This is a genomic window from Microbacterium sp. UFMG61 (genome assembly GCF_015354505.1).
GTDB lineage: Bacteria > Actinomycetota > Actinomycetes > Actinomycetales > Microbacteriaceae > Microbacterium.
Genome location: NZ_JACAFP010000004.1, coordinates 218,145 through 275,815, shown reverse-complemented (window position 1 = coordinate 275,815; position 57,671 = coordinate 218,145). Strand labels below are relative to the sequence as shown.

At 67.7% G+C, this 57,671-nt stretch carries 54 protein-coding genes and 1 pseudogene (2 of these 55 cut by a window edge); 44 read left to right on the top strand and 11 right to left on the bottom strand.

The window, feature by feature from the left end; all coding sequences use genetic code 11:
- Positions 1-76 carry the start of a DNA polymerase Y family protein gene (locus IXW21_RS06620; RefSeq protein ID WP_194763469.1) on the bottom strand. The gene continues 1,463 nt to the left of window position 1, outside the view, so the window shows 76 of its 1,539 coding nt (coding positions 1-76); its start codon is at positions 74-76; the stop codon falls past the left edge of the window.
- Positions 73-870, bottom strand: a complete 798-nt coding sequence (locus tag IXW21_RS06615) for a hypothetical protein (protein ID WP_228528219.1) — start codon at positions 868-870, stop codon at positions 73-75. The genes IXW21_RS06620 and IXW21_RS06615 overlap by 4 nt, the downstream gene beginning before the upstream one ends.
- Before the next feature lie 164 nt (positions 871-1,034).
- Between IXW21_RS06615 and IXW21_RS06610 the strand changes: the two genes are divergently transcribed.
- From IXW21_RS06610 to IXW21_RS06590, 5 genes are all read left to right on the top strand, one after another.
- The gene (locus tag IXW21_RS06610) at positions 1,035-1,505 is read left to right on the top strand and encodes a prepilin peptidase (RefSeq protein ID WP_194763468.1); all 471 of its coding nucleotides are present in this window, start codon (positions 1,035-1,037) and stop codon (positions 1,503-1,505) included.
- 35 nt (positions 1,506-1,540) lie between these two features.
- Positions 1,541-1,753, top strand: a complete 213-nt coding sequence (locus IXW21_RS06605) for a response regulator (protein ID WP_194763467.1) — start codon at positions 1,541-1,543, stop codon at positions 1,751-1,753.
- The gene (locus IXW21_RS06600; protein ID WP_194763466.1) at positions 1,746-2,378 is read left to right on the top strand and encodes a CYTH domain-containing protein; all 633 of its coding nucleotides are present in this window, start codon (positions 1,746-1,748) and stop codon (positions 2,376-2,378) included. The genes IXW21_RS06605 and IXW21_RS06600 overlap by 8 nt, the downstream gene beginning before the upstream one ends.
- A 91-nt stretch (positions 2,379-2,469) precedes the next feature.
- Positions 2,470-3,624, top strand: coding sequence for a type III polyketide synthase (locus IXW21_RS06595; RefSeq protein ID WP_194763465.1), 1,155 nt, complete (start codon positions 2,470-2,472; stop codon positions 3,622-3,624).
- A complete protein-coding gene (locus tag IXW21_RS06590) occupies positions 3,621-4,340 on the top strand; it encodes a methyltransferase domain-containing protein (protein ID WP_194763464.1) in 720 nt (239 codons plus the stop codon). Before IXW21_RS06595 ends, IXW21_RS06590 begins: the two co-directional genes overlap by 4 nt.
- An 87-nt stretch (positions 4,341-4,427) precedes the next feature.
- On the opposite strand, the gene lpdA is transcribed toward IXW21_RS06590, so the two are convergent.
- Positions 4,428-5,825 (bottom strand): dihydrolipoyl dehydrogenase, encoded by a 1,398-nt coding sequence (gene lpdA, locus IXW21_RS06585; RefSeq protein ID WP_194763463.1) that lies wholly within the window; start codon positions 5,823-5,825, stop codon positions 4,428-4,430.
- 9 nt (positions 5,826-5,834) lie between these two features.
- Positions 5,835-6,527, bottom strand: coding sequence for a copper resistance CopC family protein (locus IXW21_RS06580; RefSeq protein ID WP_194763462.1), 693 nt, complete (start codon positions 6,525-6,527; stop codon positions 5,835-5,837).
- Positions 6,528-6,627: 100 nt separating this feature from the next.
- Here IXW21_RS06580 and IXW21_RS06575 point away from each other — a divergent pair, with 100 nt between their 5' ends.
- The 3 genes from IXW21_RS06575 to IXW21_RS06565 all read left to right on the top strand — a co-directional run bounded on the left by IXW21_RS06575 (position 6,628) and on the right by IXW21_RS06565 (position 8,445).
- Positions 6,628-7,113 carry an FHA domain-containing protein gene (locus IXW21_RS06575; RefSeq protein WP_194763461.1) on the top strand — a complete coding sequence of 162 codons (486 nt, stop codon included), beginning with the start codon at positions 6,628-6,630 and terminating at the stop codon, positions 7,111-7,113.
- Positions 7,113-7,799: a MerR family transcriptional regulator gene (locus IXW21_RS06570; RefSeq protein WP_194763460.1), complete on the top strand. Its 687-nt coding sequence runs from the start codon at positions 7,113-7,115 to the stop codon at positions 7,797-7,799. The genes IXW21_RS06575 and IXW21_RS06570 overlap by 1 nt, the downstream gene beginning before the upstream one ends.
- 100 nt (positions 7,800-7,899) lie before the next feature.
- On the top strand, positions 7,900-8,445 hold the full coding sequence (locus IXW21_RS06565) for a MerR family transcriptional regulator (protein WP_194763459.1): 546 nt from the start codon (positions 7,900-7,902) through the stop codon (positions 8,443-8,445).
- An 87-nt stretch (positions 8,446-8,532) separates the two neighbouring features.
- Here the strand turns inward: IXW21_RS06565 and IXW21_RS06560 are convergent, their stop codons facing one another.
- Entirely contained in the window at positions 8,533-9,345 is an 813-nt protein-coding gene (locus IXW21_RS06560; protein WP_194763458.1) for a ParA family protein, read from the bottom strand.
- A gap of 93 nt (positions 9,346-9,438) precedes the next feature.
- Between IXW21_RS06560 and IXW21_RS06555 the strand changes: the two genes are divergently transcribed.
- The 3 genes from IXW21_RS06555 to def all read left to right on the top strand — a co-directional run bounded on the left by IXW21_RS06555 (position 9,439) and on the right by def (position 15,299).
- Positions 9,439-12,846 carry a pyruvate carboxylase gene (locus IXW21_RS06555; protein ID WP_194763457.1) on the top strand — a complete coding sequence of 1,136 codons (3,408 nt, stop codon included), beginning with the start codon at positions 9,439-9,441 and terminating at the stop codon, positions 12,844-12,846.
- Positions 12,847-12,963: 117 nt separating this feature from the next.
- Positions 12,964-14,808 carry a MinD/ParA family ATP-binding protein gene (locus IXW21_RS06550; RefSeq protein WP_228528273.1) on the top strand — a complete coding sequence of 615 codons (1,845 nt, stop codon included), beginning with the start codon at positions 12,964-12,966 and terminating at the stop codon, positions 14,806-14,808.
- Positions 14,808-15,299, top strand: coding sequence for a peptide deformylase (def, locus tag IXW21_RS06545; RefSeq protein ID WP_194763455.1), 492 nt, complete (start codon positions 14,808-14,810; stop codon positions 15,297-15,299). The genes IXW21_RS06550 and def overlap by 1 nt, the downstream gene beginning before the upstream one ends.
- Positions 15,300-15,369: 70 nt before the next feature.
- On the opposite strand, the gene IXW21_RS06540 is transcribed toward def, so the two are convergent.
- On the bottom strand, positions 15,370-17,202 hold the full coding sequence (locus IXW21_RS06540; RefSeq protein WP_194763454.1) for an AMP-dependent synthetase/ligase: 1,833 nt from the start codon (positions 17,200-17,202) through the stop codon (positions 15,370-15,372).
- 151 nt (positions 17,203-17,353) lie between these two features.
- On the opposite strand from IXW21_RS06540, the gene IXW21_RS06535 reads away from it, so the two are divergent.
- Both IXW21_RS06535 and IXW21_RS06530 read left to right on the top strand, forming a co-directional pair.
- On the top strand, positions 17,354-18,052 hold the full coding sequence (locus IXW21_RS06535) for a lysophospholipid acyltransferase family protein (protein ID WP_194763506.1): 699 nt from the start codon (positions 17,354-17,356) through the stop codon (positions 18,050-18,052).
- Between the two features lie 37 nt (positions 18,053-18,089).
- On the top strand, positions 18,090-19,430 hold the full coding sequence (locus IXW21_RS06530) for a class II 3-deoxy-7-phosphoheptulonate synthase (RefSeq protein ID WP_194763453.1): 1,341 nt from the start codon (positions 18,090-18,092) through the stop codon (positions 19,428-19,430).
- Between the two features lie 119 nt (positions 19,431-19,549).
- Here IXW21_RS06530 and pknB read toward each other — a convergent pair whose 3' ends face one another.
- Both pknB and IXW21_RS06520 read right to left on the bottom strand, forming a co-directional pair.
- Positions 19,550-21,502: a Stk1 family PASTA domain-containing Ser/Thr kinase gene (gene pknB, locus IXW21_RS06525; RefSeq protein ID WP_194763452.1), complete on the bottom strand. Its 1,953-nt coding sequence runs from the start codon at positions 21,500-21,502 to the stop codon at positions 19,550-19,552.
- A gap of 79 nt (positions 21,503-21,581) precedes the next feature.
- A complete protein-coding gene (locus IXW21_RS06520) occupies positions 21,582-22,769 on the bottom strand; it encodes a LysM peptidoglycan-binding domain-containing protein (RefSeq protein WP_194763451.1) in 1,188 nt (395 codons plus the stop codon).
- A gap of 186 nt (positions 22,770-22,955) precedes the next feature.
- On the opposite strand from IXW21_RS06520, the gene IXW21_RS06515 reads away from it, so the two are divergent.
- Positions 22,956-23,300, top strand: coding sequence for an Rv2175c family DNA-binding protein (locus IXW21_RS06515; RefSeq protein ID WP_323742183.1), 345 nt, complete (start codon positions 22,956-22,958; stop codon positions 23,298-23,300).
- A gap of 72 nt (positions 23,301-23,372) precedes the next feature.
- On the opposite strand, the gene IXW21_RS06510 is transcribed toward IXW21_RS06515, so the two are convergent.
- Positions 23,373-24,473, bottom strand: coding sequence for a polyprenyl synthetase family protein (locus IXW21_RS06510; protein WP_194763450.1), 1,101 nt, complete (start codon positions 24,471-24,473; stop codon positions 23,373-23,375).
- Positions 24,474-24,558: 85 nt separating this feature from the next.
- On the opposite strand from IXW21_RS06510, the gene IXW21_RS06505 reads away from it, so the two are divergent.
- The 25 genes and pseudogenes from IXW21_RS06505 (at position 24,559) to IXW21_RS06385 (ending at position 51,498) form a co-directional block, all read left to right on the top strand.
- On the top strand, positions 24,559-24,930 hold the full coding sequence (locus tag IXW21_RS06505; protein WP_194763449.1) for a DUF3040 domain-containing protein: 372 nt from the start codon (positions 24,559-24,561) through the stop codon (positions 24,928-24,930).
- A gap of 296 nt (positions 24,931-25,226) precedes the next feature.
- Positions 25,227-25,658: a division/cell wall cluster transcriptional repressor MraZ gene (mraZ, locus tag IXW21_RS06500; RefSeq protein ID WP_194763448.1), complete on the top strand. Its 432-nt coding sequence runs from the start codon at positions 25,227-25,229 to the stop codon at positions 25,656-25,658.
- 117 nt (positions 25,659-25,775) lie between these two features.
- Entirely contained in the window at positions 25,776-26,714 is a 939-nt protein-coding gene (gene rsmH / locus IXW21_RS06495; RefSeq protein WP_194763447.1) for a 16S rRNA (cytosine(1402)-N(4))-methyltransferase RsmH, read from the top strand.
- On the top strand, positions 26,711-27,298 hold the full coding sequence (locus IXW21_RS06490) for a hypothetical protein (protein WP_194763446.1): 588 nt from the start codon (positions 26,711-26,713) through the stop codon (positions 27,296-27,298). The genes rsmH and IXW21_RS06490 overlap by 4 nt, the downstream gene beginning before the upstream one ends.
- A 37-nt stretch (positions 27,299-27,335) precedes the next feature.
- A complete protein-coding gene (locus IXW21_RS06485) occupies positions 27,336-29,123 on the top strand; it encodes a peptidoglycan D,D-transpeptidase FtsI family protein (RefSeq protein WP_194763445.1) in 1,788 nt (595 codons plus the stop codon).
- A 26-nt stretch (positions 29,124-29,149) separates the two neighbouring features.
- On the top strand, positions 29,150-30,562 hold the full coding sequence (locus IXW21_RS06480; protein ID WP_194763444.1) for a UDP-N-acetylmuramoyl-tripeptide--D-alanyl-D-alanine ligase: 1,413 nt from the start codon (positions 29,150-29,152) through the stop codon (positions 30,560-30,562).
- Positions 30,559-31,671 (top strand): phospho-N-acetylmuramoyl-pentapeptide-transferase, encoded by a 1,113-nt coding sequence (gene mraY, locus IXW21_RS06475; RefSeq protein WP_194763443.1) that lies wholly within the window; start codon positions 30,559-30,561, stop codon positions 31,669-31,671. The genes IXW21_RS06480 and mraY overlap by 4 nt, the downstream gene beginning before the upstream one ends.
- The gene (murD, locus tag IXW21_RS06470; RefSeq protein ID WP_194763442.1) at positions 31,661-33,217 is read left to right on the top strand and encodes a UDP-N-acetylmuramoyl-L-alanine--D-glutamate ligase; all 1,557 of its coding nucleotides are present in this window, start codon (positions 31,661-31,663) and stop codon (positions 33,215-33,217) included. Before mraY ends, murD begins: the two co-directional genes overlap by 11 nt.
- Positions 33,186-34,439: a putative lipid II flippase FtsW gene (gene ftsW, locus IXW21_RS06465; protein ID WP_194763441.1), complete on the top strand. Its 1,254-nt coding sequence runs from the start codon at positions 33,186-33,188 to the stop codon at positions 34,437-34,439. Before murD ends, ftsW begins: the two co-directional genes overlap by 32 nt.
- On the top strand, positions 34,436-35,512 hold the full coding sequence (locus IXW21_RS06460) for a UDP-N-acetylglucosamine--N-acetylmuramyl-(pentapeptide) pyrophosphoryl-undecaprenol N-acetylglucosamine transferase (RefSeq protein WP_194763440.1): 1,077 nt from the start codon (positions 34,436-34,438) through the stop codon (positions 35,510-35,512). The genes ftsW and IXW21_RS06460 overlap by 4 nt, the downstream gene beginning before the upstream one ends.
- Before the next feature lie 75 nt (positions 35,513-35,587).
- Positions 35,588-36,985, top strand: a complete 1,398-nt coding sequence (gene murC / locus IXW21_RS06455) for a UDP-N-acetylmuramate--L-alanine ligase (protein WP_194763439.1) — start codon at positions 35,588-35,590, stop codon at positions 36,983-36,985.
- Positions 36,986-36,988: 3 nt separating this feature from the next.
- Positions 36,989-37,924 (top strand): FtsQ-type POTRA domain-containing protein, encoded by a 936-nt coding sequence (locus IXW21_RS06450; protein WP_194763438.1) that lies wholly within the window; start codon positions 36,989-36,991, stop codon positions 37,922-37,924.
- Positions 37,925-38,104: 180 nt separating this feature from the next.
- The gene (gene ftsZ, locus IXW21_RS06445; protein ID WP_194763437.1) at positions 38,105-39,256 is read left to right on the top strand and encodes a cell division protein FtsZ; all 1,152 of its coding nucleotides are present in this window, start codon (positions 38,105-38,107) and stop codon (positions 39,254-39,256) included.
- Positions 39,253-39,936, top strand: coding sequence for a YggS family pyridoxal phosphate-dependent enzyme (locus IXW21_RS06440; RefSeq protein WP_194763436.1), 684 nt, complete (start codon positions 39,253-39,255; stop codon positions 39,934-39,936). Before ftsZ ends, IXW21_RS06440 begins: the two co-directional genes overlap by 4 nt.
- 43 nt (positions 39,937-39,979) lie before the next feature.
- Positions 39,980-40,456: a cell division protein SepF gene (locus IXW21_RS06435; RefSeq protein ID WP_194763435.1), complete on the top strand. Its 477-nt coding sequence runs from the start codon at positions 39,980-39,982 to the stop codon at positions 40,454-40,456.
- A 3-nt stretch (positions 40,457-40,459) separates the two neighbouring features.
- The gene (locus IXW21_RS06430; RefSeq protein ID WP_194763434.1) at positions 40,460-40,756 is read left to right on the top strand and encodes a YggT family protein; all 297 of its coding nucleotides are present in this window, start codon (positions 40,460-40,462) and stop codon (positions 40,754-40,756) included.
- Positions 40,757-40,910: 154 nt separating this feature from the next.
- Positions 40,911-41,513, top strand: coding sequence for a DivIVA domain-containing protein (locus tag IXW21_RS06425; RefSeq protein WP_194763433.1), 603 nt, complete (start codon positions 40,911-40,913; stop codon positions 41,511-41,513).
- 51 nt (positions 41,514-41,564) lie between these two features.
- Entirely contained in the window at positions 41,565-42,161 is a 597-nt protein-coding gene (gene lspA, locus IXW21_RS06420; protein WP_323742182.1) for a signal peptidase II, read from the top strand.
- Positions 42,162-42,163: 2 nt separating this feature from the next.
- Complete coding sequence (locus IXW21_RS06415; protein ID WP_194763431.1) at positions 42,164-43,084, top strand: RluA family pseudouridine synthase; 921 nt, start codon at positions 42,164-42,166, stop codon at positions 43,082-43,084.
- A 31-nt stretch (positions 43,085-43,115) separates the two neighbouring features.
- A pseudogene (locus tag IXW21_RS06410) lies at positions 43,116-43,472 on the top strand (GNAT family N-acetyltransferase); the annotation flags it as partial.
- A 74-nt stretch (positions 43,473-43,546) separates the two neighbouring features.
- On the top strand, positions 43,547-47,065 hold the full coding sequence (gene dnaE, locus IXW21_RS06405; protein WP_194763430.1) for a DNA polymerase III subunit alpha: 3,519 nt from the start codon (positions 43,547-43,549) through the stop codon (positions 47,063-47,065).
- A 115-nt stretch (positions 47,066-47,180) separates the two neighbouring features.
- A complete protein-coding gene (locus IXW21_RS06400; RefSeq protein ID WP_228528218.1) occupies positions 47,181-48,677 on the top strand; it encodes a hypothetical protein in 1,497 nt (498 codons plus the stop codon).
- A 2-nt stretch (positions 48,678-48,679) separates the two neighbouring features.
- Positions 48,680-49,984 carry a histidinol dehydrogenase gene (gene hisD, locus IXW21_RS06395; RefSeq protein ID WP_323742180.1) on the top strand — a complete coding sequence of 435 codons (1,305 nt, stop codon included), beginning with the start codon at positions 48,680-48,682 and terminating at the stop codon, positions 49,982-49,984.
- 10 nt (positions 49,985-49,994) lie between these two features.
- A complete protein-coding gene (gene nrdR, locus IXW21_RS06390) occupies positions 49,995-50,465 on the top strand; it encodes a transcriptional regulator NrdR (RefSeq protein WP_194763429.1) in 471 nt (156 codons plus the stop codon).
- A gap of 10 nt (positions 50,466-50,475) precedes the next feature.
- On the top strand, positions 50,476-51,498 hold the full coding sequence (locus tag IXW21_RS06385; RefSeq protein WP_194763428.1) for a quinone-dependent dihydroorotate dehydrogenase: 1,023 nt from the start codon (positions 50,476-50,478) through the stop codon (positions 51,496-51,498).
- An 87-nt stretch (positions 51,499-51,585) separates the two neighbouring features.
- Here the strand turns inward: IXW21_RS06385 and IXW21_RS06380 are convergent, their stop codons facing one another.
- The gene (locus tag IXW21_RS06380; RefSeq protein WP_194763427.1) at positions 51,586-52,173 is read right to left on the bottom strand and encodes a DUF3043 domain-containing protein; all 588 of its coding nucleotides are present in this window, start codon (positions 52,171-52,173) and stop codon (positions 51,586-51,588) included.
- Between the two features lie 47 nt (positions 52,174-52,220).
- Here IXW21_RS06380 and IXW21_RS06375 point away from each other — a divergent pair, with 47 nt between their 5' ends.
- The 5 genes from IXW21_RS06375 (at position 52,221) to IXW21_RS06355 (ending at position 57,288) form a co-directional block, all read left to right on the top strand.
- Positions 52,221-53,642 carry a dipeptidase gene (locus IXW21_RS06375; protein WP_194763426.1) on the top strand — a complete coding sequence of 474 codons (1,422 nt, stop codon included), beginning with the start codon at positions 52,221-52,223 and terminating at the stop codon, positions 53,640-53,642.
- Positions 53,643-53,748: 106 nt separating this feature from the next.
- Positions 53,749-54,114 carry an iron-sulfur cluster insertion protein ErpA gene (gene erpA, locus IXW21_RS06370; protein WP_194763425.1) on the top strand — a complete coding sequence of 122 codons (366 nt, stop codon included), beginning with the start codon at positions 53,749-53,751 and terminating at the stop codon, positions 54,112-54,114.
- 96 nt (positions 54,115-54,210) lie between these two features.
- The gene (gene coxB, locus IXW21_RS06365; RefSeq protein WP_194763424.1) at positions 54,211-55,113 is read left to right on the top strand and encodes a cytochrome c oxidase subunit II; all 903 of its coding nucleotides are present in this window, start codon (positions 54,211-54,213) and stop codon (positions 55,111-55,113) included.
- Between the two features lie 3 nt (positions 55,114-55,116).
- Positions 55,117-56,850 (top strand): cytochrome c oxidase subunit I, encoded by a 1,734-nt coding sequence (ctaD, locus tag IXW21_RS06360; RefSeq protein ID WP_194763423.1) that lies wholly within the window; start codon positions 55,117-55,119, stop codon positions 56,848-56,850.
- 3 nt (positions 56,851-56,853) lie between these two features.
- Positions 56,854-57,288, top strand: coding sequence for a cytochrome c oxidase subunit 4 (locus tag IXW21_RS06355; RefSeq protein WP_194763422.1), 435 nt, complete (start codon positions 56,854-56,856; stop codon positions 57,286-57,288).
- A 58-nt stretch (positions 57,289-57,346) separates the two neighbouring features.
- On the opposite strand, the gene IXW21_RS06350 is transcribed toward IXW21_RS06355, so the two are convergent.
- Positions 57,347-57,671, bottom strand: partial view of a rhodanese-like domain-containing protein gene (locus tag IXW21_RS06350; protein ID WP_194763421.1) — the 3' portion only. Its footprint extends 95 nt past the window's final position; the window shows 325 of its 420 coding nt (coding positions 96-420); the start codon falls outside the window, past its right edge; its stop codon occupies positions 57,347-57,349.

The window sequence follows — 57,671 nt, the reverse complement described above, 5'->3', positions numbered from 1 at the left end:
GTGGTGGCCCCCCCAGTGCTGCGCGCAGCGGCCAATCGGGGAACCACAGCACGAGCACGCGCAGAGGGGCGGTCATCCTGCCACCGCCAGAGGTCGATACTCACGACCGGAGTCGTCGTGATCGCGCAGAGTGGGCAATGCGGTCAACTCGGCCCTCGTCTCGGCGGTCGTGCTCTCTGCGGGAAGCTCTTCGATGGCGCCCAGGGGGCCGGGCAGCCGCACGCGCACACTCGCGGGCAGAGGACTGTGTCGCGTGGTCGCGGTCACCGTGGCCGTGGATCCCTCGATCAGCCCCCATCCTTCGCCGATGCCCTCCCAGTGCTGGTCGTGGAGGCGGATCGTGCCCTCGCTCTGCGGCCAGGCCCCCGTCGAGGTCGATTCGGTCACGAGAAGCGTGCCGCCGCGATCCCGCAGCCGGGCGCTCAGACGCGACACATCGGCATCGCGAGCCCGGCTGCCCGGCTGCACGGCGATGAGCGGGACCACCTCGGCCAGTGCGGAGGTCGCGGCGAGCCAGCGGTCGCCCGGCTCGGGGACGAGGATCAGTCGGGGCAGTGCGATGCCGAACGCCGCAGCCGCCTCGACGCCCAGCGTGGGCATGCCGACCACCGCGCACCACAGTCCACGGCGCGAGGCGGCGCTGAGGAGCGCGAGCACCAGGCTCGGTGAGGGGGAGACCGTGTAGGAGGTTCCGGCCTGGAGCCCCTGCTCTGGCAGCAGGGAAGAGAAGGCGGGGTCGAGGGGGAGCAGCGGCAGATCGCTGCGTCGCCGCTGCATGCGGCTGATCTCCCGGCGCAGCCTCAACACCTCTCCGGCGCGGGAGTCGCCGACCGGAGAGAGCGCGGTCACCGCTTCGAGCCCGATCCCCATGCATCCATCCTCGAATATATGTACGAATAAATCAACTGGAGATGATGACTCTAGTTCGAACGTCAGACATCCGCGGAACGGTGCGGATCTTCGCCGTAGGGTGGCGATCGGTCGTTATCCACAGCGCTTTCCGCGGGTGACCACGCATCTCCTACTCTTCCCGCATGGATCCCCGTGCCCTGGCCCTGATCGTCATCCACCTCGCCCTGTTCGCGGTGGGATGCGTGCTCCTGGTCATAGACATCCGCACGCACCGACTGCCCGACCGCATCGTGCTGCCCACGCTCGCGACACTCCTCGGGCTGGTGATCCTCGACGCGCTTCTGGCGGGTGAGACCGCTCGATCGGTGCGAGCCGTCGCAGGGCTGCTGATCCTGGGCGGCTTCTATGCGCTGCTGCGGCTGATCAGCAGCGAGGGCATGGGAGGAGGCGACGTGAAGCTCGCCGCCGTGATCGGACTCGTGCTCGGCTGGCACGGGTGGCAGGCGCTCGCCGTGGGCGCAGCTTCGGCGTTCGTTCTCGGGGCGCTGCATGCCACGGTGCTGATGTCGCTGCGCAGGGCCGATCGCTCGACGCGCATCGCCTTCGGTCCCTGGATGATCGTCGGGGCGTCGCTCGGCATCCTCGTGGCGTGAGCTCCGTTCGGTCGGACGGGGCTAGGGTGAAGGGCATGGCACTCGCACGACTCCACGGAGGCCCGCTCGACGGGCAGATCATTCCCCTCGACGACGCGGACGACAAGCTGATCGTCCCTTACAGCGAGACGCAGGTGGTGTACAACCGCCGCGGTGACGAGCAGAACACCGGCGACAGCGACGGTCCCACCGAGATCGACTACTGGTTCGACGAGTCGCTCGAGGATCTCACCTCGTCGGATGACTGAAGCCCCGACCGGTTCCGAGCCCTCGAGGACCGTCGAGGTCGAGCGCAAGTACGACGTCGATGACGCCACCTCGCTTCCTGACTGGCGGGGCATCGCCGGGGTGGACGCCGTCTCGGACGGCGAGCTGCGCGAACTCGATGCGCGATACCTCGACACCGCCGACGTGACCCTGTCACGTGCCGGCGTCGCCGTGCGTCGCCGCACAGGCGGTCCCGACGCCGGATGGCACATCAAAGGCCCGCGCGAGGGCGACGGCCGCCTGGAGATCGGGTGGCCGCTCGGCGACGGAGACGGCGTACCGGCTGCGATCGTCGAGGCCCTGGCTCGTTGGACGACCGAGGATCTCACGCCCCTCGCGCGCATCGAGAACACCCGTGTCGCCTATCTGCTCACCGGACCCGCCGGCGTGGTCGCCGAGTTCGTCGATGATCGGGTCCGGGCGACCGACCTGCGTCAGGGCGTGGAGCGGGAATGGCGGGAGTGGGAGTTCGAGCTCGGTCCCGCGGCGCCCGCCGACGCCGATGGCCGGGAGTCCCTCTTCGCAGCCGCCGAGGCCGCCATCTTCGCGGCGGGCGGACGCGACGCGGCATCCGGGTCGAAGCTCGCGCGAGCCCTCGGCTTCTGACGCGGTCGTGAGAGTCGGTATCGCTCGTGGAACCCGCCACAGTGCGCAAGCCCCTTCCGCGCCGACGCGCGCTCATGCTTGAGTGACAGGCATGAGCCGCTCCGTCGTCCTCCGCTCGCTGCGGACGATCGTCCCCGACACAGTTCTCGCGCAGCCGGAGATACGCGACATCTTCGCGGCGCAGCCCGATGTCGGCAGGCTGGGGCAGCGGATCATCGGCGCCTCGTTCAACGGCTCGGGCATCGACACCCGCCATACGGTGATCGAGGAACTGTCTCCCACGGCACATGTCGATGAGGCGGTCTTCTACGATCGCGGGACCGGGCTTCTCCGGTCACCCGGCACGAAGGTCAGGAACGATCTCTACACGAGCGAGGCATCGCGGCTCTTCGTCGACGTCGCTCGGCGCGCTCTCGACGCGGACCCCGATCTGAACGCATCCGACGTCACCCACGTCGTCACCGTGTCGTGCACCGGTTTCCATGCGCCGGGTCCTGACTACGAGATCGTGCGGGCGCTGGGTCTCTCCGACGCCGTGCAGCGCTACCATCTCGGCTTCATGGGCTGCTACGCCGCGATGCCGGCCCTCCGCGCCGCGAGTCAGTTCTGCACCGCCGACCCCGGTGCCGTGGTCCTTGTCGTCAGCGTGGAGCTGTGCACGCTGCACCTCAGGTCGTCCGAGGATCCTGACCTCATCGTCGCCAACTCGCTCTTCGCCGATGGTGCCGCAGCGTGCATCGTCACGGCCCGTGACCTGACGACTCCTGTTCCCTCGGTGCGTCTCGACGGCTTCCACACGGCGATCGCCGCCGAGGGCGAGAAGGACATGGCCTGGACGATCGGAGACAACGGATTCGAGATGATCCTCTCCACAGCCGTTCCTCAGATCATCGGCGAGACGATCATCGGCGCGATACGGCCGCTCTATGCCCGCGAGGGCGAGCTCGCAGCGGCATTCGACGAGGGACGCGTGGGGGAGCGGGTGGAGCACTGGGCGATCCATCCCGGCGGTCGCAGCATCCTCGATCGCATCCAGGAGCGGCTGCACCTCACCGATGCCCAGATGCGGCCTGCGCGCGAGACACTGCGCGAGAACGGCAACATGTCGAGCGCGACGATCCTGTTCGTCATCAAGAGGATCCTCGATGACGGGGCCGCCGGGGGATCCCGTGTCGCCGCCATGGCCTTCGGCCCGGGGCTGACGGCCGAGAGTGCCCTCATGACCGTCGTCGCCGGCGTCGTATGAGACACGACCTCTCGGTCCGAGCCGTCGATGTGCGCGAGCTCATGGACGATCCGGATGCGGATATCGCGATGCTCGAGCGCACCTACGAGCGCTTCCGCCTCGTGAACGCGCTCGTCTCGAGCCCAGGCCTGTTCTACCGCCGGGACATCCGACCCCGCGCTCGTCGCGGCCGCATCCGCATCCTCGATGTCGGAGCCGGAGGAGGCGATGTCTGCCGGATGCTCGCGGCGAGACTGCGGCGCGACGGTCTGTCTGCCGAGATCACGGCGCTCGATGCCGATGAGCGCGCCGTCCGCTGGGCGGCTCGCCACGACGACGGTTCGGGCGTCCGATACCGCTGCGCATTCGCGGAGGAACTCCTCGCGGCGGGGGAGAAGTATGACGTGGTCTTCTCGAACCACGTCATGCATCACCTCGAGCCGCAGGAGTTTCAGGGCCTGCTGCGCGACTCCGCCGGTCTCGTCGGGGAGAGCGGGGTCGTCGTGCACCGCGACATCGCTCGAAGCAGGACTGCCTACGCGCTGTACGGCACCCTGACCGGACTCCTGTCCTCGACCGTGTTCCGCGGCTCGTTCATCCGCGAGGACGGCCTCATCAGCATCCGACGCTCGTACACGACCGGCGAGCTCGCATCGGTTGCGCCGTCCGGGTGGACAGTGCGGTTCGGACTTCCCTCGCGACTGGAGCTGCGGTGGGAGAAGACCACCGCTCGGTAGCCGGCGCACCTGGACGCGCTGCGCCGTGACACACGAAGGCCCGGCCACGCGCGAGCGTGCCGGGCCTTCGAGGCGATCCGGGCGGGATCAGAAGTTGATCATGTGACCCGCGAGGCCGTGGAAGCCCTCCTGCAGTGCCTCCGACAGCGTCGGGTGGGTGTGCACGTTGCGGGCCAGCTCGAGGGCCGTGAGGTCCCACTTCTGCGCGAGCGTCAGCTCGGGCAGAAGCTCGGAGACGTCGGGGCCGATCATGTGAGCGCCGATGAGCTCGAGGTGCTCGGCGTCGGCGATCAGCTTGACGAAGCCGACGGGCTCGCCGAGTCCGTGCGCCTTGCCGTTGGCCATGAACGGGAACGTCGCGACCTTGATCTCGCGTCCCTCGTCCTTCGCCTGCTGCTCGGTGAGGCCGAACGACGCCACCTGCGGCGAGCAGAACGTCGCGCGGGGCATCATGCGGTAGTCGCCGAGCGTCTGGGTCTCGGCGCCGCCGATGGTCTCGGCCGCGACGACACCCTGCGCCTCGGCCACATGGGCGAGCTGCAGCTTGGCCGTGACGTCACCGATGGCGTAGATGCCCTCGACGTTGGTGCGCATGTGGTCGTCGATGTCGATCGCGCCGCGCTCGGTGAGCTTCACGCCGGTGGCCTCGAGTCCGAAGCCCTCGATGTTGGGGGCGAAGCCGACCGACATCAGGACCTTGTCGGCCTCGATCGAGCTCTGCTGGCCGTCCTTGCCGGTGTACGACACGGTGACGGAGGAGCCGTTGTCGACGACCGACTCGACCTTGGTGGAGGTGAGGATGTCGACGCCGTAGTTCTTGTACTGCTTGGCGATCTCCTTCGACACGTCGGCATCCTCGTTGGGCAGTGCGCGGTCGAGGAACTCGATGATCGTGACCTTGACGCCGTAGTTCGTCATCACGTAGGCGAACTCCATACCGATGGCGCCGGCTCCGACGATGACGATCGACTTCGGGAGTTCGCGGCTGAGGATCTGCTCCTCGTAGGTCACCACGTTGTCGCTGAGCTGCACGCCGGGGAGCAGGCGGACCTTCGAACCGGTAGCGATGATCGCGTTGTCGAAGGTGACCTCTTCGGTGGTGCCGTCGGACTTGGCGACCGAGATCGCCTTGGGACCCGTGAAGGTGCCGCGGCCGTCGTACTCGGTGACCTTGTTCTTCTTCATCAGGAAGTGGATGCCCTTGACGCGCCCGTCGGCCACGACGCGGCTGCGGTCGAACGCCTTGCCGTAGTCGATCGTGAACTCACCCGAGATGCCGAAGAAGTCGGCCTTGTGGTTGAGCGTGTGCGCGAGCTCCGCGTTCTTCAGAAGAGCCTTGGAGGGGATGCAGCCGACGTTGAGGCACACACCGCCCCAGTACTTCTCCTCGATGATGGCGGTGGAGAGACCGAGCTGCGCGCTGCGAACCGCAGCGACGTATCCGCCAGGACCTGCACCAAGGATGACGACGTCGTAGTGTGGCATGCCTTAAGCCTATCGCTCCGAGGGTGCGTCGGAGTCTGCGGCGGACGGGCCTGTGGAGCGCTCGGATGCGCTCGAGCCCCGTCCCCTCAGAGCGAACGCGATGACCACGGCGACGATGACGACGAGGATGCCGGCGATCGCGAGGATCCAGATCCAGGCGGCGGACGCGGAGGACTCCTCCGCCGCGGTCGACCCGTCGGTGGGTTCGGAGGTGGGGGCGGGGGCGGCCGTCTGCACGGACTCCGTCGGCTCGGACGTCTCCGGTGCAGCGGTCTCGGGCGTGGCGGTGGGGGCGGAGAGGGTCGAGGTGGCGACGGTGAACCCGAACTCCTCGGAGATCGGGTGGCCGTCGCTGGAGACGACTCTCCAGAGGACCGTGTAAGCCCCGGCCGCGGCCTCGGCGATGAGCGGCTGGGTGACGACGGCGCCGTTCACCGTCGCAGGGCCGTCCGTGACGGATGCGCCCGAGGCATCGGTCACGACCACCTCCGTGGCTCCCTCGCCGTCGATCAGCTTCGCGCTGAAGGTGAGCGTCAGCTCCGCAGGCAGTGTCTCGACCGTGCTGCCCGCCTCGGGAGAGGATGCGGTCAGGGTGTCGTGCGCCGACGCCGACAGCGGCGCGACCAGAACGAGGAAGACCGCCAGCAGGGCGGCGGCGAGGGCGAGCGGAGCGGTGGGGAGGCGTCGGGCGTCTGTCTTCACCCGTCCAGCTTAGGAACTCGCGATATGCGGGGACTGAGCGTGAACCCGCACACCGCGAGGCGGTCAGGATCCGTTAGTCTGGAGGACTAGGAGGGCAGAAGTGACAGACAGCGAAGGCCGACAGGCCGGTGATGCCGCGATCCACCGTTCCGGCGAGCAGCGACACGATGTGACGCAGACGTTCGGACACGACTCGGATCTCTCATTCGTGCCCTTCGGGGTCGAGTTGACGGACGTCGAGCAGAGTGCCATCGCCGCACTCCCCTCGGGATCGGCTCTTCTGCTGATGCGCTCCGGCGCACTCGCAGGTGCCCGATACCTCCTCGACACCGACGTGACCACGGTCGGACGCCACCCCGAGGCGGACATCTTCTTCGACGACGTGACCGTGTCGCGTCGTCACGCGGAGATCACCCGTTCGGGTGCGTCGTTCGAGATCATCGACCAGCGATCCCTCAACGGCACCTACGTGAACGGCGAGCGCGTCGATCGCAGCGCCCTCGTCGACGGTTCCGAGCTGCGGGTGGGCAAGTTCCGGCTGAACTTCTTCGCGTCGCCCGCCGATCGTGGCGCGGCGAACGCCTGATGGCGGCATCCTCCGCCCGTGAACGCTCCGCGTCAGCGGGCCTCCTGAGCATCGGCCAGGTTCTGGCGCGACTCACTCCCGAATTCCCTGAACTCACCTCCAGCAAGCTGCGCTTCCTCGAGGTCCAGGGGATCGTCTCGCCCTCGCGTACCGAGTCCGGATACCGCAAGTTCTCTCCGGCCGACATCGAGCGCCTCCGCCTCGGACTCTCCCTGCAGCGTGACCACTATCTTCCGCTCAGCGTCATCCGAGAGCAGCTCGACGAGGCGGACGCCAACGGCGACTCGGCTGCCTTCACACCTCCGCCCTCGATCACCCCGGCGCCCCGTCGGTATCGTCGCGATGAGCTCCTCTCGGCGGCCGGGGCGGGACCTCAGCTCCTGAACGACGCGATCAGCACGGGCGTGATCATCGCCCAGGAGACCTACTCGGAGTCGACCGTCACGCTGCTGCGCGGACTGGTCGCGCTCGACCGCCATGGCATCGAGCCGCGACACCTGCGTTCGCTGCGTCAGGGGGCCGAGCGAGAGGTCGCTCTGATCGAATCGGCGATGTCGGCGCTGCTGCGACGGACCGACGCTCCGTCGCGGGCCAAAGCCAGCGAGATGGCTCCGTCGCTCGCCTCGAAGATCGACGAGGTGCGCTCGCTCTTCGTCAAGGAAGCACTCTCTCGGCTGCTTTCGTAACGAACTGATTGCGACACACCTTCGACGTCGCACGTATGTCATTGCCGGTGCCCGAGGGCTGCTCTAGCGTGGAGGTAACAGCTCCAGGGAGGATTTCCAGATGAATGCGGATGAGCGTGCAGGCGACCCGCGGTTCGTACCCGAACTCCTCTTCACCGACGGTCTGCCGGCGATGGATGACGAGGTCGGCTACCGCGGAGCGGTTGCCGCTCGGGCCGCCGGGATCACCTATCGCCAGCTCGACTACTGGGCTCGTACCGAGCTCGTCGTGCCCACCGTTCGCGGCGCGAGCGGTTCCGGGTCGCAGCGGCTCTACGGCTTCCGTGACATCCTGGTGCTCAAGCTCGTGAAGAGCCTGCTCGACACGGGCATCTCGCTGCAGCAGATCCGCACCGCCGTCGATGAGCTTCGTCGTGCAGGCATCCGCGACCTCGCCGGGACCACGCTCATGAGCGACGGCGCCTCGGTCTATCTGTGCACCTCGAACGATGAAGTCATCGACCTCGTGAGCCGCGGCCAGGGCGTCTTCGGCATCGCAGTCGGGAAGGTCCTGCGTGAGGTGGAGTCCACCCTCGTGGCGTTCGACTCCGCGGCACCCGACCCCGTCGACGAGCTCTCGGCGCGTCGCTCCCAGCGCTCGGCCTGAGCAGTCCAGTCCGACTCCGCTCGGCGGAACGACAACGAAGAACGGCCACCCTCTCGCGAGGATGGCCGTTTCTGTGTCTGCCGGCGGTCAGGCCTGGGGTCCGGTCTCCGGAACCGGTACGCGCCCGGTACGGATGATGCGGTCGAGCAGCGAGTCGAAGTCGGCGGCGAGCTCCTGCGCGGAATCGCCGGGCCAGATGTGCAGAGGCTTCGCGGCCCCCTGCGCCTGCTGAAGCGACGTGCGCTCGGGAAGCTGGGGCGAGAGCACGAGGGGACCGAACATGTCGCGCAGCTCCTTGATGCGGAACTGGTGCTCGATCGACTGCGGACGCACGCGGTTCACCACGATGCCGAGAGGCTGGAGGCGGGGAGAGAGCCCGCGACGGATCTCCTCGATCGCGCGCAGCGCGCGGTCCGCGGCTGCCACGGAGAAGAGACCGGGCTCGGTGACGACCATCACGCGGTCGCTCGCCGCCCAGGCGGTACGGGTGAGAGCGTTGAGCGACGGGGCGCAGTCGATCAGGACGAGGTCGTAGTCGGCCTCGACGGCGGCCAGCGCCTCTTCGAGCTTCCAGACGTCGCGCACGCTGGGGTGGGGGCCGTCGAAGTTGATCGCCGAAGGGCTGCCGATCAGGACGTCGATGGTTCCGGGGTGCACCTTCGCCCAGCCGCTCGCGGTGATCGCCTGGCGGACGACCTTCTCCTTGGGGTTGGCCAGGACATCGGCGACGTTGAGTCGACCGGCCACCTGGATGTCCATCCCGGTGGACACATCGGACTGCGGGTCGAGGTCGACGACGAGCGTTCGGACACCACGGGCGAAGGCCGCTGAGGCCAGGCCGAGGGTCACGGTCGTCTTGCCGACGCCTCCCTTGAGAGAGCTGACGCTGAGTACGTGCACGAACACCACGTTACCTTCCCCTAGGCTGGGTGCACACTCAGCCCCGCCCCATGCGCGCCGAATACGTCGTGCATCGAGCTTCCAGAGGTGTGCATGTTCCAGAAGATCCTTGTGGCGAACCGCGGCGAGATCGCGATCCGTGCCTTCCGAGCGGCCTACGAGGTCGGAGCGAGAACCGTCGCGGTCTTCCCGCATGAGGATCGCGGCTCCGTCCACCGGTTGAAGGCCGACGAGGCCTACGAGATCGGCGAACGCGGGCATCCTGTGCGTGCCTACCTCGACGTCGACGAGATCATCAGAGTCGCGAAGCAGGCCGGCGCGGATGCGATCTACCCGGGCTACGGGTTCCTCTCGGAGAATCCCGAGCTCGCAGAGAAGGCGGCCGCCAACGGCATCGTCTTCATCGGGCCTCCGGCGAAGGTGCTCGAGATGGCGGGCAACAAGGTCGAGGCGAAGCGTCACGCGATCGAGGCCGGGGTGCCCGTACTGCGCTCCACCGAAGCATCCGATGATGTCGAGGCGCTCGTCGCGCAGGCCGACGACATCGGCTTCCCGCTGTTCGCCAAGGCCGTCGCGGGTGGTGGCGGCCGCGGAATGCGTCGCGTCGAGAAGCCTGCGGAACTCGCGCCCGCACTCGCCGAGGCGATGCGCGAGGCCGCGAGCGCCTTCGGCGATCCGAGGATGTTCCTCGAGCAGGCCGTCGTGCGCCCCCGTCACATCGAGGTGCAGATCCTCGCGGACAAGACCGGTGAGACCGTGCACCTGTTCGAGCGCGACTGCTCGGTGCAGCGTCGCCACCAGAAGGTCGTGGAGATCGCTCCCGCGCCCAATCTGGACGATGGCATCCGCACCGCGCTGCACGGGTACGCGGTGGCCTTCGCCCGCTCCATCGGGTACGAGAACGCCGGCACGGTCGAGTTCCTCCTCGAGACCGCGGGGGAGCGGTCGGGAGAGGTCGTCTTCATCGAGATGAATCCCCGCATCCAGGTGGAGCACACGGTGACCGAGGAGGTCACCGACGTCGACCTCGTGCAGAGCCAGATGCGGATCGCCTCCGGTCAGACCCTCGCCGACCTCGGGCTGCAGCAGGAGAACCTGCACGTCCGCGGCGCGGCGCTGCAGTGCCGCATCACGACGGAAGACCCGACGCAGGGATTCCGTCCCGACACCGGCAAGATCACCACGTACCGGTCGCCGGGCGGCGCGGGCATCCGCCTCGACGGCGGGACAGTGCATCAGGGCGCGCAGATCAGCCCGCACTTCGACTCCATGCTCGCCAAACTGACCTGCCGGGGGAGGGACTACCCGGCAGCCGTCGCCCGTGCCCGTCGCGCGCTGGCGGAGTTCCGCATCCGGGGAGTGTCGACCAACATCCCGTTCCTGCAGGCGCTGCTCGACGACGAGGCGTTCGTCGCCGGTGATGTGAGCACATCCTTCATCGATGAGCGCCCGGAGCTGCTCAAAGGGCGTGAGTCGAAGGACCGCGGCACGAGGATCCTCAACTGGCTGGTCGACGTCACCGTCAACAAGCCCCACGGATCCCACCCCGGAGCGATCGATCCCCGTACCAAGCTGCCGACGATCGATCTGACTGCAGATCCCGCGCCCGGGTCTCGCCAGCGGCTGCTCGAGCTCGGTCCCGAGGGTTTCGCTCGGAGTCTGCGCGAGCAGACGGCTCTCGCGATCACCGACACCACGTTCCGCGACGCCCACCAGTCGCTGCTGGCGACGCGCGTGCGCACCAAGGACCTTGCCGCTGTCGCGCCGTACATCTCCCGCCTCACGCCGGGGCTGCTCTCTGTCGAGGCCTGGGGCGGCGCGACCTACGATGTGGCGCTGCGCTTCCTCGGCGAGGACCCCTGGGAGCGCCTCGACAAGCTTCGCGCCTCGCTGCCGAACGTCGCGATCCAGATGCTCCTCCGAGGTCGGAACACGGTGGGGTACACGCCGTATCCGACAGCGGTGACGGAGGCGTTCGTCCGCGAGGCCGCGGAGAGCGGTGTCGACATCTTCCGCATCTTCGACGCGCTCAACGACGTCGAGCAGATGCGCCCGGCCATCGACGCGGTGCGTGCGACGGGGACGGCGGTCGCCGAGGTCGCGCTCTGCTACACCGGTGACCTGCTCGACCCTGCGGAGAACCTCTACACGCTCGACTACTACCTGCATCTCGCCGATCAGATCGTCGCAGCGGGAGCGCACATCATCGCCATCAAGGACATGGCGGGTCTGCTGCGCCCCGCCGCAGCCGCGAAGCTCGTCAGCGCACTGCGTGAGCGCTTCGATCTGCCCGTGCATCTGCACACGCACGACACCCCGGGCGGTCAGCTCGCGACGCTGCTCGCGGCGAGTGCCGTGGGGGTCGATGCGGTGGATGCCGCATCGGCGCCCCTGTCCGGGACCACCAGCCAGCCGTCGTTGTCGTCGCTCGTCGCCGCGCTCGCGCACACCGACCGCGACAGCGGCATCGATCTGAGTGCCGTCTCGGACCTCGAGCCCTACTGGGAGGCGGTGCGGCGCCAGTACGCACCCTTCGAATCGGGTCTTCCCGGCCCCACGGGGCGCGTCTACCGCCATGAGATCCCCGGCGGTCAGCTGTCCAACCTCCGCCAGCAGGCGAAGGCGCTGGGACTCGCTGACGACTTCGAGCTGATCGAGGACCTGTACGCCGAGGCGGACCGCATCCTCGGGCGTGTGCCGAAGGTGACCCCGTCGTCGAAGGTCGTGGGGGACCTTGCCCTCCATCTCGCTGCGGTCAAGGCAGACCCTGCCGATTTCGAGGCCAACCCGGAGAAGTACGACGTACCCGATTCCGTCGTCGGCTTCATGGCGGGCGAACTCGGAGACCTGCCCGGCGGATGGCCTGAGCCGTTCCGCTCGAAGGTCCTGGCGGGACGCATCGTGCGCACGGGACTCACCGAGATCTCGACCGAAGACGAACATGCACTCGCGGGTGACAGCGCGAGCCGCCGGGCGCGCCTGAATGCGCTCCTCTTCCCGGCGCCCACGCGGGAGTTCACGCAGACGCGCGAGCAGTTCGGCGACCTGTCGGTCTTGGACACCAGCGACTACCTGTACGGGCTCGTGCAGGGGCAGGAGCACCTCGTCGAGATCGACCGCGGCGTGCAGCTGTACGTGGGTCTCGAGGCCATCGGCGACGCGGATGACAAGGGCATCCGCACCGTCATGACCACCCTCAACGGTCAGCTGAGGCCGGTGTTCGTCCGCGATCGTTCCGTCGCAGTCGATGCGCATGAGGTCGAGAAGGCCGACACCTCGGTGGCGGGACAGGTCGCCGCCCCGTTCTCCGGCGTGGTGACGCTCAAGGTCGAGGTCGGATCCACCGTCAGGGCGGGGGAACCGGTCGCGTCGATCGAGGCGATGAAGATGGAAGCGGCCATCACCGCTCCCGTCGACGGCGTCATCGAGAGGCTCGCGATCGGCGCCACTCAGCAGGTCGACGCAGGAGACCTTTTGGTCGTCATCAGCCAGGCGCAGTAATCTTGGGCGGGCGTGGGCCGCGCATCCTTCGATGTGCACCCGAGGCTCGCACAGGCTTGGAGTGACGAAGTGACCCCGAAGAAGAGAGCAGAATCGCCGGACGAGGAGTCCCGCGGAATGCTCGACGACGCCGCGTCCATGGACACGGCGGTCATCGGCATCCTCAGCGGCACCGCGCAGGTCAGCGTGCAGTTGCCGAAGGACGACGAGGACGATCTCGCCGACGACGGCATCGTCGAGGGCGAGGTCATCGCCGACCTCGTCATCGACGAGCCTGTCTCGGCCGCGAAGGCGGCCGAGACAGTCATCGCGGCGGATATGCCGAGCATCCCGATGGCGCCGATCATCATCGAGCTGCCGCCGGAGCCGATCGCTGCCGCTGAGGCTGAGGTCGACGCGGAGGCTGAGGTTGAGGCGGACGCGGAGGTCGGGGCGGACGCGGAGGCTGAGGTCGCCCCTGAGCCTGAGCCTGAGGTCGCCCCTGAGCCTGAGCCTGAGCCTGAGCCTGAGCCCGCCCCTGAGGTCGCCCCTGAGCCTGAGGTCGCCCCTGAGCCTGCCCCCAAGTCGGAGCTTGAGGTCGAGCCCGAGTCTGAGCCCGCCCCNGAGCCTGAGCCTGAGCCTGAGCCTGAGGTCGAGCCCGAGCCTGAGCCCGAGCCCGAGCCCGAGGTCGAGCCCGAGCCCGAGCCCGAGCCCGAGCCCGAGGTCGAGCCTGAGCCTGAGCCCGAGGTGGTCACGCCGGCGCCCACAGCATTGATCGAGGCCGATGCGGCCGCCGAAGAGGCGGCCGTGGCTGCGGCGTTCGTCGCCCGGGCGAAGGCCGATGTCAGAACCCGAGCATCCCTGCGCACCGGGGCGATCCCGACGGTGCCCGCCGGGCGCTCGATGCCCGAGAAGACGGAGATCCCTGCCATGGACACGCCGAAGCCCGCCAGGCCGACCACACCGGCGCCGACCCGCGCCGCGCGCACTGACGTGCAGCTGTCATCGAAGCGTCTGGACGATCTCGGCGACTCCTCGCGCGAGACCGCCGACCTGCTCACGGCCGACCGTCTGCTCGACCCCCATCAGATCACGAAGCCGGAACCCGAGGGGGCCTGGAGTCACTTCCTGTACACGGTCTCCGGTCGTCGTATCAACATCGGCGACGGCAAGAAGGCTCGGCAGCGCAAAGCTCTCTCGGCGCGCATCTCGGCCCCGCTCGTCGGCGGGGCGCGCTTCGTCCCGGTGCTCTCGCGCAAGGGTGGCGTGGGGAAGACCACCATCACGGCTCTGCTCGGCATGGCACTCGCCGACGCGCGTGACGACCGTGTGATCGCGGTGGATGCGAATCCGGACCGCGGCACGCTCGCCGATCGCGTAGAGCGACCGCAGCACTCCCGATCGGTGCGCGACCTCGTCCGCATCCACGACGAGGTGCGGGGGTACCACGACATCTCCGCGATCGTCGCGCGCGACGCGACCCGGCTCGACGTGCTCGCGTCCGACCCGGACCCTCGCATCGCCGAGGCGTTCAGCGACAGCGACTATCGCGACGTCGCCGGCGTCGCCGCCCACTATTACTCGCTCGTCCTCACGGACACGGGCACGGGTATCGTCCACTCGGTGATGTCGGCCACACTCGACCTGGCCGATCAGATCGTGATCGTCTCGGGACTCAGCGTCGACGAGGCGCGACTCGCGTCCGAGACGCTGACCTGGCTGGAGACGAACGGATACGCCGAGCAGGCGCGCGAAGCGGTCATCGTGCTCAACCAGTCGACGCCCGGTGCACCTCTCGTGCGCCTGAATGAGCTCGAGGCGCACTTCCGGACGCGCGCTGCGCACGTCGTGCGGATGCCGTATGACTCTCAGATCGCGGGAGGCGGCACGATCGTCTTCGCGAACCTCCAGCCGGAGACGCGGGTCGCGGCGCGCGAGCTCGCCGCGCTGCTCGTCGAGGGCCTCCGGGCGAAGGGCGCCTGATGACGGTTCGTGAGATCCGGGTGTTCGGCGACCCGGTGCTGCGCACCGTGTGCGCCCCGATCGAGAACATCGACGACGGCGTCCGCGCCCTCATCGCCGATCTCGTCGACACCGTGGAGCTGCCCGGCCGCGCCGGCGTCGCCGCACCCCAGATCGGTGTGGGACTGCGTGCCTTCAGCTATAACATCGACGGCGACATCGGCTACGTCATCAACCCCGTGCTGACCGAGGTCCGCGGGGAGGCCGTGCCGACCGGGGAGGGATGTCTGTCCGTGCCGGGGCTGTGGCACGACGCACTCCGCCACCCGTGGGCGCGCGTCGAAGGGATCGATCTCGATGGAGCACCGGTGATCCTGGAAGGGGACGGCCTCCTCGCACAGGCTCTGCAGCACGAGACCGATCATCTGGACGGGAAGCTGTACCTGACGCGGCTCGATCCGGAGACCCGGAAGCGTGCGATGCGCGAGGTGCGCGAGAGCTCCTGGTTCTGATCGCCACGCGCACCATACAGCAGAAGGGCCCCGCCGAGGCGGGGCCCTTCTGCTGTCTTCCCTGCGGGGATCAGCCGCCGATGGCGACGTTGGTGGTCGACACGGGCTCGTCGTAGATCGCGGCGATCTCATCGGCGAAGTCGCTCATGATCACGGTGCGCTTGATCGACAGCTTGGGGGTCAGGTGACCCGATGCCTCGGTCCACTCGGTGTCGAGGATCGTGAACTTGCGGATCGACTCGGCCCGGGAGACGCGGGTGTTGGCCGCATCCACCGCCTTCTGGATCTCGGCGCGCACCGCATCGTTCTTCGCCGCCTGCGTCAGCGACATGTCCTTGTCGAGACCGTTGTTCGCGAGCCACGTCGGCAGCATCTCGGGGTCCAGCGTCACGAGGGCCGAGATGAACGGGCGCTGGTCGCCGACGACCACGACCTGACCGATGATCGGGTTCGCGCGGATCGGGTCCTCGAGCGCGGCGGGGGCGACGTTCTTGCCACCCGCGGTCACGATGATCTCCTTCTTGCGCCCGGTGATCGTGAGGAACCCTTCGGAGTCGAAGCTGCCGATGTCGCCTGTGTGGAACCAGCCCCCGTCGCTGAAGGCCTCAGCCGTGGCTTCGGGGTTGTTCCAGTACTCCCGGAAGACGTTGATGCCGCGCACCTCGATCTCGCCGTCGTCGGCGAGCCGCACACCCACGCCTGGGAGAGCCGGCCCGACCGTGCCGATCTTGGACTTGTCCGCGAGGTTCACCGTAGCCGGGGCGGTCGTCTCCGTCAGGCCGTAGCCCTCGAGGATCACGACGCCGAGGCTGTGGAAGAAATGGCCGAGTCGTGCGCCGAGCGGGGCGGAACCCGACACGGCGTAGACGATCCTGCCGCCCATCGCCTCGCGCAGCTTTCCGTAGACAAGCTTGTTGAACAGGGCGAACTTGAGCTTCATCCCGAACGGGATGCTCTTGCCCTCTTCGATCAGCTTCGAGTGCTGGATGGCCACATCCGCGGCTGCGCGGAAGATCTTGCCCTTGCCGCCCGCCTCGGCCTTCTGCTCGGCCGAGTTGTACACCTTCTCGAAGACCCGCGGCACGGCCAGCAGGAAGGTCGGCTTGAACGAACCGAGCGCGGGGAGGAGCTGACGGGTGTCCGGCTGGTGGCCGGTGCGCACGCCCGCATGCACGTTGAGGATCGAGATGAAGCGGGCGAACACGTGTGCGGTCGTGATGAAGAGCAGCGTCGACGAGCCGGGCGTCTGCACCACCGCGTCGAGCGCCTTGGCGGAGTTGCGCGACAGCTCGACGAAGTTGCTGTGCGTGAGCACGCACCCCTTGGGGCGTCCGGTGGAACCCGACGTGTAGATGAGCGTGGCGATGTCGGAGCCCACGGCGATGCTGCGGAGCCGTTCGATCTCTGCGTCGGGGATCGAGGCGCCTTGCGCCGTGAGCGCGCTGATCGCGCCGAGGTGGAGCTGCCAGACCTCGCGGATGAGGGGGAGGTCGCCGCGCACCTCGTCGAGACGCGCGAAGTGCTCGGGTGATTCGACGAGAAGGGCGATCGCGCCGGAGTCCTCGAGGATCCACTGGATCTGCGACGGGGAGCTGGTCTCGTAGATCGGCACCATGACCGCGCCGGCATAGAAGAGCGCGAAGTCGACCAGCGTCCAGTCGTAGGTGGTTCGTGCGAGGAAGCCGACCTTCTCGCCGGGCTGGATGCCGGCGGCGACGAAGCCCTTCGCCAGGGCGATCACGGCGGTCTGGAAGTCCGCGGCCGAGATGTCGCGCCACTCGTCGCCCTCGGGGACGGAGAACAGAGCACGATCGGGCGTGGCTTCCACGCGCTTCACGAGCAGATCGGCGATGTTTCCTTCGGGATCGGCGGGGACGACGGCGGGGACTTCAAACTGGACCACGGCAGCTCCTTCGGTACCGGTCGGGCACGGTGTTGCACACGAGTCTAGAGCATGGGACCCGGTCGCACGATGGATGAAACTGAGTCGCGCACGCCTGGTGTTCGTCGCGAGGCGCTGGCGGATGCTCGCCGCGGGGATAGACTTCACCTCGATGTTCTACTGGCTGATGAAGTACGTCGTGATCGGCCCCGTGGTCAAGGCGATCTTCCGTCCCTGGGTCGTGGGGCGCGCGAACGTGCCCGCGAGCGGCGCGGCGATCCTCGCCAGCAACCATCTGTCGTTCGCCGATTCGATCTTCCTGCCCCTGATGATCGACCGCTCGATGTCGTTCCTCGCCAAGAGCGACTACTTCACCGGCCGCGGCATCAAGGGCTGGGCGACGAAGTTCTTCATGAAGGCGACGGGTCAGATCCCGATCGACCGGTCCGGGGGCAAGGCCTCCGAAGCGTCGCTCAACACCGGGCTGCAGGTGCTCGGCGGCGGAGACCTGCTCGGCATCTACCCCGAGGGCACCCGCAGCCCCGACGGCAAGCTGTATCGCGGACGCACCGGCCTCGCGCGCATGGCGCTCGAGGCCAAGGTCCCGGTCATCCCGGTGATCATGGTCGACACCGACACCGCGATGCCGATCGGTCAACGACTGCCGCGCGTGGTGCGCGTGGGAATCGTCATCGGCGAGCCGCTCGACTTCTCGCGCTACGCGGGAATGGAGAACGACCGGTACATCCTCCGATCCGTCACGGACGAGATCATGGTGGCGTTGCAGCGACTGGGGGAGCAGGAGTACGACGACGTCTACGCGTCGACCGTGAAGGACCGGCTGCCGACCCGCGTCACACGGCGCTCATAGGGCGTCCGGCGCGATCCGCGCGCACTAGGCTGGAGTCATGCTCCAGCACCACATCGACGCGCTTGACGCGTGGCGCTCGCTCCCGATCAAGCAGCAGCCTCAGTGGGGCGACGCCGAGCGCGTCGCCGAGGTCTCTGCGCAGATCGCAGCGCTCCCGCCCCTGGTGTTCGCCGGCGAGGTCGACAACCTCCGTGATCGTCTGGCACGCGCGGCATCCGGGCAGGCCTTCCTGCTCCAGGGTGGCGACTGCGCCGAGACGTTCGCCGGCGCCACCGCCGACCAGATCCGTAACCGGATCAAGACCGTCCTGCAGATGGCGGTCGTGCTGACGTATGGCGCCTCGATGCCCATCGTGAAGATGGGCCGTATGGCGGGGCAGTTCGCGAAGCCCCGCTCGAGCGACACCGAGACACGCGGCGATGTCACCCTGCCGGCCTACCGCGGCGACATCGTGAACGGCTACGACTTCACCGAGGGGTCGCGCCGTGCCGATCCGGGTCGCCTGCTGCAGGGATACCACACGGCGGCCTCGACACTGAATCTCATCCGAGCCTTCACGCAGGGCGGCTTCGCGGATCTCCGCGAGGTGCACTCCTGGAACAAGGGCTTCGCGCAGAACCCGGCGAACCAGCGCTACGAGCGCATGGCGGCCGAGATCGACCGGGCCATCAAGTTCATGGAGGCCGCCGGTGCGGACTTCGACGAACTCAAGCGCGTCGAGTTCTTCACGGGCCACGAGGGTCTGCTCATGGACTACGAGCGCCCCATGACCCGCATCGACTCGCGGACGGACACGCCGTTCAACACGTCCGCGCACTTCCTGTGGATCGGTGAGCGCACGCGCGATCTCGACGGGGCCCACGTCGACTACTTCTCGAAGATCAGGAACCCGATCGGCGTCAAGCTGGGGCCGACCACGACGCCCGAGACGGCGCTCGAGCTGATCGACAAGCTCGACCCGAACCGTGAGCCCGGACGTCTGACGTTCATCACGCGCATGGGTGCAGGGAAGATCCGCGACGCGCTTCCTCCGCTGCTCGAGGCCGTGCGCGATTCCGGTGCGCAGCCGCTCTGGGTCACCGACCCGATGCACGGCAACGGGATCACGACCCCGACCGGCTACAAGACCCGTCGCTTCGACGATGTGGTCGACGAGGTCCGGGGATTCTTCGAAGCTCACCGCGTCGCCGGAACCTTCCCCGGCGGAATCCATGTCGAGCTCACGGGTGACGACGTCACCGAGTGCCTCGGCGGATCCGAGCACATCGACGAGGCAGCGCTCGCGACGCGCTACGAGAGCCTGTGCGATCCTCGCCTGAACCACATGCAGTCGCTCGAGCTGGCGTTCCTCGTGGCCGAGGAGCTCGAGAAGCGCTGATCACCTCTCGCTGACGAACACAGAGCCGCCCTCCCCGATCGGGGAGGGCGGCTCTGTGTTCACGACCGGGCGCGTCGGGATCACCCGACTGCCTGCAGCAGGAGAGGTGGACGGAGATCTCAGCCCGAGAGCTGGATCGAGAGCTTGACGTTTCCGCCGCGAGGGAGCTGCTTGCCTGCGCCGGGGTCCTGTCCGGTCACTCGGGCGAGCTCCGCGAAACCGGGCAGATCGCCCCACGCCGCGTAGCTCGCGGTGAAGCCTGCATCCTCGAGGATGCTCTTCGCGTCGATCAGGGTGCGGTTGGAGACATCCGGCACGGGGAACAGCTCAGGCCCCTTCGAGACGATGAGCGTCACGGTCTCACCCGGTCGGCGGTTTCCCTCTTCGGCGCGGTCCTGCACGCCCATCACGATGTCCTTCTCGACGTCATCGCTGAAGCGGTAGTCGATCTCGCCCGAGACGATGACCTGCTTGTCGGTGAGGGTCCGGGTCGCCTCGTCGACCGACATCCCCGACACGTCCGGGAACGTGCCGGCCGAGACGTACAGCTCGACGGAGTCGTCTTCGAGCAGATCGCAGCCGTCGCCGCACCCGTAGACCTCGGCGCCGTCGCGAGGGGTCACGAACGCATTGATCACACGCCCCGCCTCGGCATCGGAGAACAGGATCAGCGGGGCCTCCGCCACGTTGACCTCGATGTCGGCGAGATAGTCCCTCGCTTCCTGCTCGGTCTTGCCGTTCAGCGCCTCGACGGTGTGCGACGCGGGACCCACCGATACGAACACGGTGACCTCCGTGCCCTTGTCGAGTCGCGAGCCCTCGTCGGGGTCTGTACGGATCGTCACGTCCCGCGCGATCTCGATGGAGTTCTCCTCGCCGCGGACGGGGACGAACCCCTCGGCTGTCAGCGCTGCGGCGGCCTCGTCATAGGTCTGTCCCGCGACCCCGGGGACGGCGATCAGCGAGCCCGGGCCTGATCCGAACCACCATCCGACTCCACCCGCGACCATCGCCAGCAGGAGCACGAGAGTCAGCAGGAAGGCTCCGCGCGCACGACGTTTCGCGGACCGTCGCCGGAGCAGCGTCGCGTTGTCGACCACTTCGGACGCGGCGGTGACGTCGGCCGGGCTCGGCATCACCATCGTGTTGGGCATGACCTTCGTGAGGTCGGCCGAGTCGGACTGCGCCCGCTGAGGGGTGGTGGCCGCCGCGACCGCCGGAGCGATTCCGAGACCGCGTTCGATCTCGCGCAGGCGCTCGAGCATCTGCTGGGCATCGTCCGGACGCTCATCGGGAGACTTCTCGGTGGCCCAGAGCACCAGCTCGTCGAGCTGCTCGGGGACCCCGGGGTTGCGGACACTGGGACGGGGGACCGACTCGGTCGCGTGCTGGAACGCGATCTGCATCGGCTGTTCGCCCTTGTACGGCTGTTCGCCGACGAGCATCTCGTAGAGCATGATGCCGAGCGCGTAGATGTCGCTGCGGGCATCAGCGGTGCCTCGGGTGACGAGTTCGGGCGCGAGGTAGGCGATGGTTCCGAGCAGCTGCTGTCCGGTCGCCGTGTTCGCGGTCGTGGCGCGCGCGAGGCCGAAGTCGCCGATCTTGATGCGCCCGTCCTCGGCCAGCAGCACGTTCTCGGGCTTCACGTCGCGATGGACGATGCCGGCGCGGTGCGCGGCCGAGAGCCCGGCGAGCACGGCATCCATGATCGTGATCGTCTGCGGCACGGTCAGCCGTTTCTGCTCGCGCAGGAGCTCGCGCAGCGTGATGCCGGGCAGATACTCCATGACGAGGTACGCGAGCTCGCCGTCCTGGCCCTGGTCGAACACGTTGACGACGTGCGGGTCCGCGAGCCGTGCGGCGGCGCGAGCCTCTTGGATGAACCTGCTCTGGAAGGCCGAGTCGTCGCTGAGGTGCGCATGCATCACCTTGAGTGCGATGCGGCGCTCGAGGCGGAGGTCGGTGGCGACGTAGACCGTGGCCATCCCGCCACGTGCGATGCGGGCACGTACCCGGTATCGACCGTCGACGAGCCGCCCGATGAGGGGGTCGGCCTGCTGATTGGTCGTCACGTCAAGATTCTATTGATGACTGCCTGAAAGCTCCGGGAGCGGCTCGCCCCTCGACCCTGCACGTTTACCCGGAAGCGCATCACCCGTGCTGGGCGAGCCACTGGTACGCCTGTGTCTCCCACTGGCCGTACCGGTCGGGATACGCAGAGATCTGCACCGCCTGGGCGGCATCGGTGAACGACATCTGCTCCCATCCGCCGATGTCGAGAAGGCCGCGCGTGCTGTGCCCGTTGGGGTCGCCCGCACCCCCGAAGAACACCCGGGTGCTTCGTACGGCATCGACGACCTGCTCGGGTGTACCCCAGCCGGTGCTGGGTCGCTGCTGGAACAGCCCGAGCGAATCGCGGTCACCGTAGTTCACGTTCCGAAGGCTGGACTCGACCATCGCGGTCGCGAGCGCGGTGGCGACCGCGCGATCCGATACACCGAGGTCCCGGCCCACCGAGATGATCAGGTGCGCGTTGGATGCCTGCTCGGCATCGAGGTTCGCGAACAGCTGCGGCGGGGGACCCGCCGATTCCACGGCGGCAGGTGCGGGTGCCGGGGCGGGCGCAGCGGCGACGAGGATGCTCTGGCCCGGGTAGATGATCGCGTCGGCGCTGAGCCCGTTGAGCGCCAGCAGGATGCCGGTCGTCGTCCCGTAACGCTGAGCGATGGCGAAGAGCGTGTCACCCGCGGAGACGGCATGCGCGGTTCCGGCGGTCGCAGCGGGTGCGGGTGCGGGTGCGGGCGCGGCGGCGGGGGCTGCGGTCGGCATCGAGGCGGGTGAGCCGGAGAGGGCGAGCGTCTGACCGGGGTAGATGACCGATGACCGGTCGAGGCCGTTGGCCGCGAGCACGGCGTCGACGGTCGTGCCGTACTTCTGCGCTATCCCGAACACCGTGTCTCCGGCGACGACCGCGTGAGAGGCGACGGCCGCCGGCGCCGGTGCTGCGGATGAGCCGCCGGTCAGTGCCAGCGTCTGCCCCGGGTGGATCACCGACCTCCAGGAGAGTCCGTTCCACGCGAGCACGTCAGAGGTGCGGAGAGAGAACCGGGTGGCGATCGTGAAGACGGTATCACCGGGCTGCACCGTGTACGAGGCGGGAGCGGCTTCGGTGGCGACCGCACGCATCGGAAGCGGACCGGGTGAGTGCACCGTCGGAGCGCTGTCTGCGGCGGCGGGGGGCGGAGCTGCGGCGAGGGCCCCCGAGAGCGTCCCCAGGACGGCAGCGGGCACTCCGAGTCTCAGATAGCGCGTTCGACGCGCGGCGGTGTGCGTTGTCAAGGTGTCTCCCTTGGTCGACGTCCGCCCACGCTGTCACGTCTGTATACGGAAGTCAACAGAAGTGACTCATGGTGACAGCGTGACAGGAGTGAAGAATGTGCGGCGCGCGCTCTGAGGTGAGATAGTTGCTGTGTGTCTGCGCCGTCTGAGAACCACCCCGCCGAGAGCCTGTCGTCCGCCGAGCAGATCGGCGATGCGGCGGTGACCCCCACCGACTGGCTCACGATGCCCGATCTCGTCGAGGTCCTCGACGAGCCCCTCGGTCGAGTCCGCAGACTCATCGACGAGCACTACCTGGTGGGCTCGCGCCGCTCCGGCGTGTTCGCGGTCCCGTCCGTGTTCATCGTCGACGGCCACCCGCTGCCCTCTCTGCGAGGCACCATCATCGTGCTCCAGGACGCGGGCTTCTCAGACGATGAGGTCGTCGACTGGCTCCTGGCCGACGAGGAGACGCTCGGCCGGTCACCGATCGCCGCACTGCTCGCCGGTCACAAGAGCGAGGTCCGTCGCCTCGCCCGCACGCTCGCCTGATCCTCGCCGCCGCGGAGCCTCGGGCCCGCAGTCGCACGATCCCGTCTCACGCTGCTCGACCGCGATCGTGACTCAGGCGGCTCGTACCGTCGCGGCACGGGCGAGATCGCGCAGGTCGCCGACGGCGGCGTTGTCGAGGCGTGCTCCGGAGAGAGCCCGATCCGCCTCGATCGCATAGTCGGAGATCATCGTCTCCACCTGCTCGAGGGCGCCCGACGCCGAGATCGTCGCCTGCAGGAACGCGATCTGCTCGGCGGTGAGCTCCGGGTCGCCGAGCATCTCATCGAAGAGGGTGCGCGTCGACGTCTCGAGAGTCTGACGGGTGAGGGCCACCAGTACGGTGCGCTTGCCCTCGCGAAGGTCGTCGCCTGCGGGCTTGCCGGTGACGGACGCATCGCCGAAGACTCCGAGCACGTCGTCGCGCAGTTGGAAGGCCATGCCGACCGGATGGCCGAAGCGCCGCAGTGCGAGGACCTGGTCGTCCGCGGCGCCGGCCATCGCCGCGCCGAGCACGAGCGGCTGCTCGATGCTGTAGCGCGCCGACTTGAGCGAGACGACCCGGAGTGCGCGTTCGACGTGCGAATCCGTCGCGTTCACGCTCCACGCCGATTCCTCGGCGATGTCGAGGAACTGCCCGACGGTGACATCGCGTCGCATGCGCGCGTACTCGCGGCGTACGGACGCCGCGTGGGGGAGCGCCGCGACGGCATCCTCGAACAGATCGTCGCTCCAGGCGACGAGAAGGTCTCCGAGCAGGATCGCCGAGGAACGGCCGAACGTGGCGGCGTCGCCCCACCACCCGGCGTCGCGATGGGAGCGCTCGAGAGCGCGATGTGCGGCAGGGCGACCTCGTCGGGTGTCGGAGTTGTCGATGAGATCGTCGTGCACGAGGGCTGCTGACTGGAAGATCTCGAGAGAGGCGCAGACATCCCACAGAGCGATCGATTCGACGGCCGAGCGGTCGGCGAATCGAGCAACGCCCCGCCACCCGGCGTGGCAGAAGCGGGCGCGCAGACGCTTGCCGCCGACGAGGGTGTCGGCGGCGGAATCGATCAGCGCGGATGCGTCGGGGCCGTACTCGGCGGATTCGACTCGCATCCTCTCGAGGAAGGAACTCAGGCGTTCGGCGACGGCGTCGGAGACGAGTGTGGGGGACGGCACGACTCCCAGCATACGTAAAGCCAATCCGGGGTCCGACAGCTAGCCTCGGGCGACATACCGCGCGTAGAATGGACGGACGATACCCGAGGGGGACGAAATGCCACTCTCCGAACAGGAGCAGCGTCTGCTCGACGAGATGGAACGCCATCTCCTCCACAACGACGCCGATGTCGTGAGCGCGCCGTCAGGCGACCGAGCTCTCAGCTACCGGAATCTGGTCTATGGGGCTCTTCTGCTCCTCGCCGGCGTCGGTGGCCTGATCGTCGGCGTGGTGCTCGGCGATGTCTGGGGGGTCGTGGTCGGCGTCATCGGCTTCGCCGCGATGCTGGGCGGCGTGATGCTCGCAGTGACTCCCGTGCGCAAGCCGCTGTCGGCGGTGCCGCGCGAGCGGGCGCCCAAGCAGCACAGTTCCGCGTCCTTCATGGACCGCATGAACGATCGATGGGATCGGCGGCAGGACGGTCACTGACCCTCCTCCACATCTTCTTCCGAAGGCCCGGATGCTCTGAGCATCCGGGCCTTCGTCGTTCCCGGATGCGATCGTCTGCGCCGTCGCGCTTTCCGGGAACGTGAAAGTGCTCCACTGGTCCTCCACCGGCCCTCCACTGGCGCTCCACCTGCCTCCACCGCGTGATCTCGCGGTTCACGTATGCGCGCTTGACGGCCAGGGGAGGATTTCTGCCAATTGACCGTAGGTTTGTGGAGGAAAGTGGAGTAAAGTGGGGCGCACCTCGAGTTGGCCGGACGGAGAGGGGGTGATGGCTGATGTTGCTGGGAACGCATTCTCCGAAGCTGGACGACAAGGGCAGGGTCATCCTCCCCGCGAAGTTCCGCGAAGACCTCGGTGGCGGCATCGTCGTCACCCGTGGACAGGAACGCTGCCTCTACGTGTTCAGCACGGCCGAGTTCGAGGCGATGCACGAGCGGATCCGTCAGGCGCCGCTCGCGAACAAACAGGCGCGTGACTTCATGCGCCTGTTCCTCTCCGGAGCGAGTGCGGAGATGCCCGACAGCCAGAACCGCATCACCATCCCCGCGCACCTGCGTCAGTACGCGGGTCTGCAGAAGGAGCTCATCGTCACCGGAGTCGGCGCGCACGCCGAGATCTGGGATGCCGAGAGCTGGAACACCTACCTCGCAGCCGGCGAGGAGTCGTACTCCGAACTCGAGCAGGAGGTGATCCCGGGACTGTTCTGACCACGGCTGTGATGCCCCGCCGCTCCCGCCCCGACACACTTCCCCGGTGCCGGGTCGAGAAGCGGAGGGGGATCAGGGCCCTGGTCACCGAGATACAGAGATCACCCGAGAGAGATCATGAGCCTCCGCGACATCCACACCCCCGTACTGCTCGAGCGCTGCGTCGAACTGCTCGCTCCCGCGCTCCAGCACGACGGAGCGGTGCTGGTCGATGCCACGCTCGGCATGGGCGGGCATTCCGAGGCGCTGCTCGAGCGTTTCCCGAACATCCGTCTCGTCGGGCTCGACCGTGACACCGATGCGCTGCGGATCGCGGGGGAGCGTCTCTCGCGCTTCGCCGATCGGATCACGCTCGTGCACACGGTGTACGACGAGATCGGTCTGCACGCACAGGGAGCATCCGGCATCCTCTTCGACCTCGGGGTGTCGTCGCTACAGCTCGACGAGGCGGAGCGCGGGTTCGCGTACTCGAAGGATGCTCCGCTCGACATGCGCATGGACCAGACGAAGGGCGTCACCGCGGCTGAGGTCATCTCCACCTACAGCGAGGGCAACCTGCGACGCATCTTCGAGCGTTACGGCGAGGAGAAGCTGGCGGGGCGCTACGCGCGCTTCATCATCGCCGCTCGCGAGAAGCAGCCGATCACGCGCTCGGGTGAACTCGTCGAGATCCTCATCGCAGCGACGCCGGCCGCGGCGCAGCGCGCCGGCCACCCGGCCAAGCGCGTGTTCCAGGCGCTGCGCATCGAGGTGAACGCCGAACTCAACGTCCTCGCCGATGCGATTCCCTCCGCGATGGATGCACTCGCTGTGGGGGGACGCATCGTCGTGATGTCGTACCAGTCGCTGGAGGACCGCCTCGTCAAGCAGGCCTTCGCGGCAGGGGCCGCGTCCACCGCTCCGAAGGGGCTCCCGGTCGAGCTCCCCGAGCACGCGCCGCGCTTCACGATCATCACGCGCGGCGCCGAACTCGCCGATGACGAGGAGCGGGCGCGCAACCCGCGCGCCATCCCCGTACGTCTGCGCGCAGCCGAGAAGGTCAGGGAGAGCGCATGAGTCTCAACGCCGCCGTCCGCAAGCCGCGTGCACTGCCCGCATCGCCGGACCGCTCGAGCGACCGTACTCCGAACCGTCGGCTCCAGCCGGTCACCGGCACGCCGGTGCGCCGCAAGCCGAAGCTCGCCTACGCGCTCGTCGCGGTGGCGGGAGCGATGGCGATAGGCGCCGCGCAGATCGGCCTCTCCCTGGCGATCACGCAGGACTCCTTCGTCCTCGCCGGCCTCTCCTCGCAGCAGCACGAGCTCGATCTGCGCACGGATGCTCTTCAGGAGGATCTGACGGGGATGAGCTCGCCGCAGTCCCTCGCCACCAGCGCCGCCGGACTCGGGATGATCGTCGCCGGATCGCCCTCCTATCTCCGACTCAGTGACGGCGCCGTGTTCGGCGCCGTCACCGGTGCGGGGGGAGTGTCGACGATCAACCCCAACGGTGCCGGGGCGGTGAGCAACGCCCTGTTGCAGCACCCGGTGGTCGCTCCGACCACGGGCGATGACGGCGACTCGGCGGACGCCGCGCTGCCGCCCGCGCAGGAGCTGCCGCCCGCCATCACCGACGGACTTCCGAGCCCCACGACCCGCTGACACATCCACGACCATCACGAACTGACGGAGACAGTCCATGACGACACGAGCCACCCGGAGCCCCCGGCGACGCACGGTCGTCGCGCTGGCAGTGATCCTCGCGATCCTCGCCGCGTTCGTCGTGCGCCTGATCGACATCCAGGTCGTCAAGGCCGATGAGCACGTCAGCGAATCGCTCAAGTACATCTCGGTGGGGACACCCCTTCCGGGGCAGCGCGGATCGATCGTCGACGCCGGTGGGACGGTTCTCGCGGAGAGCGTCACCGTCTACGACTGGAGCATCGATCCGCAGGTGGTCTTCCTGCTCGAGGACGACGAGAAGAACCCGCCGGAGATCCCCTGGGCCGAGGCCGCGCAGCGCATCGCAGCGATCACGGGTCTCGACCCGGAGACCCTGCGCACCGAGGTCGAGTCCCAGCACGCTGCCGATCCCGATTCTCGCTGGTATCAGGTGAAGAAGGGGCTCAGCACCGAGCAGCACATCGAGCTCAAGGACCTCAAGGCGCAGGGGCTGCCCTACATGCACTTCACCGCGCGGGAGACGCGCGTGTACCCGAACGGCGCCGTCGCCGGCAACGTCATCGGCTACCTGGACGGCGAGGGGGAGGCGCAGGCGGGCGTCGAGAAGATGGACAGCCAGTGCCTGGCCCCCACCGACGGCGAGGAGAGCTACCGCACGGGCAAGGACGGCGTGATCATCCCGGGCAGCGAGACCAGGGTCGACGCGATCGACGGCGGCTCCGTGCAGCTGACGATCAACAGCGACCTGCAGTGGTACATGCAGCAGATGATCGCGGAAGAGGCCCAGGCGCAGGGCGCCAAAGGCGGCACCGTGACCGTCGTCGAGGTGAAGACCGGCAAGATCCGTGCGGCCGCGGAGTGGCCGACCATGGATCCCAACGACCTCGACGCCTCAGGCTCCGACACGTGGGGAAGCATGCTGTTCTCCCGCACCTTCGAGCCGGGATCGACGTTCAAGGCCGTCACGGCCGCTGCCGTGATGGAGAACGCCGGCGTGACGATGTCCAGCCCGACGGTGACCGCTGCCTCGCACGAGAAGTTCGAGAACGGCGCCGTGATCAACGATGCGTTCGTGCACCCGGCCTTCCAGTACACCCTGGCGGGCGCCCTGATCGACTCGTCGAACGTGGCGCTGTCGAAGTTCGGCACGATGGTGAGCCCCGACGTGCGCTACGACTACCTGCAGCGTTTCGGGGTCGGCCAGACGACCGTCGGCTTCCCGAATGAGCAGGGCGGCGAACTCCATCCGACCGCCGATTGGGACAACCAGTCGCTGTACACCACGACGTTCGGTCAGTACTTCACCGTCACGGCTCCCCAGGTCGCCGGCGCCTACCAGGCCATCGCGAACGGCGGCGAGAAGATCGACCTCTCCCTCATCGAGTCGTGCACCGCGGCCGACGGCACGGTCGTGACGCCGGAGGCTCCGGAGCACAATCAGATCATTGCGCCGCAGACGGCCGCAGACCTCACGCGGATGCTCGAGAACGTCGCCGTGCAGGGCGGCAACGCCGAGCGCATCCAGGTCCCGGGGTACCGGGTCACCAGCAAGACCGGTACTGCGCAGGTGCCGGACGGCAACGGCGGGTACAAGCAGGGCATCTACTACACCAGCATGGTGGGCTTCGCGCCGGTCGACGACCCGCAGTACGTCGTCGTGGTGACACTCGACGAGCCGACTAGAATTACATCGTCTGCCGCTACCGCCCCGGCCTTCCAGAAGGCGATGACCCAGACCATGAAGACCTATCGCGTGATGCCATCCTCCACTCCGATGGACGCGCTGCTTCCCAAGTTCGAATAGTCGGCGCTTCCGCGCCTGGAGACGTCATGATCGCCCTGTCGCTTGCTGAGATCGCCGCCGTCCTCGGGGGTGAACTCAGGCTCGCCGGACCCGTCACCGCAGAGACCGTCGTCGACGGTGTCGTGGACACCGACTCGCGGAAGATGGCGCCGGGGTCGATCTTCGTCGCCAAGCCGGGGGCCGAGACCGACGGACATCGTTTCGTCGGTGCCGCGCTCGACGCGGGTGCGGCGCTCGCGATCGTCGAGCATCCGGTCGACGACGAGATCACACAGATCATCGTCGCGGATGCCGTCGCAGCCCTCGCCGATCTCGCCCGCGAGGTCGTCGCGCGCGTGCGCGCCGGCGGTGCGCTCAAGATCGTCGGGATCACGGGCTCGAACGGCAAGACGACCACCAAGAACTTCCTGGCCCGCATCCTCTCGGACGAGGGGGAGACGGTCTCTCCCATCGCCTCGTACAACAACGAGGTCGGTGCGCCGGTCACGATGCTCCGCGTCACCCACGGCACGCGTTTCCTCGTCAGCGAGTTCGGTGCGGACGCGCCGGGCAGCATCGCTCGTCTCGCCGGCCTCGTCGAGCCCGACGTCGCCGTCGTCCTCATGGTCGGCATGGCCCATGCCGGCGGGTTCGGAGGCATCGAGGCGACGGCGAAGGCCAAGTCCGAACTCGTCTCCGCCGCGATCGCGAGCGGAACGGCCGTGCTCAACGTCGACGACCCCCGCGTCTCCGCGATGCGGGGGCTGGCCGAGTCGCGTGGCATGACGGTGGTCGGCTTCGGTCAGAGCGATGCCGCAGATGTCCGCGCTCGCGACCTCGAGGTCACCGCATCCGGAACGTCCTGCGTGATCGAGACCGGCGGAGAGCAGCTTCCGCTCCGGCTGCGTGTGCTCGGCGCTCACCATGTGAACAACGCCCTCGCCGCGATCGCGACGGCGGGCGTGCTCGGGGTGTCCGCCGCCGATGCCATCGCTCGCCTCGAGACGGTCGAGATCGCCGAGCGCTGGCGCATGCAGCCACTCGGAAGCGACCGCGTGCGCATCATCAACGACGCGTACAACGCGAGCCCCGACTCGATGGCCGCTGCACTGCGCACGCTCGCGCAGATCACCGGTCCGGACGAGCGCACGGTCGCGGTGCTCGGGGCCATGAGCGAACTCGGCGAGACGGCGGGAGAGGAACACGACCGGATCGGTCTGCTCGCGGTTCGGCTCAACATCCAGCGCATCGTGGTGGTAGGGCCGGAGGCGCGCAGACTCTTCATCTCGGCGATCGGCGAGGGGTCCTGGGACAGCGAGGCCGTCTTCTTCCCCGACCAGGACGCGGCGTACGAGTATCTCCGCAGCGAGCTCCGCGACGGCGATCGCGTGCTCGTGAAGTCCTCCAACTCCGTGGGCCTCCGGCATCTCGGCGATCGTCTGGGAGAATTGTTCTCGTGAGGTCACTCATCATGGCGGCGGCCATCTCGCTCGCCTTCACGCTCTTCCTGACTCCTGTCTTCCTTCGGCTCTTCCGCAAGTGGGGCTGGGGGCAGGTCATCCGCACGCCCGAGGCGATCGAGAATCCGAGCCACGAGGCGAAGCGCGGAACCCCGACGATGGGCGGCGTGATCTTCATCGTCGGCACGATGGTCGGGTACTTCACCGGAGTCTTCGTCGGTGGAGGGACTCCTGCGCTCTCGGCGCTGCTGGTGATCTGGCTCATGGTGGGCTTCGGCGTGGTCGGCTTCATCGACGACTACATGAAGGTTCGCAGCCAGCGCAGTCTCGGTCTCTCCGGATGGCGCAAGGTCATCGGTCAGCTGATCGTCATCATCCCGTTCGGGATCGTCGCGTTGAACTTCCCGAATCAGTTCGATCAGACGCCGGCATCCGGGTCGATCTCGCTGTTCCGTGACATCCCCTGGCTCAATCTCTTCGCCTTCACCGCGGTCCTCGGCTGGGCCCTCTATCTGCTGTGGATCTCGGTCATCGGTGTCGCGACCTCGAACAGCGTGAACCTCACCGACGGTCTCGACGGCCTCGCGGCCGGTGCCGGTGTGCTCGTCGTCAGCGCCTACAGCCTGATCGCCTTCTGGCAGTTCAAGCAGTCCTGTGTCGGTGAGGGCGTCGACACGACGGCGATCACCGGGTGCTACGAGGTACGCGATCCGTTCAGCCTCGCGATCATCGCGGCATCCTTCGGCGCGAGCCTCATCGGATTCCTCTGGTGGAATGCACCGAAGGCCAAGGTCTTCATGGGCGACGTGGGCTCGATGGCCATCGGCGGCGTCATCACCGCGATGGCGATCCTCACCCGCACCGAGCTGCTCCTCTTCGTGATCGCCGGTGTCTTCGTGCTCGCCTCGGGATCGGTGATCCTGCAGCGCGCCTACTTCAAGATCACGCGTGGCAAGCGTCTGTTCCTGATGAGCCCCTTCCACCACCACCTCGAGATGCGCGGGTGGTCGGAGGTCACGATCGTCGTGCGCATGTGGATCATCGCCGGCCTGCTCGCGGTGTCTGCGGTCGGTCTGTTCTACGTCGAGTGGTTGACCCGTGTCGGCTGAGTCGACGTCATCGGCCGCGTCCCGACTGTCGACGCTGACGAGCTGGAACGCGGACTGGTCCGGCCTGCGGGTCGCCGTGCTGGGGCTGTCGATGACCGGGTTCTCGGTCGCCGACACGCTCGCCGAACTCGGTGCCGACGTGCTGGTGTTCAGCGAGTCCGCCGAGGAGGAATACGCCCGGCTCCTTCCGGTGATCGGTGCACGTCTCGAGCTGGGCACACTCCAGACCGTTCCCACGGCACTCAGCGATTTCGCGCCCGAGGTCGTCATCGCGTCTCCCGGCTTCTCGCCCACGCATCCGGTGATCCGATGGGCGCAGGACGAGGGCATCGCGCTCTGGGGCGACGTCGAGCTCGCCTGGCGAGTCCGCGACAAGGTCGTCCGCCCGGACGGCACTCCCGCCGACTGGGTGCTCATCACGGGCACGAACGGCAAGACCACGACCACCCAGCTGACGGCTTCGCTGCTCGTCGCCGGCGGCCTTCGGGCGGCACCCTGCGGCAACATCGGCGTGCCGGTGCTCGACGCGGTCCGAGACCCCGCCGGTTTCGACGTCTTCGTGGTCGAACTGTCCAGCCACCAGCTCTGGTACCTGGGCCTCTCGCGGCCCGAGGGAGAGCCGTCGCCCTACGCCTCGGTCTGCCTCAATCTCGCCGACGACCACCTGGTGTGGCACGGAAGCGCCGCCGCGTACCGTGACGCCAAGGCGCTGGTCTACCGCAACACCCGTGTCGCGTGCGTGTACAACAAGGCAGACAAGGCCACACGTCGCATGGTCGAGGACGCCGAGGTCGTCGATGGCGCTCGTGCGATCGGCTTCGACCTCGGCACCCCCGGCCCCAGCGACCTCGGAGTCGTCGAGGGACTGCTCGTCGATCGAGCCTTCCTCGATGACCGCGCACGCAGCGCGCTCGAACTCACGACGGTCGCCGATCTGCAGGAGGCGGGGCTCGCCGCTCCGCACATCGTTCAGAACATCCTCGCTGCCAGTGCCCTCGCCCGGTCACTCGGCGTCGAACCCGAGGCGATCCGGTCCGCGCTGCAGGACTTCCGCCTCGACGCGCATCGCATCCAGATCATCGCCCGCCACCGCGGCATCACCTGGATCGACGACTCCAAGGCCACCAACCCGCATGCGGCCGCCTCGTCTCTGCGTGCGTACCCCGGATCCGTCTGGGTCGTCGGCGGAGACCTCAAGGGTGTCGACATCGCGGATCTCGTCGCCACGGTCGGCACGACCGCGCGGGCCGCCGTCGTCATCGGGATCGAGCGTGGCGACGTCGTCGCGGCATTCGAGCGACACGCGCCGACGGTGCCGGTGTTCGAGGTGGATGCTGGCGAGACTGGACAGGTCATGAACCGTGTCGTGGAGATCGCGGCGGGGATCGTCGACGGTGAGGGAACAGTGCTCCTGGCTCCCGCCGCGGCATCCTTCGATCAGTTCTCCAGCTATGCGGATCGCGGACACCGTTTCGCCGAAGCGGTGCGGGACTGGATAGACCGGGGGAGCGCCGATGACGCAGATCGCACGCCCCCCTCGCTCTGAGTCCGAGGGCTCAGGTCGCGGCCTCGCAGCCAGGGTCTCGCTCGGGCGTCGGTTCACCCCCGTCTCCACCGAGTTCCTGATGATCGCCTCGGCGGCTCTGATGCTGACGATCTTCGGACTCGTGATGGTTCTGTCCGCGACCAGCGCGACGGCCGTCTCGCGCGGGGAGAATCCGATGGACGGTGCGCTGCGTCAGGGCATCTTCGCGGTGCTCGGCATCCCGCTCATGTTCCTCATCTCGCGTGCGCCCATCGCCTTCCTCAAGAAGATGGCGTGGCCGGCGCTGTTCGGAGCCATCGCGCTCCAGCTGCTCGTCTTCACCCCCCTCGGCATCGAGGACGGCGGCAACCGCAACTGGATCAAGATCGCCGGATTCACGCTCCAGCCTTCGGAGTTCCTGAAGCTGGCGCTGGCCGTCTGGATCGGCTACGTGCTCATGCGCAAGCGCACCATGCTCGGCACGTGGCATCAGGTGTTCATCCCCGTCGTGCCGGTCGGCGCCCTGGACATCGGGACCGTGCTCGCCGGCAAGGACCTCGGTACTGCGATGGTTCTCGTGCTGGTCCTGCTCGGGTGTCTCTTCTTCTCGGGAGTGAAGCTCCGTCTCTTCATCCTCCCCGTGCTCCTCGGCATCGCGGCGGTCATCGCTCTGGCCGTGACGAGTCCCGACCGGATGCGTCGCATCACGGCCACGTGCTCGGATATGTCGGCCTACACCGGCGACTGCTATCAATCGATCCACGGCGTCTGGGGCATGGCCTCGGGCGGGATCTTCGGGGTGGGCCTCGGCAACTCCCAGGAGAAGTACGGGTGGCTTCCCGCTGCGGGCAACGACTTCATCTTCGCGATCGTGGGGGAGGAGCTCGGCCTGATCGGCTGCATCGTCGTGCTCGCCCTGTTCACCCTCTTCACGGTCGGCGCATTCCATGTCATCCGCAAGACCGCCGATCCCTTCATCCGCGTCGCGGCCGGCGGCATCACGGTCTGGATCACCGGTCAGGCCGTGCTCAACATCGGCGTCGTGATCGGCGTCTTCCCGGTCATGGGCGTGCCGCTGCCGTTCATGTCGCAGGGCGGCACCGCGCTTCTCGCCGTCCTCATCGCATGCGGTGTGCTCCTGGCCTTCGCGCGGACGCTTCCCGTGCCCGAGGCGCGGGCGGCTGCGCGGGCGTCCTCGGCTGGGCGGGCGTCCTCGGCAGGGCGGGGTAAGGTCACACGGTGACCACGTACCTTCTCGCCGGCGGGGGAACCGCCGGCCACGTCAACCCGTTGCTCGCCGTCGCCGACGGACTCCGATCCCGCGACCCGGAAGCGACGGTGCTGGTCCTCGGCACCGCCGAAGGACTCGAGTCCCGTCTCGTGCCCGAACGCGGCTACGAGCTGCTCATCGTCGACAAGGTGCCGTTCCCCCGTCGACCGAACGCCCAGGCCGCGGCGTTCCCCGGTCGCTTCCGCCGCGCGATCGCCCAGGTGCGCGATCACATCCGCGCACACGGCGTCGAGGTCGTGGTCGGATTCGGAGGCTACGCCTCCGCCCCCGCATACGTCGCCGCAGGCCGCGAAGGCATCCCGTTCGTCGTGCACGAGGCGAACGCGAAGCCGGGACTCGCGAACGTCCTCGGCGCACGGCGTGCGGCAGCCACCGGCGTCGCCTTCGCGGGGACCAGGCTGAGGGGCGGAGAGGTCGTCGGGATGCCGCTGCGGCGCGAGGTCATCGAACTCGACCGCGTCGCCATGCGAGATGAGGCGGCGACCTACTTCGGTCTCGATCCCGCGCGTCCCGTGCTGTTGGTCTTCGGCGGGTCCCTGGGGGCTCAGCGGCTGAACGAGGCTCTGGCCGATTCGTGGGCCGACGTGCTCGCGGCCGACTGGCAGCTGCTGCATGTCACCGGGGAGCGGAGCGAGCTGGCGGATCCGGAGGTTCCCGGCTACGCCCTGCGACGCTACGTCGATCGGATGGACCTGGCGTTCGCCGTCGCCGACCTGATCGTCTCGCGTTCGGGGGCCGCGACCGTCAGCGAGATCAGCGCGCTGGGGCTGCCCGCCCTCTACGTGCCCTACTCGGTCGGCAACGGCGAACAGCGTCTGAACGCGGCGTCCGCTGTCGCGGCGGGTGCGGCGAGGCTGCTCGACGACGCGTCGTTCGACGGCGACGCGGTGCGTCGCCTCGTCATCCCGCTCCTGAAAGATCCGCAGCGCATCGCCTCCATGGCGGAGGCCGCCGAGAAGGTCGGCACCCGTACGGGCACCGACAACGTCATCGCCCTCGTCGATCGCGCACTCGCGTCATCCTGACGCGTCATCACGACACCGTCGTCGACCTCATCTCCACGACGAAACGTCCCCAGCGAAAAGTAGACTGAACCCGACATGATCAGACCTGACCTCTCCCTTCCGATCCCCGAGTCGATCACCGCCGCGCACTTCATCGGAATCGGCGGATCCGGCATGAGCGGCCTCGCGAAGATGTTCCTCGACGCGGGGATCCGCGTCTCCGGAAGCGACCGCGCCGACAGCGACAACCTGCGTGCTCTCGCCGCCGGCGGCGCCACCGTGCACGTCGGTCACGACGCCGCGCACCTGGGCGATGCCGACACGGTGGTGCACACGGGTGCCATCTGGCCGGAGAATCCCGAGTTCCTGCTCGCCAAGGAACGTGGTCTGCACGTCATCCACCGTTCGCAGGCGCTGCACTGGCTGATCGGCTCGCGTCGCCTGGTGTCGGTCGCCGGTGCGCACGGCAAGACGACCTCGACCGGAATGATCGTCACCGCTCTGCAGGCGCTGGATGCGGATCCGAACTTCGTCAACGGCGGCGTGATCGAGCAGCTGGGTGTGTCGAGTGCCACGGGTACCGGCGACCTCTTCGTGATCGAGGCCGACGAGTCCGACGGCACCTTCCTGCTCTATGACACGGCTGTCGCTCTGATCACGAACGTCGACCCCGACCACCTCGATCACTACGGATCCGACGAGGCGTTCCACGATGCGTTCGTGCGATTCGCCGACGCGGCATCCGAGGCGGTCGTGATCTCCAGTGACGATCCGGGCGCGCTGCGCGTCGGTGCGGGCCTGTCCCACCCGAACGTGATCACGTTCGGACAGGCCGAGGGCGCGGACGTGCGCGTGACGGATGTCGTCGCGGCAGGCCCGGTCGCCGCGACCATCACCCGCGGCGACGAGAGCGTGCGACTGCAGCTCGCCGTGCCGGGCGTGCACAACGCGATCAACGCCGCGGGCGCCATCACCGTGCTCCTCTCGCTGGGGCACGGTCTCGAGGAGTCCGCGCGCGCCGTCGAGGGATTCGCGGGTACCGTGCGTCGCCTCGAGCAGCACGGTGTGGAACGCGGCGTCACGGTCTACGACGACTACTCCCACCACCCCACCGAGGTGCGCGCGGCGCTCGAGGCCATGCGCTCCATCGCCGGGGGCGGCCGCATCATCGCCATTCAGCAGCCGCACACCTACTCGCGCACGCAGCACATGTTCCAGGAGTTCGCCGATGTGCTCGAGGAGTTCGCCGATCACACCGTGATGCTCGATGTGTACGGCGCTCGTGAGGATCCGGTGCCCGGTGTCACGGGTGAGCTCGTCAGCGGGGCCTTCCGCGATCAGGACAACGTGCATTTCGTGGCCGATTGGCAGCAGGCCGCCGACTACACCGCCGCCGTCGCTCGAGAGGGCGACTTCGTGGTCACCCTGGGCTGCGGCAACGTGTACCAGATCATCCCGCAGGTGCTCGAGTCGCTGCGGTCCACCGAGGCGTAGTCGATGCGTCGCCCACCTCCGCCGCCGGTCGCGCCCGAGGGTGTCACCGGGGGAGAAGCCCGCGACGCCTCGCGCACGCGCGGGCGTGCGCGCAGACCCGTCGGTGATCCGGCGTCGGGTCGGATCGCGAACGGTGACGACGCCTCGAACCTCGATGACTCGGGGACGGATGCCGTCGATCGCCCGACGTCGAGCATGGACGTCTGGCGTGCCGCGCGGGCGAGGAGGAAGGCGCTGCGCGCCGAGATCCGCCGCTTCACCCAGCGATCCCGTCGGCGTCGCATCATCTGGCTGAGTGCGATCGGCGCAGTTGTGCTGCTCGTCGGCGGCAGCGCTGCGGCGGCGTACAGTCCTCTGTTCGCGGTCGAGCGGATCACGGTCGTCGGCGCCTCCACCCTCGACCCTGCGGCAGTGGAGGGCGCCCTCTCGGGGCAGATCGGCACCCCACTCGCCCTGGTCGACGCGAGCGAGGTCAAGGCGGCTCTCCTGACCTTTCCGCTGATCGAGACATACTCTCTCGAAGCGAAGCCTCCGCACGACCTCACCGTGCGCATCGTCGAGCGCACGCCGGTGGGCGTGATCCGGTCGGATGCCGGCTACACACTCGTCGATGCGGCAGGCGTCGCGCTGTCGACGACCTCCGACCAGCCGGCGGGGCAGCCGCTGCTCGAGATCGACGGCGGCACCGATTCGGACGCCTTCGAGAGCGCGGGCCTCGTCATCCGCTCGCTCCCGGCCGATGTGCGGGCGGGGCTCACGGGCGTGCGGGCGTCGACACGCGACGACGTCACGCTGACCGTGAGCTCGGGGCTCATCGTCGTGTGGGGCAGTTCCGAGAACTCGCCTCTCAAGAGCGAGGCGCTCGCTAAGGCGCTCATCGCGAAGCCCGATGCCTCGTCGATCGACGTCACATCGCCGCACGCGGTCGTCATCGGCTGAGGATTCGACGGCAAACGGGCGACACGCCCGTGTCGGTGCATGCGCGCGCAGGCGCGGCGCTTACCGTCGAACAAGAGAAACCAATACCGGGAAATACTTTACACCTCTAGTTGAGGTTTAAGGTTCAATCCCACGGTTTCCCGCACACATACAACAGGCTCGATTATTCGGAGGCCGGCCATGAGCCAGAACCAGAACTACCTCGCCGTGATCAAGGTCGTCGGCGTCGGCGGTGGCGGCGTCAACGCCGTCAACCGCATGATCGAGCTCGGTCTCCGCGGAGTCGAGTTCATCGCTGTCAACACGGACGCCCAGGCGCTGCTCATGAGCGACGCCGACGTCAAGCTCGACGTCGGTCGCGAGCTCACCCGCGGCCTCGGCGCCGGCGCCGACCCCGAGGTGGGTCGCCGCGCGGCTGAGGATCACGCGGAGGAGATCGAGCAGGCGCTGACCGGCGCAGACATGGTCTTCGTCACCGCCGGAGAGGGTGGCGGCACGGGTACCGGTGGTGCTCCTGTCGTCGCACGGATCGCGAAGTCGATCGGCGCGCTGACCATCGGTGTCGTGACCAAGCCGTTCTCGTTCGAGGGGCGTCGTCGCCAGAGTCAGGCGGAGGCCGGCGTCTCGAAGCTGAAGGAAGAGGTCGACACCCTCATCGTGGTGCCGAACGACCGTCTGCTCGAGATCAGCGACCGTGGCATCTCGATGATCGAGGCCTTCGCGACCGCCGACCAGGTGCTGCTCGCCGGTGTCCAGGGCATCACGGACCTCATCACGACGCCGGGTCTGATCAACCTCGACTTCGCCGACGTCAAGTCGGTCATGCAGGGTGCAGGCTCCGCGCTCATGGGCATCGGTTCCGCGCGCGGCGCCGATCGGGCGATCAAGGCCGCTGAGCTCGCGGTCGAGTCGCCGCTGCTCGAAGCCAGCATCGAAGGCGCGCACGGCGTGCTGCTCTCGATCCAGGGCGGCTCGAACCTCGGGATCTTCGAGATCCACGACGCCGCCGACCTCGTCAAGGAGGCCGCGCACCCCGAGGCGAACATCATCTTCGGTACGGTCATCGACGACACCCTCGGCGACGAGGTGCGCGTGACCGTGATCGCGGCCGGATTCGACAGCGGCGAGCCGACTCTCCGTCTCGACCCGATGGTCGTCAGCCGGCCGGCGGCGGCGGCCACGCTGCCCGAGGTCGCTCTGCCGAGTGACGAGGAGACCGCACCGGCGGCCGAGAAGCGCGACCCGGAACCCGTCCAGCAGCGCGCGACGCAGACGAGCATCGAGCCCGCCTTCGCCGACGACGACATCGACATCCCCGAATTCCTCAAGTGAGCGAACTGGCCGCGCGGCTGTCGGCGATCGATCTCCGCATCGCCGACGCCGCGCGTGCCGCGGGGCGTGATCCCGAGGATCTGACCAGGATCGTCGTCACCAAGTTCCACCCCGCCCCGCTCGTGGCGGAGCTGCACGCTCTGGGCGTGCGCGACGTGGGGGAGAACCGCCAGCAGGAGCTGTCCGCGAAGCGCGAAGAGCTCGCGTCCCTCGACGACGTGCGCTGGCACTTCATCGGGCAGGCGCAGACCAACAAGGCCGCGGCCATCCGCCGCAGTGCCGACGCGGTCCACTCGGTGGATCGCGAGCGGCTGGCGGACGCGCTGCACCGCGCGGCCGACAGCGACGACGTCCTGGACGTGCTCGTACAGGTGAACCTCACGGATGACCCGGGCCGCGGCGGGGTCGGACCCGGCGATGCGCGTCGACTCGCCGAGCACATCCTCGAGCTGCCCTCGCTCCGACTGCGTGGGGTCATGGCGGTCGCCCCACTCGACGAGGAACCCGCATCGGCGTTCGAGCGCCTGCGCGCGATCGCAGACGACGTCCGCACGGTCGACCCCGCCGCGGGCTGGATCTCTGCGGGAATGACCGGCGACTTCGTCGAGGCGATCGCCGCCGGCGCGACACACCTGCGGATCGGCTCCGCAATCACAGGCCCCCGCCCCGACCGGGGTTAACCTGTGAACAGACCCGCCCGAAACGTTCGAACCGGAGGACACGATGGGTAACCCACTGAAGAAGACCATGGTGTATCTCGGCCTCGCAGACGAGGAAGAGGTCTACGAGGAGGAGACGCAGGCTCCGGCCCGCGCTCAGCAGCGTGACCGTGACCGAGACCGCGAGGAGCCGGCTCCGGCTCCCGTCACCCCGCTGCGTCGTCCCGTCGCCGTGCGTCAGCCCGCAGGAGGGGCAGTGAACGAGATCCTCACCGTGCACCCGAAGCAGTACCGCGATGCTCAACTCATCGCCGAGAGCTTCCGTGAGGGCGTGCCGGTCATCATCAACCTGTCCCAGATGAGCGACGCCGACGCGCGTCGTCTGATCGACTTCGCGAGCGGTCTCTCGCTCGGCCTGTACGGCCGCATCGAGCGCGTCACCTCGAAGGTCTTCCTACTGTCGCCGGAGAACATCGCGGTCTCCGGTCACGGGGGCATCGCACACGCAGACTCCGAGTCTGCGGGCTTCGACCACTCGTAACCCGTGGGGGTCGTCTCCGTCATCGCGAGCATCATCCACCTGATGCTCCTGGTGTATCTTCTGGTGCTGTTCGCGCGGCTCATCCTCGACTACATCCCGATGTTCAATCGGGAATGGCGTCCCAAGGGTGCAGGGCTCGTCGCCGCTGAGGTGGTCTACACGATCACCGATCCGCCGGTCCGGTTCTTCCGTCGGATCATCCCGCCGTTGCGCATCGGTTCGATCTCCCTCGATTTCGGGTTCTCGATCACGATCCTCATCGTGCTGATCCTCATGAACATCGTCGGCATCTTCTTCTGACATCGCTGTGACTTCGGCGCGCTCGAGTGTCGCGCCGTCGCAACGATCAGACTCGGGGACTATGCTTGGCTCCCAGGTGCGCGCCCCGGGTTCGCGCCACATCTCGACCACGCCATTCTCGAAACTGGCAACCGAACTCATCGAAGGAGCCACCATGGCACTTACCCCGGATGACGTCGTCACCAAGCAGTTCCAGCACGTCCGCTTCAAGGACGGCTTCGACCCCGACGAGGTCGACGACTTCCTCGACGAGATCGTCATCGAGTGGCGCAAGGCCCTCGAGGAGAACGCCGAGCTGAAGGCCAAGCTGGCCGCATTCGAGTCCGGTGCGACTCCGGTGGCAGAGGCCGCCGAGGCTCCGGCTCCCGCAGCTGAAGCCGCTCCGGCTCCTGCCCCCGCTGCGCCGGCAGAGCCCGCGCCGTCGGGTTCCGCCACGGCGACCGCAGGCATCATCGAGCTGGCGCAGCGCCTGCACGACGAGCACGTCGCCGAGGGCGAGGCCAAGCGCGCCCAGCTCATCGCCGATGCGGAGGGCGAGGTCAACCGCATCCGCACCGAGGCAGAGGCCAAGCAGCGCGAGGAGTCGGCACGGCTCGAGCGCGAGCGCAACACGCTCGAGGCCCGCATCACCGAACTCCGCAACTTCGAGCGCGACTACCGCTCGCAGCTGCGCGGGTACATCGAGGGTCAGCTCCGCGAACTCGACGAGAAGTCGACGTCGACGGATTCGACCCCGGTTTCCGCGATCGGACTGTAGGTCGTCCTTTTGCCAGGACGATCTCCCCTTCGTCGGTCGGCGGCCGGTGCGATCGTTGCGATTCTCGCAGCGATCGTGCTGGCCGCCGATCAGTTCGTGAAGTACCTCACCGTCGAGAACCTGCCCCTGCAGGAGCCCGTCCCGGTTCTCGGTGAGTTCCTTCAGCTGTACTTCGTGCGCAATCCCGGTGCTGCGTTCTCGCTCGGGTCGGACGTCACGTGGATCTTCACCATCGCGCTCGCTGTCGTCGCCGCGGTGATCGTGTGGAAGGCATTCGGTCTCCGGTCGCGCCTCTGGGCCGTCGTTCTCGGATGCCTGCTCGGCGGTGTGCTGGGCAATCTCACCGACCGGCTCTTCCGCGAGCCCGGCTTCCCGATGGGACACGTCGTCGACATGATCTCGATGCCGTGGATGATGCCCGCGATCTTCAACGTGGCCGACATCTTCATCGTCACCGGGATGATCTCCGTGGCGCTCCTGGTCGTCGTGGGACTCCGCTTCGACGGAACGCGTGAACGCGACCATGCGCCCGTCGAGAACGACGAGCAGGCCGAGGCCGCCGCGGTCGCCGAGGAGACGCATCCGGCGACGGCCGAATCCGGTGGCTCCGATGCCGCCGCGGGAGCGCCCGCGTCAGATGGGCGTTGACCGTGGAGTCTCGTTCGCTCCCGGTCCCTGACGGGCTCGACGGCACGCGCGTCGATGCAGCCCTCGCGAAGATGCTCGGCTTCTCGAGAACCTTCGCCGCCGAGGTCGCGGCCGCCGGCGGGGTACGCCTCGACGGTGCTGTGCTCGACAAATCCGACCGCCTTCGCGGTGGCGCGTGGCTCGACGTGGAATGGAGACCCAAAGAGGAGCCGAAGATCGTGCCGATCGCGGTTCCCGAGCTCGGCATCGTCTACGACGACGACGACATCGTGGTCGTCGACAAGCCGACCGGTGTCGCCGCCCACCCCTCTCTGGGCTGGGAGGGACCGACCGTGGTCGGCGCTCTCGCGGCCGCGGGCTTCCGCGTCTCGACCAGCGGTGCGCCCGAGCGCAAGGGCGTCGTGCATCGGCTCGACGTCGGAACGAGCGGGCTGATGGTGGTGGCGAAGAGCGAGGCCGCGTACACGGCGCTCAAGCACGCCTTCAAGGAGCGGACGGTCGAGAAGATCTACCACGCGGTCGTCCAGGGACACCCGGACCCGCTCGCTGGCACGATCGACGCCCCGATCGGTCGCCATCCGAACCACTCGTGGAAGTTCGCGGTGACTCCGGACGGCAAACCCTCGGTCACCCACTACGAGACCCTCGAGGCGTTCCCGGGAGCGTCGCTCCTCGAGATCCACCTCGAGACGGGGCGCACGCATCAGATCCGCGTGCACATGGCCGCCCATCGGCACCCGTGTGTGGGAGATCCTCTCTACGGTGCAGACCCGACGATGTCGGCGCGGCTCGGTCTCACGAGGCAGTGGCTCCATGCCCACCAGCTCGGTTTCGCGCATCCGACGACGGGGGAGTGGGTGCAGTTCGAGTCCGGGTACCCGGCCGATTTCCAACACGCCCTCGACGTGCTTCGCGGCGACTGACTCTCTGGCGTTCCTCCGATCGCGCGGGCACGTGGGGTGGGCCGCGCTGCATCCTCGTCGCGAGACGAGCTTCGCGCGCAACAGGCTCATTCCGCACATCGATGACATCGACGTGTGGTCGCTGTGGTGCCTCCGAGTCCGACCGGGATATCGCGGGCAGGGTATCGCTCATGCCCTGATCGACGGAGCGGTCGCGTACGCGAGGAAGCGCGGGGCGCCGGCGGTCGAGGCGTATCCGGTCGACAACAAGGGGGAGAAGGTCGATCTGACGATGGCGTACGTCGGCACGCGGAAGCTCTTCGAGGCGGCGGGCTTCGTGAAGGCCGCGGACACGGGCTCGGTGCTCGACGGGTTTCCGAGGGTGCTGATGCGCCTCGACCTCTGCTGAACGAGCGTCTCCGAGACGCGACGGATGAGCGCCGGCGGACCTCCGATGTCCGACGTCGAAAGTAGACTCGAACCATGGCATCAGACTCCTTCGTCCACTTGCATGTCCACAGCGAGTACTCGATGCTGGACGGCGCGGCGAAGATCAGCGCGATGACGCAGGCCGCTGCCGAGTACGGCATGCCGGCCATCGCGGTGACCGATCACGGCAACACGTTCGCAGCCTTCGAGTTCTACAAGGCTGCGAACGCTGCGGGGGTCAAGCCCATCGTCGGGCTCGAGGCGTACGTCACCCCCGGAACGCATCGCAGCGACAAGTCGCGAGTGCAGTGGGGTTCGCCCGATCAGAAGAGCGATGACGTCTCGGGATCCGGCGCCTACACGCACATGACGATGTGGAGCCAGAGCACCGAGGGGATGCACAATCTCTTCCGGCTGAGCTCGCTGTCGAGCATGGAGGGGTACTACTTCAAGCCCCGCATGGACCGTGAGCTGCTCCAGACCTACGGCAAGGGGCTGATCGCGACCACAGGCTGTCCCTCGGGCGAGGTGCAGACGCGACTCAGGCTCGGCCAGTACGACGCCGCCCGCGCCGCGGCAGCGGAGTTCCAGGACATCTTCGGCAAGGAGAACTACTTCGCCGAGATCATGGATCACGGCCTCTCGATCGAGCGACGGGTCATGACCGACCTGCTGAAGCTGTCGAAGGACCTCGGCATTCCGCTCGTCGCGACGAACGACTCCCACTACACGCATCAGCACGAGGCCGACGCGCATGCGGCTCTGCTCTGCGTGCAGTCCGGTTCGACGCTCGACGACCCGAACCGCTTCAAGTTCGACGGTGACGGGTATTACATCAAGACCGCGGCCGAGATGCGGCAGATGTTCCGCGACCACCCCGAGGCATGCGACAACACGCTGCTCATCGCCGAGCGGTGCGAGGTCGAGTTCAACACGGCGGCGAACTTCATGCCGAGGTTCCCCGTACCCGATGGTGAGACCGAGGACAGCTGGCTCATCAAAGAGGTCGAGGCGGGTCTGCACTACCGCTACCCGGCGGGCATCCCCGACAAGGTGCGCAAGCAGGCCGAGTACGAGACCGGCATCATCCTGCAGATGGGCTTCCCGGGATACTTCCTCGTCGTCGCCGACTTCATCAACTGGGCCAAGGACAACGGCATCCGAGTGGGGCCCGGGCGTGGTTCCGGTGCCGGATCGATGGTCGCCTACGCGATGAAGATCACCGACCTCGACCCGCTCGAGCACGGTCTCATCTTCGAGCGGTTCCTCAACCCCGACCGCGTCTCGATGCCCGACTTCGACGTCGACTTCGATGACCGTCGCCGCGGCGAGGTCATCGACTACGTGACGAAGAAGTACGGATCCGAGCGTGTCGCGCAGATCGTCACGTACGGCACGATCAAATCGAAGCAGGCGCTGAAGGACGCGGGTCGCGTGCTCGGCTTCCCGTTCAGCATGGGCGAGCGTCTCACCAAGGCGATGCCGCCGCCCGTGATGGGCAAGGACATGCCCCTCGACGGCATGTTCGACTCCGCGCACCCTCGATTCAAAGAGGCGAGCGAGTTCCGTGCTCTCATCGAGACGGACCCCGAGGCGAAGACCGTCTTCGATCGTGCTCTCGGCCTCGAAGGACTGAAGCGCCAGTGGGGAGTGCACGCAGCCGGCGTGATCATGTCGTCGGAGCCGCTCCTCGACATCATCCCGATCATGCGTCGCGAGCAGGACGGCCAGATCGTCACGCAGTTCGACTACCCCTCGTGCGAGTCGCTCGGCCTGATCAAGATGGACTTCCTGGGGTTGCGCAACCTCACGATCATCTCCGACGCCCTCGACAACATCCGCACGAACCGAGGGGAGGAGCTCGACCTCGAGCACCTCGCGCTCGATGACCGAGGGGCTTACGAACTCCTCGGCAAGGGCGAGTCCCTCGGAGTGTTCCAGCTCGACGGCGGGCCGATGCGATCGCTGATGAGGCTGATGCGACCCGACAACTTCGGCGACATCTCGGCTCTCATCGCGCTGTACCGACCGGGGCCCATGGGTGCGAACTCGCACACGAACTACGCGCTGCGAAAGAACGGCCAGCAGCCGATCACTCCGATCCATCCGGAGTTCACCGAGTCCCTCGCCGACATCCTCGACGAGTCCTACGGTCTGATCATCTACCAGGAGCAGGTCATGGCCATCGCGCAGCGCGTGGCCGGGTTCTCCCTCGGACAGGCCGACATCCTCCGCCGCGCCATGGGCAAGAAGAAGAAGTCCGAGCTCGACAAGCAGTTCGAGGGCTTCCAGGCGGGGATGCACGCGAACGGATACTCAGACGGAGCTGTCAACGCGATCTGGGAGATCCTGCTCCCGTTCTCCGACTACGCCTTCAACAAGGCGCACTCCGCAGCCTATGGACTGGTGTCCTACTGGACCGCCTACCTCAAGGCGCACTACCCCGCCGAGTACATGGCCGCGCTCCTCACGAGCGTCGGCGACTCGAAGGACAAGATGGCTCTGTATCTCAACGAGTGCCGTCGCATGGGCATCAAGGTCCTTCCGCCGGATGTGTCGGAGTCCATCAACTACTTCGCCGCCGTCGGCGATGACATCCGCTTCGGACTCGGCGCCGTGCGCAACGTCGGAAGCAACGTGGTCGAAGGGATCGTCGCGGCGCGCAAGGACGAGCGGTTCACCTCGTTCCACCACTTCCTCGACAAGGTGCCGTTGCACGTCTCCAACAAGCGCACGGTCGAGTCGCTGATCAAGGCGGGCGCGTTCGACTCGATGGGCGACACGCGTCGAGCGCTGGTCGAGATCCACGAGGATGCCGTCGAAGCGGCTGTCGACCGTAAACGGAACGAAGCCCAGGGGGCGATCGGCTTCGACTTCGACAGCCTGTACGACGACATGGAGGAGGCGGCGCCCGCCAAGGTCCCCGCCCGGCCCGAATGGATCAAGAAGGACAAGCTGGCGTTCGAGCGCGAGATGCTCGGTCTCTACGTCTCGGACCATCCTCTCGCGGGACTCGAGGTGCCGCTGGCCAAGCACGCGTCCATCTCGATCCACGTCCTCAACAACTCGGAGGACATGCAGGACGGAGATCAGGTGACGGTCGCCGGTCTCGTCACGAGCGTGCAGCACCGCGTGGCGAAGGCGAGCGGCAACCCCTACGGCATGATCACGGTCGAGGACTTCAACGGTGAGGTGACCGTGATGTTCATGGGCAAGACCTACACCGAGTTCCAGCACATCCTGCAGCAGGACTCGATCCTGGCGGTTCGCGGACGTGTCTCGCGCCGTGACGACGGGCTGAACCTCCATGCGCAATCGGCCTTCGTGCCGGACGTCGGATCCTTCGACGCGGCGGGACCCCTGGGGCTCGTACTCGCCGAGCAGCGTGCCACGGAGCGCGTCATGCACGAGCTCGCCGACGTGCTCCGCCGTCACGCGGGAGATACCGAGGTCATGCTGCGCGTGCATCGCGGAGGAACCGCGAAGGTCTTCGAGGTTCCCATGCCGGTCAAGGTCTCGGCCGACCTCTTCGGGGACCTCAAATCCCTTCTCGGACCGAACTGCCTGGGCTGAGTTCCGACGCCGAGTGACGATCCTCGGAGCCGTCGCTCGGACTCCCCGGGTAATATCAGGACGCGTTGGGTGCAGGGCCCTCCAGGCGACGCACCGTGACGAAAGGACCACCCTCATGAGCGCGGAATCCCCCTTCCCGAGCACCGATCCCTCCGACTCGTACGACGACGCGGCCGACGTCGAGGACGCGTCCGTCGACGACGGCTTCTCGGACGACGATGGCGTGCTGTACGACGACGATGTGACCCCCGAGTACGGCATCTTCGGGTTCACTCTGCGCGAGCTCCTCATCACCGGCGCGTGGCTGGTCGCTTTCATCGCCTCGTTCTTCCCCTACTTCGGAGATTCCTCGATCTGGGCGTCGGGCCTGCACTGGATCCTTCCCATCGGGCTTCCGACCGTCGCGGTCTTCCTGGTCGTCCTTCGACGCTTCTCGCCGGATGGCATCCGCCGGGTCGGCTCCCTCGGTATCGACCAGTTCGCCTCGGTGGCATTCTCGGTGTCTGCGGTCTTCTGGCTCGCCGAGCTGTGGAACTCGATCGCGGTCAGTATCGGCCTCGGCACCGTCGTGCTCAGCTGGAACGGCATCGTGCAGCTGATCGCAGCGCTCGCGCTCGTCGTGTTCACGGTGTTCGCGCCGCTCGTCCCCGGGCTCAAGGAGGACTTCCACGGGCGCCTCGTGACCCTCGCTCACCGCAACGCGAACCCCGTCCGTCCCGTCATCGCGCGCCCGCGCCCGGTGGTGGAGCCCGACGCCACACGGGGCGACGACGCCGGCACGGCGACGGTCACTCCCGTCGTCGCCGACGGCCAGACCGACGGAGTCGATGCGACCGCGATTCCTGTCGTCCGCGACGAGTCCGCGGATCCCGCCGACGAGTCGATCGCGGGTGGTACTGAGGCCCTCGCGGCCACCCCCGCCGTCGAGCGATCGACTTCCGGAGCCCTGCGATCGGATCGATTCGATCCAGAGCTGTCGGGGGAGCAGGCGACCGATGAGGTCGCCCGTCTCGATCTCGCCGAGCAGGTGCCCCTGGCCTCGCACGCCTCGGGCGGCGACACGGGCACCGAGGATTCCACGTCGGATGAGGCGTACGTGCCGACCTACTCTCGGCGGTCGTCCTGGAGTCAGGAGCCGGAGATCGTGTCGGACACCGGCAGCATCGAGTCTCTGATGGGCGTGACTGCACAGGAGTTCGGTGACCCGCGCACCGAGGAGAGCACCGGCTACGACTCGAACGATCACCACGACACGAACGATCACCACGACACGATCGATCATCACGACACGATCGATCATCACGACACGATCGATCATCACGACACCGTCGACCACCACGATGCAGGCGCCGCGGAGACGACGGTGATCCCGACGTTCGACGATCCGGAGTCCGACCGTGGTGCGTGGCGCGAGACCGAGGCGGCGCAGCCGTTCTGGATCCTCGCCCCCACTGATCGCGACGTGCATGACGAACGAGGCGACGCCCTCTTCCGCATCGGGCCGAGCGCGTGGGTCCTGGTGATTGAGGACCGCGGCGGCGCCTATGTCGTCCGCCACGACGACGGCCGCATCGGCTACCTGCACGACATCGCAGACATCACGAAGGGCTGACTGTGCGAACCATCGATCTGCGAGGGCGCGAGCTCTCGCCGGCTGACATGCTCGCGGCCGTGCCGCGCGCGACCCAGGCACGCGCCGAGGCGCTCGACACCGCTGCCCGTATCGTCGACGACGTGCGGCAGCGCGGGGCGGCGGCGCTGCGTGAGCAGGCCGAGCGGTTCGACCACGTCAGCGGGCACGACCTGCGCGTGCCGGCCGCGCACATCGCCGATGCGATCGAGGCGCTCCAGCCCGAGATCCGTGAGGCGCTCGAAGAGGCGATCCGCCGGGTGCGTCTGGCGTCCGCCGCGCAGGTGCCGGATGCCCGGGTGACCGAGATCGGTGCAGGGGCCATCATCACCCAGCGCTGGCAGCCGGTGCATCGGGTAGGGGTCTACATCCCGGGCGGCAAGGCCGTCTACCCGTCGAGCGTGGTGATGAACGTCGTTCCCGCACAGGTGGCCGGCGTCGAGCAGATCGCGCTCGCCTCGCCTCCGCAGGAAGACCAGGGGGGACGGGTGCACCCGTCGGTCCTCGCGGCCGCAGGGCTTCTCGGGGTCACCGAGGTCTACGCGATGGGCGGTGCTGGCGCCATCGGCGCCTTCGCTCACGGCGTCGAGAGCATCGGACTCGACCCGGTCGACGTCGTCTCCGGTCCGGGCAACAACTACGTCGCCTCGGCGAAGCGCGCAGTCGCGGGCGTCGTCGGAACGGACTCCGAGGCGGGTGCGACCGAGATCCTCGTGGTCGCCGACGACGCGGCCGACGCGCGACTCGTCGCTGCGGATCTGGTGAGCCAGGCCGAGCACGACGAGCAGGCGTCTGCGGTGCTCGTCACCGACTCCGAAGGCCTCGCTCAGCGCGTCGCCGACGAGGTCGCACGTCAGGGCGCGGCGACCCGCCACGCCTCGCGTGTCGCGGCGGCGCTCGACGGTCCGCAGTCGGCGATCGTCCTCGTCGACGACCGCCAGACGGCGACTGCTTTCAGCAACGCCTACGCGCCGGAGCACCTCGAGCTCCACCTCGCGGATGCCGAGCAGGCAGCGGCGTCGTTCACGAGTGCCGGAGCCGTCTTCGTGGGCGAGCACACCCCGGTGAGTCTGGGTGACTACATGGCCGGTAGCAACCATGTGCTGCCGACCGGTGGTCAGGCTCGGTACGCGCCCGGTCTGGGGGCATACACCTTCCTTCGCCCGCAGCAGGTGATCTCGTACGACCGTGCGGCCCTCGCAGCGGTGCGCGACGGTGTGGTCGCCCTCGCGAACACCGAGGTGCTTCCGGCACACGGCGAGGCGATCGAGGCGCGGTTCACCGCGTAGGATCGGTCAGATGCACTGCCCCTTCTGCCGTCACTCGGACTCTCGGGTCATCGATTCCCGCACCAGCGACGACGGGCTGTCGATCCGCAGGCGACGCCAGTGTCCGGAATGCGGTGGCCGATTCACCACGACGGAGACGGCGAGCCTCAACGTGATCAAGCGTTCGGGTGTGATGGAGCCCTTCAGTCGCGAGAAGGTGATCTCCGGAGTGCGCAAAGCATGCCAGGGTCGACCCGTCACCGAGGCGGACCTTGCGATCCTCGCTCAGCGCGTGGAAGAGGCCGTTCGCCAGACGGGTGTCTCGCAGCTGGACACCAACGAGATCGGCCTCGCGATCCTCGGCCCGCTCCGTGATCTCGACGAGGTCGCCTACCTGCGGTTCGCGAGCGTCTATCAGGCGTTCGACTCGTTGGAGGACTTCGAGAGCGCCATCACCGACCTCCGGGCGGATCACGTGAAGCGGGAGCCGGTCGACCGGTAATCTGGCAGGGATGTATCCGCTGCTCTTCCGCGCTGTCCTGTCGCGCTTCGATCCCGAGTTCGCCCACCACGCCGGCATGGCGGTGATTCGCGTACTCGGTACTCCGCCCTTCTCCTGGGCGACCCGAGCTCTCACGAAGCCCGACCCTTCGCTGCAGGTCGACGCGCTCGGACTCACGTTCCCGTCGCCGTTCGGCGTCGCCGCAGGGTTCGACAAGAACGCGGTCGGCGTCCGTGGGCTCGCCGCGCTGGGCTTCGGCCACGTCGAGGTCGGCACTCTCACGGCGATCCCGCAGGAAGGCAACCCCCGACCCCGCCTCTTCCGTCTCGTGGCGGACCGGGCGGTGATCAATCGGATGGGCTTCAACAACCGCGGCGCGCACGCCGCCGCTCGTCGCCTCGCGAAGCTCCGCAGCGGTTCTCCCGACACGGTGATCGGTGTGAACATCGGAAAGAGCCGCGTCGTCGACGTCGAGAATGCGACCGCCGACTACGTCGCCTCGGCCACCGCTCTCGCGCCGCTCGCCGATTACCTCGCGGTCAATGTCTCGTCACCGAACACGCCCGGACTCCGCGGACTCCAGGCGGTCGAGACCCTCGCCCCGCTTCTGCGGGCCGTGCGAGAGGCCTCGGGAACGACGCCGCTTCTGGTCAAGATCGCGCCCGACCTCTCCGACGACGAGATCGTCGCGATCGCGCAGCTCGCCGTCGCGGAGGGGCTCGCCGGGATCATCGCGCACAATACCACCGTCAGTCGCGAGGGCCTCATCACGGACGCGTCGATCGTCGACGCCGCCGGCGCGGGTGGGCTCTCGGGAGCCCCGCTGAAGCAGCGCTCGCTCGAGGTCCTGCGGTTGGTCCGCGGTGCCGTCCCCGCCGAGTTCTGCGTGATCGCGGTCGGCGGCGTCGAGACGCCCTCCGACGTGCAGGAGCGGCTCGATGCCGGCGCCACTCTCGTCCAGGGCTATACGGCGTTCCTCTACCGGGGTCCCCTCTGGGGACGCGAGATCAATCGCGGACTCGTGCGCCGCTGAGACCCCGTCGGGCGTCCGTGACACGCGAATGAGAAAGGCGTCCGACGCTCCACGGAGCACCGGACGCCTTTCGACGTTCTGCGGCGGTCAGCCCGGGTACTGGCCGCGCTTGACCTGAGGCTTGGGCAGTCGCATGAAGCGCATCTGCAGTGAACGCATCGCCGCGTACCAGCCGAGACCGCGCTCCACGCGATCGCTGCCGAACTTCGCCGCGACCTTGCGCTTGACCCGCATGCCGAGCAGGATCATGCCGCCGATCGCGAGGATCAGGTAGGCCATCATCACGAGGTAGGCCCAACCGGCCACCGCGAATCCGGCGATGGCCAGGCTCGGGGGCAGCAGCGAGATCAGGATGACGAGGACCATGACCCCCATCACGAACTCGGCGGGCTGCCACGATGCATCCACGTAGTCACGAACCCAGCGGCGCTGCGGTCCCTTGTCTCGTGCCGGCAGGTACTTCTCCTCACCCGCCGCGAGACCTGCCTGAGCGCGATTGCGACGCTCGTTGAGCTCGGCACGCGCGGCGGCCTTGGCCTCTTTGGTGTTGGCCACGAGGGGACGGCGGCGAGCAGCCTCCTGCTCCGCGCGGGTCGGCGTCGCGCGTCCCTTGCCCGCGGTGGGCGTCTCGGGGGCGTCGTCGTTCGTCGAAGGAGTGGAGGGGGAAGTGGCCACGAGATTCCTCGGTTCGGGTGAAGGCGGATCACCTTAAGATTACTCGCATGACTTCTCCTGCTCAGCCCGGCGCCCAGAATCTCTCCAGCGAGCGTGAGCCCGCAGTCCTCGAAGCGGTGTCGACCGGGTATCCGGCTGCCCTGAGCGATCTGGGTCAGCTCGTGCGCATTCCCGGGATGGCATGGCCCGCCTTCGATCAGACGCAGCTCGAGCGCAGTTCCTCGGCTGTCGCGGCTCTCGCCGAGGCGACGGGTGTCTTCGACGAGGTGCGCGTGCTGCGGGCCGCGATCCCCGGAACCGATGAGGTCGGGCAGCCGGCCGTTCTCGCGACGCGGGCAGCGCGCAACGGCAAGCCGACGATCCTCCTCTACGCCCACCACGACGTGCAGCCTCCTGGAGACGACGCCCTCTGGGAGACCCCGCCGTTCGAGCCGACCGTGCGCGACGGTCGCCTGTACGGTCGCGGCGCGGCCGACGACAAGGCCGGGATCATGGCGCACATCGCTTCGATCCGGGCGGTCGCCGAGGTGATCGGCGACGACCTCGAGCTCGGGATCGCGATGTTCATCGAGGGGGAGGAGGAGTACGGTTCCCGCTCATTCGCGCAGTTCCTCGCCGACAACAAGGACGCGCTGCGCGCGGATGCCATCGTCGTCGCCGACTCGGGAAACTGGGATTCCGTGACGCCAGGGCTCACCGTCTCGCTGCGCGGCAACGCCCGGTTCACGGTGCGCGTGCGCACACTCGACCACGCGTCGCACTCGGGGATGTTCGGCGGGGCCGTGCCCGATGCCATGATGGCCACGGTGCGGATGCTGTCGACGCTCTGGAACGAGGACGGCTCGGTCGCGGTCGAGGGTCTGGTGGAGCGGGAGGCGGAGACTCCCGAGTACACGGAGGAGACGCTGCGCGACGAGGCGGGCCTCCTCGCCGGGGTCTCGCCGATCGGCGACGGCACGATCCTGAGCCGCATCTGGAACAAGCCCTCGGTCACCGTGATCGGCATCGACGCCACCAGCGTCGCGGCGGCCTCGAACACGCTGCTTCCCGAGGTGAGCGTCGTCATCAGCGCGCGCGTCGCACCGGGGCAGTCGGGCGAGGACGCCTACGCGGTGCTGGAGGCGCACCTGCGCGCGAACGCCCCGTTCGGCGCTGAGCTGACCTTCTCGGACGTCGACCTCGGCAACGGCTTCCTCGTCGACACCAGCGGCTGGGCGGTGGCGCTCACTCGCGAGGCGATGCACGACGGGTATGGAGTGGCGCCGATCGACCTGGGCGTCGGCGGCTCGATCCCGTTCATCGCCGACCTCGTGCGCGAGTTCCCCGACGCGCAGATCCTGGTCACGGGGGTCGAGGACCCGCACTCGCGGGCGCACAGCCCGAACGAGTCGCTGCACCTCGACACCTTCCGACACGCCGTAACGACCGAAGCGCTGCTGCTGTCTCGCATGAACGACATCGTCATCTGATCCGATCCGATCTGTCGCGTCGTCGATCACACCCGCCCCGTGATCGACGACGCGGGGTAAAATCGATACACCTGCCGTGCGAGCGCGGCCCGTCACAAGGAGCGACATGAGCGACACCACACTGACTTCTGCAGAGACCACTCAGGCACACGGCGTGAAGCTGACCGACGCCGCGGCCGTCAAGGTCAAGAACCTCCTCGAGCAGGAAGGCCGCGACGATCTCCGTCTGCGCGTCGCCGTCCAGCCCGGTGGATGCTCCGGCCTGATCTACCAGCTCTACTTCGACGAGCGCTTCCTCGAGGGCGACGAGACCGTCGACTTCGACGGCGTCGAGGTCATCATCGACAACATGAGTGTCCCGTATCTCGACGGCGCATCGATCGACTTCAAGGACACGATCTCGGAGCAGGGCTTCACGATCGACAACCCGAACGCCGCGGGCAGCTGCGCCTGTGGAGACAGCTTCCACTGATCCGATCGACCTCGCCAACCTGCGTGGTTGGCATGAATCAGGTGTGAGGTTGCCCTAGACTTGGGTGTGCCCTGTCCGCAATCTGAAAGGTGCATCGTGCCCTCGAAACGCCGCCTTCGTTGGGCCGCCCTCCCTGTGGGAGTAGCGGCAGCCGTGGCCCTGGCGGGATGTACTCCCACCGAGCTCCATGGCTACCTCCCGGGGTTCGTAGAGGACGGTACCGCCGCCACAAACCAGACCGACCGTGTCGCGTCGCTCTGGGTGAACTCCTGGATCGTCCTCCTCGCCGTGGGCGTCATCACCTGGGGCCTGATGGCCTGGGCCGCGATCGCGTACCGCCGCCGCAAGGGCCAGACCGGCCTGCCGGTGCAGATGCGGTACAACATGCCGATCGAAATCTTCTACACGATCGTGCCGCTGATCCTGGTCCTCGGGATGTTCTTCTTCACGGCTCGCGATCAGACCGCGATCGAGACGAAGTGGGATGACCCCGACGTCGAGATCACGGCCATCGCGAAGCAGTGGGCCTGGGACTTCCAGTACGACGGCGAAGAAGACGACAACGCCGACGCGGTATGGACCATGGGCATCCAGGCCCAGCCCGACGCCGACGGCAACATCGACCAGGAGCAGCTGCCGACGCTGGTGCTCCCGGTCGACAAGAAGGTCACGATCGACCTCCAGTCGCGTGACGTGATCCACTCCTTCTGGATCATCGACTTCCTGTACAAGAAGGACATGTACATCGGGAAGGACAACTCCTGGTCGTTCATCCCGACACGAGTCGGCGAATACGCCGGAAAGTGCGCCGAGCTCTGCGGCGAGTACCACTCGATGATGCTCTTCAACGTGAAGGTCGTCGAGCAGGACGAATACGACGCCTACCTCGAGTCGCTCGAGCAGGCCGGCAACACGGGTGACATCACCGACGCATACGACCGTCTGGCGAACTATCCCGGCACCACCGCGCAGAACGACTCCGAAGAAGGAGAGGAGTAAGCCATGTCGACCACAGAAGCACCCCGCACCGACGAGGCCCCTCGCTCCCGTCCGTCCGCACTGCCCGCGCGCCAGGCCGCTCTCATGAGCTCCTCGCGCGTCGAGCAGAAGGGCAACATCGTCGTCAAGTGGATCACCTCCACCGACCACAAGACGATCGGGTACATGTACCTGATCGCGTCGGTGCTGTTCTTCCTCCTTGGCGGCGTCATGGCGCTCGTCATCCGTGCAGAGCTGTTCGCTCCCGGGATGCAGATCATCCCGACCAAGGAGCAGTACAACCAGCTGTTCACGATGCACGGCACGATCATGCTGCTGATGTTCGCGACGCCGCTGTTCGCAGGCTTCGCGAACGCCATCCTGCCGCTCCAGATCGGTGCACCGGACGTCGCGTTCCCGCGTCTGAACGCCTTCGCCTTCTGGCTCTTCCTCTTCGGCTCGACGATCGCTGTCGCAGGATTCCTCACGCCGCAGGGTGCCGCATCGTTCGGCTGGTTCGCCTATCAGCCGCTGGCGAGCGCATCCTTCTCGCCGGGTGCCGGTGGCAACCTCTGGATGCTCGGTCTCGGCATCTCGGGCTTCGGAACCATCCTCGGTGCCGTGAACTTCATCACGACGATCATCACGATGCGCGCTCCGGGTATGACGATGTGGCGCATGCCGATCTTCACGTGGAACACGCTCATCACGAGCCTCCTGATCCTCATGGCGTTCCCGGTGCTCGCCGCCGCGATCTTCGCCGCCGGCGCCGACCGCGTGCTCGGCGCGCACATCTACGACCCGGCCAACGGTGGAGTCCTGCTCTGGCAGCACCTCTTCTGGTTCTTCGGGCACCCTGAGGTCTACATCATCGCCCTGCCGTTCTTCGGAATCGTCTCGGAGATCTTCCCGGTCTTCAGCCGCAAGCCGATCTTCGGGTACAAGACCCTGGTCTACGCGACGATCGCGATCGCCGCTCTGTCCGTCGCCGTCTGGGCACACCACATGTACGTCACCGGGTCCGTCCTGCTGCCGTTCTTCGCCCTCATGACCATGCTCATCGCGGTGCCCACCGGTGTGAAGATCTTCAACTGGATCGGAACGCTCTGGCGAGGCTCTGTGACGTTCGAGACCCCGATGGTCTTCGCGCTCGGCTTCCTCGTCTCCTTCGTCTTCGGTGGTCTCACGGGTGTCATCCTCGCGGCCCCGCCGCTCGACTTCGCGCTGTCCGACTCGTACTTCGTCGTCGCGCACTTCCACTACGTCGTCTTCGGCACCGTCGTGTTCGCGATGTTCGCGGGCTTCTACTTCTGGTGGCCGAAGTGGACCGGACGCATGCTCAACGAGCGCCTCGGCTACGTGCACTTCTGGATGCTGTTCATCGGCTTCCACATGACCTTCCTCATCCAGCACTGGCTGGGCGTCGACGGTATGGTCCGTCGCTACGCGGATTACTCCGCGGCAGACGGCTGGACCTGGGGCAACCAGGTGTCGACGATCGGTGCGATCATCCTCGGCGCGTCGATGCTGCCGTTCTTCCTGAACGTGTGGATCACGTCGCGCAAGGCGCCGAAGGTCACGGTCAACGACCCGTGGGGCTACGGTGCATCGCTCGAGTGGGCCACGTCGTGCCCGCCGCCGCGACACAACTTCACGTCGATCCCGCGTATCCGCAGTGAGCGTCCGGCATTCGACCTGAATCACCCGGAGGCGGCGGAGTTCACGACCACCGTCCCCGGCGAGCGAGAGGGCCACTGAGCCATGCGCGACAACGTCATCCTCTGGTGGGTCCTCACCGCCTTCTTCGCCCTGGTCGGTGTCGTGTACACCGGCTGGCACATCCTCGCCACGCCCGCGGACAACTTCGCCGCGCGCATCGAATGGGTCGGCACCGTGGCCCTGTTCTTCGCGGCGTTCATGGGCGCGATGATCGCGTTCTATCTTGACCGCACGCACAAGGCTCAGAACGGTGAGCTGCCGGAAGACATCCTCACCAGCGACATCGACGACGGAGACCCCGAACTGGGTGAATTCAGCCCGTGGTCGTGGTGGCCGCTGGTCCTCGCCGGTTCCGCTGCGGTGTTCGTGGTCGGTCTGGCTGTGGGGCACTTCCTGCTCCCGATCGGACTCGCGATCTTCGTCATCGCGATCGTCGGTTGGGTGTACGAGTACTACCGCGGCAACTTCGCTCGCTGAGACATTTCATCAGAAAGGCCCCGGGATTCATCCCGGGGCCTTTCTGATTCCCTGCGTCTCAGGCGTGAGTTCGGACTCTCGGGATGCCGGTGAGGGGGTCGACGGGCCGTCGGTGGACCCCGTCGGCATCCTCGACCGGATACCCCTCACGGACCCAGTACTCGAACCCGCCGATCATCTCTCGAACCTCGTAACCCAGCTTGGCGAACTCGAGCGCGCCCTTGACGCCGGCGTTGCAACCGGGGCTCCAACAGTAGACGACGACCGAAGCCCCGACGGGTATCTCGCGGGGCGCACGGGCTGCGATCTCGCTGTAGTGCATGTGCACGGCCCCAGCGACGCGCCCCTGAGCCCATGCCGCTTCGGAACGCACGTCGATGATG

Coding starts and splice junctions, on each gene's coding strand:
- def (WP_194763455.1), top strand. CDS start 14,808: ATGACGGTTCGTGAGATCCGGGTGTTCGGCGACCCGGTGCTGCGCACC.
- mraZ (WP_194763448.1), top strand. CDS start 25,227: ATGTTGCTGGGAACGCATTCTCCGAAGCTGGACGACAAGGGCAGGGTC.
- IXW21_RS06535 (WP_194763506.1), top strand. CDS start 17,354: ATGTTCTACTGGCTGATGAAGTACGTCGTGATCGGCCCCGTGGTCAAG.
- IXW21_RS06400 (WP_228528218.1), top strand. CDS start 47,181: ATGAGCGCGGAATCCCCCTTCCCGAGCACCGATCCCTCCGACTCGTAC.
- IXW21_RS06595 (WP_194763465.1), top strand. CDS start 2,470: ATGAGCCGCTCCGTCGTCCTCCGCTCGCTGCGGACGATCGTCCCCGAC.
- IXW21_RS06355 (WP_194763422.1), top strand. CDS start 56,854: ATGCGCGACAACGTCATCCTCTGGTGGGTCCTCACCGCCTTCTTCGCC.
- IXW21_RS06565 (WP_194763459.1), top strand. CDS start 7,900: ATGAATGCGGATGAGCGTGCAGGCGACCCGCGGTTCGTACCCGAACTC.
- IXW21_RS06555 (WP_194763457.1), top strand. CDS start 9,439: ATGTTCCAGAAGATCCTTGTGGCGAACCGCGGCGAGATCGCGATCCGT.
- IXW21_RS06615 (WP_228528219.1), bottom strand. CDS start 870: ATGGGGATCGGGCTCGAAGCGGTGACCGCGCTCTCTCCGGTCGGCGAC.
- IXW21_RS06605 (WP_194763467.1), top strand. CDS start 1,541: ATGGCACTCGCACGACTCCACGGAGGCCCGCTCGACGGGCAGATCATT.
- IXW21_RS06450 (WP_194763438.1), top strand. CDS start 36,989: ATGCGTCGCCCACCTCCGCCGCCGGTCGCGCCCGAGGGTGTCACCGGG.
- IXW21_RS06610 (WP_194763468.1), top strand. CDS start 1,035: ATGGATCCCCGTGCCCTGGCCCTGATCGTCATCCACCTCGCCCTGTTC.
- IXW21_RS06590 (WP_194763464.1), top strand. CDS start 3,621: ATGAGACACGACCTCTCGGTCCGAGCCGTCGATGTGCGCGAGCTCATG.
- ftsZ (WP_194763437.1), top strand. CDS start 38,105: ATGAGCCAGAACCAGAACTACCTCGCCGTGATCAAGGTCGTCGGCGTC.
- IXW21_RS06570 (WP_194763460.1), top strand. CDS start 7,113: ATGGCGGCATCCTCCGCCCGTGAACGCTCCGCGTCAGCGGGCCTCCTG.
- IXW21_RS06505 (WP_194763449.1), top strand. CDS start 24,559: ATGCCACTCTCCGAACAGGAGCAGCGTCTGCTCGACGAGATGGAACGC.
- nrdR (WP_194763429.1), top strand. CDS start 49,995: ATGCACTGCCCCTTCTGCCGTCACTCGGACTCTCGGGTCATCGATTCC.
- IXW21_RS06480 (WP_194763444.1), top strand. CDS start 29,150: ATGATCGCCCTGTCGCTTGCTGAGATCGCCGCCGTCCTCGGGGGTGAA.
- rsmH (WP_194763447.1), top strand. CDS start 25,776: ATGAGCCTCCGCGACATCCACACCCCCGTACTGCTCGAGCGCTGCGTC.
- IXW21_RS06510 (WP_194763450.1), bottom strand. CDS start 24,473: ATGCTGGGAGTCGTGCCGTCCCCCACACTCGTCTCCGACGCCGTCGCC.
- ftsW (WP_194763441.1), top strand. CDS start 33,186: ATGACGCAGATCGCACGCCCCCCTCGCTCTGAGTCCGAGGGCTCAGGT.
- IXW21_RS06530 (WP_194763453.1), top strand. CDS start 18,090: ATGCTCCAGCACCACATCGACGCGCTTGACGCGTGGCGCTCGCTCCCG.
- erpA (WP_194763425.1), top strand. CDS start 53,749: ATGAGCGACACCACACTGACTTCTGCAGAGACCACTCAGGCACACGGC.
- dnaE (WP_194763430.1), top strand. CDS start 43,547: ATGGCATCAGACTCCTTCGTCCACTTGCATGTCCACAGCGAGTACTCG.
- murC (WP_194763439.1), top strand. CDS start 35,588: ATGATCAGACCTGACCTCTCCCTTCCGATCCCCGAGTCGATCACCGCC.
- IXW21_RS06490 (WP_194763446.1), top strand. CDS start 26,711: ATGAGTCTCAACGCCGCCGTCCGCAAGCCGCGTGCACTGCCCGCATCG.
- IXW21_RS06435 (WP_194763435.1), top strand. CDS start 39,980: ATGGGTAACCCACTGAAGAAGACCATGGTGTATCTCGGCCTCGCAGAC.
- lpdA (WP_194763463.1), bottom strand. CDS start 5,825: ATGCCACACTACGACGTCGTCATCCTTGGTGCAGGTCCTGGCGGATAC.
- IXW21_RS06385 (WP_194763428.1), top strand. CDS start 50,476: ATGTATCCGCTGCTCTTCCGCGCTGTCCTGTCGCGCTTCGATCCCGAG.
- IXW21_RS06485 (WP_194763445.1), top strand. CDS start 27,336: ATGACGACACGAGCCACCCGGAGCCCCCGGCGACGCACGGTCGTCGCG.
- IXW21_RS06375 (WP_194763426.1), top strand. CDS start 52,221: ATGACTTCTCCTGCTCAGCCCGGCGCCCAGAATCTCTCCAGCGAGCGT.
- IXW21_RS06600 (WP_194763466.1), top strand. CDS start 1,746: ATGACTGAAGCCCCGACCGGTTCCGAGCCCTCGAGGACCGTCGAGGTC.
- IXW21_RS06425 (WP_194763433.1), top strand. CDS start 40,911: ATGGCACTTACCCCGGATGACGTCGTCACCAAGCAGTTCCAGCACGTC.
- ctaD (WP_194763423.1), top strand. CDS start 55,117: ATGTCGACCACAGAAGCACCCCGCACCGACGAGGCCCCTCGCTCCCGT.